Genomic DNA, 56,050 nt, shown 5'->3' with positions numbered 1-56,050 from the left:
CCGGGCTGGTTTCCCTGGCCACCGCGGGCGACGGCGGCGGTTCCACCCGCATCCCCGCCGCGCTCTGCGGAATCGTCGGGCTCAAACCGACCCGTGGCCGCATCCCGCACGGCCCGTCCTGGACCCACCACAGCTGCCTCACCCCGATGACCCGCACCGTGCGCGACGCCGCGCTGCACCTCGACCTCGCAGCAGGCTTCGACCCGACAGACCCGTATTCCCTTCCGCGGCCGGGAAAGTCCTATGTGGATGGACTCGATCAGCCGCTGTCCCCGCTGCGGATCGTCGTCCATCGGACGCTCGGCATCGCCGAGCCCGAACCGGCCGTGCTGCACGCCCTCGACCGCGCGATCGACATCCTGTGCGGGCTCGGCCACGACGTCGCCGACGACCACGTTTCCCATCCGCACGCGGACAACTTCCCAGCCACCGTTCAGTTACGGCAAAAAGTTCTTGCCTACCAACGGTTCTCCAAAGTCGCCGACGAGTTCGCCGCGCACCGCGGCCGTTTCGAACCCTGGTTCGCGGACATCCTCGACCAAGGACATTCGGTCACCACCGCCGAACTCGCGCGCTATTGGGAACACCGCGGGCAGCTCGACCGCTGGGCCGCCGGGCTCTTCGACCACTACGACCTGCTCCTCACCCCGACGACCCCGACCACCGCCTGGCCAGCGGAAGGCCCCGACCTTCGCACTGCGGTACAGCAGCGGACGATCCCGATCGCCTTCACCGCGCCGTTCAACGACACCGGCAACCCCGCGGTCAGCATCCCGATCGGTCTCAGCCCCGGCGGATTGCCGTGCGCAGTCCAGCTCGTCGCTCCGCACCACCGCGACGATCTCCTCCTTCGCATCGCGGCTGCCGTCGAAGGCGAAGTCGGGCTGCTCCGGCCGCAGAAACCGCTTCGCTAGACAGCGACCCCTCATCCGGCGCAGGACTGTTTCTACGGCGATCGACGACGCCGTACCCGCGTGATCAAGCAGACCAGACCAGCACCCGTCCCGACGGCGACCGCGCTCCAAAAACTCGCCGGGTAGGCGCTGGGAGGCCGCAGCTGCGCCCCGAAAAGCCAGTCGATCGCGCCGACCAGGTGCCCGGATTGGGAGAACACGAGCAAAAACACCAGCCAGCCGACCCAGAGCGGGTGCCGGACGCACCGGCAGACCCAGCCGCCGGGCAGCAGCGCACGTCCGAGAGGAGCCATCTCCGGCCGCCGTCCGTTCCGTCGTCGTCTGCCAACTGGGCGATTCTACCGAGGTCTCCGGCGTTTCAGCGCCAATTTCCGCAAGAAGTTCAGCCGTCGTAAGGCGACCACGACAGCACCTTCCCGAACCGGACCAGTTCGCCGTAGTGCGCCCGGTCGACCGGGCCCAGCGCCAGGTTCGTCAGCGGAATCGCCGCCTCGGCGGGAGTCTGCGCGGTGCTGACGTCCCACCACAGCGCCGAGGTCGGCGTGTTGATCATTCCCGGGCAGACCGCGGCCAGCAGGATGCCGCGCCGCTCGTCCTCGTCCCGGCGCTCCGACGCCAGTGCCCGGACCGCGGCGACCTGGGCGATCTTCGACGGGATGTTGACGAAGCCGGGCCAGGCGCCGGAGCGGGCGCTGCCGTCGCGGACCGCGTCGCGCCAGGCGGCCACTCGCTCGTCCACTTCGTCCAAAGAGGACAATTCGGCGAACTGGTCGTGCAGGACCGGGGCCAGGTGATGCAGCCGGCCGAGGCTGCTGGCGACCACGATCAGCCGGCCGTCGTCGCGCAGCAGCGGGGCGAACGCGCGCAGCACTCTAGTCGCCCCGAAATTGTTCACCTCGGTGTAGGCATCGACAATCGCACGCGGATCGTCGTCGGGACCGACTCGCATCACAGCGTTGTTGAACACGATGTCGACGCCGCCGTGTCGTTCGCGCAGCACCTCGGCGAATCGTGTTGCCGCGTCGGGCATGGAGACGTCGAAGACCTCGCCGCGCACTCGCGCGCCACCGGCGGGCAGTGCTTCGACGGCTTGCTGCACGCGGGTGGAATCGCGTCCGGTGAGGTACACGGTGTCGTCTGGGTTCATTCGCTGCGCGAGACCCTCGACCAGCGCGAGGCCGAGCCCTTGCGTCGCCCCGGTGACCACGGCGATCTTCATGCTCCCACCAGCTTCTCGGAGTAAGCCCACAGCCGTTCCGCTCCCTCGGGGTCCAGTGCGTAGCGCGCTACGCCGTGCAGCCGCGGTGCTTCGCCGCGGTGATCGATGACCGGGGTTTCGTTGCAGTCCACGAAATACCGGCCGCCGATGTCCTTGAGCAGCGGTGACGTCGCGAGCAACACCGAAGTGGCCGCGCCCTGCTGCGGAGTCTTCATCAGCTCCGGACCGACTGTCCCGCTGCCGCGTCCTCCGGTGTGGCGCTGGAGGTTCGTGAAGATCGCGCCCGGCATCAGGGCGTTGGCAGTGATGCCGTCGCGCGCCCATCGCCGCGTCGCTTCGACCGCGAACAGGACGTTGGCGGTTTTCGACTGGCCGTAGGCGAGCCACGGGTCGTAGGCGCGGAACGCGAAGTGCACGTCGTCCAGGACGACCGGAGAGAGCTGGTGGCCGCTGGAGCTGACCGCCACGACGCGAGCGCCCTCGGCTGCGAGCGCGCGGTGCAAGCCGGTGGCCAGCGCGAAATGGCCGAGGTGGTTGGTGGCGAACTGCCACTCCCAGCCCTCGGCGGTGCGCTGCTCGGGGCAGGCCATTACGCCCGCGTTCGCCACCAGGAGGTGCAGCGGTCCTTCCCAGGCAGCGACGAAGGAAGCGACCGACGCCTGGTCGGTCAAGTCCAGCGGCGCGACGCGGACCGCGCTCCGGCCGGTGGTGACGACGATGTCTTGGGCGGCTCGCTCGCCCGCCGCGGTGTCGCGGACGGCCAGCGTGACCTCCGCACCGGCCGAAACCAGCGCGCAGGCGGTCTCGACGCCGAGTCCGGACGAAGCGCCGGTGACGACCGCGCGACGACCGGAAAGGTCAATGCCGGCAACGACTTCCGCCGCGGTGCTGGCGAAGCCGAAGGGGGTTTGGATCAGGGTCATACCTCTACGTTAAGCAGGTTTCGGTCATGTAGGCAGCGAAAAATGCTCAACCATGGTATGCGTGAATATCATGACCTTCACCGACGTGTCGCTGGTCGCGCTCCGCGTGTTCCGCGAGGTCGCCGAACGCGGCACGCTCACCGCGGCGGCCACCGCGCTCGGCTATACCCAGTCCGCGGTGTCCCGGCAGATCGCGTCGCTGGAACGGGCGGCTGGCGCGCCCCTGTTCGAACGACGGCACGACGGCGTCCGGCTGACCCCGGCGGGCCGGATCGTGCTCCGCCGCGCCGCCGGCATCGTCGGCCAGATCGACGCCACCGCGCGAGAACTCGCTGGCCTGCCTGAGGAATCCGGCCACGTCCGGCTCGGCTGGTTCGCCACCGCGGGCGTGGCCATCGTCCCGCGCGCACTGACGCTGCTCCGCGAGGCGCATCCCGCGATCACCGTGACCAGCAGGGAGGGCAGCAGCCCGGCGCTGGTGCGCGCGTTGCGGGCCGGGACGATCGACCTCGCCGTGCTGGCCGCCGCTCCCCCGTACCGGCCGCTGGACACCGAAACGCCGGAACTGCAGGTGCAGGTGCTGACCGAACGCACCCTGCACGTCGCGGTGCCGGCGAACCATCCCCTCGCGCACGGCGAGTACATCGACGTCGCGGACCTGCACGGGCAGCGCTGGATCGCCGGCGCGGCGCGAGAACTGCAGATGGGCGCGTGGCCGGGCCTCGCCGAACGGCCGGCGATCGCCCACACCGCCCGCGACTGGCTGGCGAAGCTCCAGCTCGTCGCGGCCGGCTGCGGCATCACGACCGCCCCGCGGATGCTCGCCCCGGCCGCCCCGCCCGGGGTGCGGATCCTCCCGGTCCGCGGCGGTCCGTCGGAGCACCGGCGGGTCCTGCTCGCCCGGCTGCCGCAGCCGATGCCGGAACCGGTCGCGCGGGTGGCGGCGGCGGTCCGGGAGGCGGCGCTGGAGACCGACACGGCGCGGTGACCGGGACCGGCCGGGCGCGACCCGCGCAGCGACCGGGACCAGCCGGGCACCACCCGCACAACGACTAAACCAGCCGGACACGACCCGCACGGCAATCAAGACCAGCCGAGCGCGACCCGCGCCGTGACCAAGACCAGCCGAACGCAACCCGCACAGCGACCGGGACCGGCGAGACGCGACTCGCGCGGCCACCGAGACCAGCCGGGCATAGCCCGCGCGGCCACCAAAACCAGCCGAACGCGGTCGCCTCTCCCGGTCGCCGGGAAACCCTCCAGCGGCACCCAAGCCGGAAGCCTCCCGGAGGTTCAGACCAGCAGAACCCGCCTCCCGCGGGTGTGCCCGGCCTGGCTGTCCGCGTGCGCCGCCGAGGCTTCGGCCAGCGGGTAGGACTTGTCGACCGGGATGTGGAGTTTCCCGCGCGCGATGAGGTCGACCGTCTCGGCCAGGGCTTCCCGCATGTCGCCGCCCACGCCCGCGAACCGGATGCCCAGCATCGAGGCCTCCAGGTCGGCGATGGTGACCACCTTCTCCCGGTCCCCGGTCAGGTCGAGGAGGCCGCGGATCACCCCGGTGCCGTTGAGATCCAGGGCGGCGTCGACCGGTCCGAGCCGGCGCACCCGGTCGGTCCAGCCCTCGCCGTAGGTCGTCGCGACGGCGCCGAGGCTTCGCACGTAGTCCTGGTTCGCGGGGCTGGCCGTGCCGATCACCTTGATCCCCCGGTCGCGGGCGACCTGCAGGACCGCTGACCCCACCCCGCCCGCGGCACCGCTCACCAGCAACGTCTGTCCTGATTGGACACCGACCATCCGGATGACGCGAATCGCGGTCTCGACCACCGACGGATACCCGGCCGCCTCGGCGAAGGTCAATCCGGACGGCAAACGAGCCCAGGACGACAGCACGGCGAACTCGGCGTAGGTGTTCGAACCTCGGCCCAGCACCAAGTCGCCGACCTCGACGTCGGTGACGCCCTCGCCGGCTTCGTCGACCACGCCGGAAGCGTCCTGTCCGACGCCGACGGGCAGTTCGAGCGGGCGGATCCGCCGGAACTGGCCCTCGCGGGTGCGCCAATCGTGCGGGTTCACGCCCGCCGCCCGGACGGCGACGCGGATCTGGCCGGGACCGGCGTGGGGTTCGGGCACTTCTGCCAGGTGAAGGACTTCGGGACCGCCGTACTCGGCGAAGCGCACTGCTTTCATGCCGCCAACTTAACAACAACGGTTAGTGTTTTGCAACGGTTAGTGTTACGGTCGGCCGTACCGAGCCGCCTCCTCTCCGATCGGGAGCAACCGTGCACCCACCCCGCCTCGACGCCGGCGTCCAGATGACTACCCGCGACGGCGTCACCCTCGTCGGCGACCTGTACCGCCCGGCCGCGGACGGCCGCTGGCCCGTGCTGCTGCACCGGACCCCTTACGACCGCACCGGCGTCTTCCGCGTTTCGGGCCTCGTCGCCGATCCGGTGTGGCTGGCCCGGCAGGGCTTCGCGGTGCTGGTGCAGGACAGCCGCGGCCGGTTCGGGTCCGGCGGCGAATTCGACTTCGTCACGCAGGAGTACAACGACTCCTCCGACGCGATCGACTGGGCGGCGAAGCAGCCCTGGAGCGACGGCAACGTCGGGATTTACGGCTCGTCCTATCTGGGCATGACCGTGCTGCAGGCGGTAGCCGCCCGGAACCCGCATCTCAAAGCGGCGGTCGGGATGATCGGGACCGCCGACATGCGGCACACCGCGCGCCCGGGCGGACTGTTCGAGCTGAGCTTTCTGACGCTGTACGCGCTCCAGATGGCGCAGGAAGGTCTGGACCACACCTCGTTGAGCGCGGCCGAGCAGGAACGGGTGCGCGAGCTGCTGGACGACGCCTTCGCCGACCGTCGTGCCACGGTCAGCCAGTTGCCGTTGACGGAGATCGCCCCGCTCGACGACAGCCGGGTCGCGCCGTATTGGACGGATTGGCTGCGTTCGCCGCACGATCCGTTCTGGGACCGGCCCACCTTGCTCACCGAACCGGAACGGGTCGGCATTCCTTTCCTGCAGATCAGCGGATACCGGGATTTCACCAGCCCGACCCAGTTCCGGCTCGCGGCCCGGTTGGCGGGCAACGAAAAAGCCGGCCTGATCGCCGGACCGTGGACTCACGCGGGCGCCTACAGCGCGTTCGGCGACGTCGGGGCGCGGGTGTTGCCGAACGCGGCGGCCGGGGTGCCGACGTGGAGCCCGGTCCTCGCCGCGTTCTTCGACCGGCATCTGCGCGGCGGGGACGGCTCGGATTACCCTTCTGCTGCGCCGTATCTGTCCGGGCGAGTCAGCTATTTCATCGGTGGCTCTAATACGTGGGCGAGCGCACCCGCGTGGCCGCCCGCGTCCACGGTTGAAGAATGGCCGCTCTCTTCAGGCTTTCTGTCCCGCGAAGGAGGCCACGGCTCGGACACCTTTACCGCTGATCCGCACGACCCGTTTCCCACCCACGGCGGGGTAATCGCGTTCGAGGGCGAGCCTGCCGCGGCACCGGGCGGCATTCAGGATCAGCGTGCGGTCGACGGGCGCGAAGACGTGCTCCGCTACACGAGCGACCCGTTGACCGAGGAAGTGACGATCGCTGGGCAAGCCGAACTGATCGCGTACATCACCAGCACCGCGCCGGACGCCGACGTATGCGTCACGCTGGTGGATGTCGAGCCCGACGGGTTCGCGCTCAATGTCGCCGAAGGAGCGCAGCGGGCCCGGTATCGCAACGGCGGCGACACCGATTGGCTCGACGCCGAAGAACCCAGTCGCGTAACGGTTACCCTGCACGATGTCGCGCACCGATTCGGTCGTGGACACCGTATTCGGGTACAGGTCGCTGGGTTCAGTTTTCCGCGCTACAGCCGCAATTTGCACACTCGCACGGTGCCGGAGTTCGGCACTCTCGACGAGGCAGTTGTCGCGCAGCACACCTTGCACTACAACGAAAATTCACCCTCAGCGCTGCGCCTTCCGGTGCTCGGCGCGTGACTTTCCCGGAGATTCCCTTGTCTGAGATCGTTGTCCTCGCCCGCCTCCAAGCCAAACCTGGACGTGGCGCCGAATTGCTGTCGCTGTTTTCCGAACTGGTCCCGGAGGTGCTGCGCGACGAGCCTGAAACGCTGCGGTACGCCTTTTACGTCGAGTCCGATTCGGACCCGTTGCGGGTGACGGTGGTCGAGAAGTATCCCTCGCGGGACGCGCTCGCCGCGCACAACACTGGCGTGCTGACCAAGTACCTGCCCCGGCTGCTCGAATTGCTCGACGGTGCGCCGGAAACTGTCGAGCTGCGGCCGGCGGAGCTGGCGGTCTCGGTCAGCGCGGACGACGCGGTCCGGCTGAGCCTCTAGCGTCGCCGGGAACAGCCGGGAATGAGCGAACGCCCCGGACGGATCGGATCCGTCCGGGGCGCTTTCTCCGTCCTGAGCTTTACGCCGCCGCGAAAGCCTGTTCCAGCCGAGGAAGGTAATCCACCAGATCCTGTCCCCAGCATCCGGCCGTGTGCTTGCCCTGGCAGTTCGGGCCCCACGTCTTGCCGTTGCCGTAATCCACGGCGTAGTAAGGATGTCCGGCCTTGTCGAGTGCCGCCGTCATGTTCTTCTGAGCGGCCTCGGTGACCGACTCGGCGAACAGCGGTTCGTCGAGGAGGACGTTGATCAGGTTGCCGTTGCCGGCACCGGTGTAGAGCGAAACGCCGACGCCAGCGAGCTTTCCGGCGTTCACGACCGGGCCGTGGGCCAGCACCGCGGACATGTCGCCCGCCTCGTTGAGCGGCCCGAAAGCGGAGTCGGTCGGCACAGCCGGGCCGAAGCCGCTGCCGCCGGTGGACTCGCCGGAGCCGCCCGTGCCCGACATCGCGAAACCGACGTTGGACAGCGTCCCCCGGATCGCGTTGCGGACCCAATACAAATTGAAGTCGATCGCGCCGGACAGCGAAACGGTCTGCGCGAACAGATCGGGACGGTCCTCGGCGTAGTGCAGCGCGCCGAAGCCGCCCATGGACAGCCCGCCGACGGCCCGGCCCGCCTTGGCGGCGACGGTGCGGAAGTTGGCGTCGACGAACGGGATCACCTGGTTGAGATGGAAGGTTTCCCAGTTCTGTGCCCCGGCCGCGGTGTCCTGGCGGACCCAGTCGGTGTACCAGCCGCGCAGCCCGCCGTCCGGGATCACGGTGATCATCTTCTGGCTCGCCAGCAGCGCGGGGTACGCCAGATGCGGGTTGCTCGGATCGTCGCCGACGCCATGGAGGAAGTAGAACACCGGGTAGCGCGCGCTGGTGTCGGTGTAATAGCTGCTCGGGACGATGATGCGGATGTGGTGCTGCCCCGCGACCGCCGGGGTCGTCACGGTGATGACGAAGTTGGTCGCGGTGCCCTCCGCCTGCCCGACCTGGGTGAGGCCATAGCCGTCGGTCAAAGTCGGCAGGGCGGGCGGGTCGGCGTGGGCGGCGGGGCCGGTGAAGGCGACGGCCAGCACCGCCGCGGCAGCCGACACTATGGCGCGAGTACGCGTAAACGGTCTCATAGTCACTTTCCCGGTCACGGATTCTGGGTCACGTGGAAACCGGCGCCGTAGGTGCCGGGGTGCGCCGCGTCGCGGGCGCGCAGGTCGGCGAGGATGTTCGCCGAACTGGTGTAGACGTACTGCGGAACGCCCAGGATGATGGCCTTGGTGATGCCCGCCCACGGGCCGGCCGCCTGGAAATTGTTGCCCTGTCCGGGATATTCGGTGCCGGGCACGTGCCAGATCGCCGGGCCGCCGGAGTCGTTCGCCTGGTGCTTGGCCCAGGACTGGTAGATGCCGTTGGCGTTGCTGGTGACGCGGCCGTACCAGACGCCGAGCTGACCCGACACCACGAGTTCGTTGTTGTTGTTCAGCGCGGCGCCGAGGAGGCGTTCGTTGTTCAGCGACGGGTTCAGCGCGTTGGGGCTGGGCTGCCCGTCCGGGACTTCCAGCTCGCCGGTCTGCTTCAGGCGCGGCCCCTGCGAGGACAGCGTCACCGACGGCACCAGCTCGATGATCATGTAGTCCTTGGTCGGGTGCCCGGTCATCGAACCTTCGCGGTCCTTGAAGAACCGGACGTAGCCGATGGGGCCGAATCCGGTGTCGTTGCGGTCGTAGACCGGCTGGATGTTCTCCGGGATGTCCCGGTCGGAGTAGTGCTGCCCGGGAGCGTCCATCAGGCAGTGCCCGGCCGAGACGGCGATCTTCCGGTCGTACTTGTCCGTGCCGACCGCCCCGATCGTGCAGAAATGGTCGGGGGTGCTGAGATTGAACAGGATCTGCATCGAGTTGAAGACCCGTTTCGCGGGCTCGGCCGAGGCGGTGGCCGCCCCGGTGACCGTCAGGACGATCACCGCCAGCACGGCCAGGAAGACGCTGTTCCTTCGGGTGCGCACGCACGCTCCTTGTTTCGTAGGGTTCGTAGGGTTCACTGCCTGCTGCCGCAGAGAGCGGAGTCGATCACGTCGAGGGGCGAGGGCCGGATGCTCGTCTCCTCCCACGCGTTGGTCATCATGGCGGCATACCGGCCGTCGTCGGTAGCCGCGGTCCACGAGGTGTAGCCGGACGCCGCGATGCCGTTGTGGAACCACGCCTCGCCGCCGCAGGACAGGGTGATGGCCTGCAGTCCGAGGCCCACGCCGACGTAGGCGGGATCGTGGACCGGCACCTGGATCGTCCGGCGCATCTCGGCCAGCGACGCCGGGGAGACCACCTTGCCGTCGAGCAGCGCGCGGTAGAACGCCGACATGTCCGCGAGCGTCGAGACGACCGCTCCGGCCGAGCTTTCGATCGACGGTTCCGAGATGATCGGACCCGACGTCGTCTCGGTCCAGAAGAAGAGCGGGCCCGCCCGGACCCCGCGGTAGCCGGGGAGGTAGGGCGCGGGCAGGGACCGGTCGCCCGCGCGCGGGAAGCTGGTCTGGGCCAGGCCGAGCCGGTCGACGATCCGGGTGGTGATCGCGTCGCCGACGGACATCCCGGTGACCTGCTCGATCAGCAGGCCGTTGATCAGGTAGCCCAGGTTGGAGTACAGCACGGCGGCGCCGGGTTCGGACGCGGGCGGGAAGTTCCGCAGCCCGACCTGGACCAGGTCGTGCAGCGCGATGCTGCCGTCCGGTTTGACGAGCCCGGCGGCTTTCCGGGCCCAGGTCACTACGTCCGGGGAGGGGATTCCGGCGGTGTGCTGGAGAAGCTGCCGCACGCTGATCCGGTTGCCGTCGTAGCCGTTGCCGTCGACGAGGCCGGGGAGATAGCGCTCGATCGGAGCGTCGAGCACGACCTTGCCCTCGTCGACCAGTTGCATGACGACGGCGGCGGTGAAGGTCTTGGTCTGGCTGGCGACGCGGAAATGCTCGTTCGGCTGCAGGGGCCGCGCGGGGCCGGTGATCGAGGCGCTGCCGGCGGACAGATGCCACGACCCGGACGCGTTGCCCGCGTAGACGGCCGCGCCCGGTCCGGCGTGGGACTGATAGCCGTTGAGGACGGCCTGGGTGTCGGCGTGGGCGTCGGCCGCCGACGCCGGTGCGGCCAGCGCCACCGCGGCCGCCGCGGCCGCCAGCACCGCACCGGTCCGTCTCAGTCTTCTCACTGATTCTCCTCCGCTCTCAGGGTTTCCTGGCTATCTGAACTGGTACCGGCAGACGGCCACCGCCACGAGGAGCAGCAGCAGCACGCCCGCCAGCACCAGGCACCCGAACCCGCCGCTGTCCGACCGGCGGCGCTCCGCCTGCCCCCTTGGCGGAACGCCGGGATGGCACTGGGCGTAGTGCCGCGCCTGCTGCTCGGCGCCTTGGGACCGCGTGAGCCAGGGCGTCCGGTAGCCGCATTCGCCGCACCAGTACCGGAAATCGGCGGCCATGTCTCTCCGTTGACGAGGTGACCGGGCGGGAGGTCCGGTGCCGATCATGGTGGTGTTCGCGCAGGTCATCGCACCAGAGCAGAAGCCGGTCAGACGTGACCGGTCCGCGCGGTAAGCTCGTCCGGGGCAAGCGGGCGCACAGTGAGGGGTCTTCCGCGGTGACGAGCCGGGCCGGCGTTCTGCTGCGGGAGATGCGGCGTCAGGCCGGGTTGACGCAAGAGCAGCTGGCGGAACGATCCGCGGTCAGCGTCAGCACCATCCGGAGGCTGGAGAACGGCAGGCCCGTCGATCCGCGGATGGGCACCGTGCAGCTGCTGGCCGGAGTTCTCGGAACCACCGCGGCCGAACGCCGCGCGCTGCTGGCCGAGTTCGGCGCGGCGCCCGAGCCGGAGGTAACCGAGCCGCCGCGGATCCGCGGGCCGCTGGCCGAACTCGCGGACCACTTCGCGCAAGTAGTCGCTTCTCGCTGGCAACGCGAAGAAGAACAACGCCGGGTCCACGACCCGTTCCCGCTGCCGGTGCGCTGGCAGCAAGCGCCGGAGCGGCTGACCGATCGCTGGGACAACATCCGCGGCGTCCGGCCGGGCGCCGCCGCGGAACCGCTGGACCTGGACGGCGAACTGGACGACCTCGCGGAGGTCTACCGGCGGATCCCGTCCGGACGGCTGGTGGTGCTGGGCCGGGCGGGTTCCGGGAAGACGATCCTGACGCTGCGGTTCGTGCTGGGCTGCCTCCGCACGCGCGCCGCGGCCGAACCGGTGCCGACGATCTTCCACCTCGGCTCGTGGGACCCGACGGCCAGCACGCTGCGGGACTGGCTGATCGAACGGCTGCCCCAGGACTACCCCGACTGTCCCGGCCTGACCGCTCCGCTGGCCGCCGAACTGGTCGAGACCGGAAGCGTCCTGCCGGTGCTGGACGGGTTCGACGAGATCGCCGCCGGATTGCACGCCGCCGCGCTGGCCGCGCTCAGCGCCACCTCGCTGCCGTTCCTGCTGACCAGCCGTCCCGCCGAGTACGCGACCGCGGTCGCCGCGACCGACGTGCCGACGGCGGCCGCGGGCGTGGAACTGCTCGGCCTGACCCCGGACGACGTCGCCGGCTACCTGCCCCGCACGACCTCCCGCGACCGGGACCTGTGGGCTCCGGTGCTCGCCGAACTGCGCGCTTGTCCGGGCGGACGCCTGGCCACCGCGCTGAGAACGCCGTTGATGGTGGGCCTGGCCCGGACCGTCTACAGCGACGTCCCCGGCCGCGACCCGGCGGTTTTGCTGGACACCACGCGATTTCCGACCTCGGACGCGCTGGAAGACCACCTGCTCGCCAGCTTCGTCCCCACCGTGTACCAGCACCGGCCGCCGCACGTGGGCCGTCCGCTGCGCAGCTGGGATCCCGAACGCGCCCAGCGGTGGCTGGGCTATCTCGCCCAGCACGTGGGCCAGCTCGACGAGCACGATCTCGCTTGGTGGCAGCTGGGCTCGACGCTGCGCCGGTCGTCGCGGATCCTCGCGGTCGTCATGGCTTCGACGCTGGCCGTCGCCGTGCTGAACTGGCTTGTCTTCGTCCCCCTCGACCTCATCGGCCACGGCAGCGCGTTCACTTTCCGCGCGGGCCTGATGGACGGGCTCTTGATCGGGCCGATGGTCGGCCTGGCGTTCGGACTGGTCCACGGCCTGACGATCGTGTGCCGGGGAAGGACGATCGAGCCGTCGCGCGTCCAGATCCGGCTGCGGGGACGGCATCGGACCGGCAGGCAGTTCTTCCGTGCCTACGCCTCCCGGCTCGGCACCGCCCTGCTCGGCGGTTTCGTGATCGGCCTCGGCTACGGCCCGGTGAACACGGCTTTGCACGGGCTGCTCTTCGGATTTCCGCCCGGCGGGAAGTCGCTGGTCGAGAAAATGCTCGTCCCGACCCTCGTCTACGGCCTCGTCTTCGGGCTCGCGGCCGGGCTGGTGTTCGGGCTCATGGCCGCGCTGGAGATCCCGCTGGACGTCGGCTCGGCCGCCACCCCGCTCGGCCTGCTGGCCACGAACCGCACGACCTCGTTGCGCCAGTTGCTCATTCTCGTGCCGACAGTCGCGCTGGCCATCGGTTTCGGCGGGCGGCTGCTGGTCGAACTTCTCGAAGGTCCGTTGGGGCCGCTCCGGTGGCCGCTGTCCGCCGGCTTGCTGATCGGAGCCGTCGGCGGGCTCGGCGGCGGGATCTCTTACGTGCTGGCGTTCACCGCTTGGGGACAGTGGGTGCTGCTGGCGCGCATTTGGCTGCCGCTGACCGGACGTCTGCCGTGGGCGGTGACCGCGTTCCTGGACGACGCGTACCGGCGCGGGGTGTTGCGGCAGGCTGGGGCGGTTTATCAGTTTCGCCACGCGCGGCTTCAGGATCATCTCGGCCGGGCGTACCGGGCGCAGGCCTGATCCGGCACACTGCACGGCATGAGCGATGGGGGATGGACCGGCTTCGGCTGGCAAAGCTGGACGGATCTCGGCGAAGTACAGGCCCGGTTGGCAGCGGGCGCCGACCCGAACGTCAGCGACGGATGGCCCGGGCCGCCGCTGCACGCCGCGGCCGAGTACGGCTCCGCGGAGGTCGTGGCCGAACTGGCGCGGCGGGTCGACGACGTGGACGCGCTGTCGGAAGACCGGACCGCGCTGTGGCGAGCCGTGGCCGCGCACCGGCCGGACAACGCCCGCGTTCTGGTCGCCGCGGGGGCCGATCCGTTGCGGGACATGATGTCGGGCTGGCCGCCCGGACGGCTGAGCCTCACGAGCCCCGTGCCGGAGCTGCCCGGCGTCGAAGCTTCGCTGACCCCGGAGGAAACCGTGACGGTCGAGGAAAGCAGGCGGCTGATCGCCGCGCTCGGCGATCAGCACCTGGAGGGTCTGGGCCTCGCGTGCGTCGCGGGCATCGACGTCGCCGAGGCGGTGCGCAGGCTCGCCGCCGAGGTCGTCGACGGCGACTACGACGAGATGATGGACCAATGGGGAGACGATCCCTTCGATCCCGCTGTCGTCCACACCATGTGGGCCACCGACGTGCCCGGCGGCTGCGTGCTCGCGCAGCCGTGGGGGTACGCGCCGCAAATGCCCGGCGTGACCAAGCTTTTGTCCGCCGGGACGACCTGCTACGGCATGTACGCCAACCCCAAGAGCGGCAACCAGGGCAGCATCCTCCGCGACGGCGAGATCATCGGCTGGGACCTGCACCCCGGCGGCGAGCCCGATCCGGAAGGCGACGTGCTGCTGTCCTGTCTGTACGAGGGCCAGGCACTCGCCTATTGCTTCGCCTACACCGGACTGCGGGCCGTCGACAGCCGTTCGGTCACCGGGCCGCCGGACGCCTGGATCCGGCTGCCCGACCGCGGCTACTGGAGCTGACCGGTCGAGTCAGTTCACGCTCTCGACTGGTGTCTGCGCCGGAGGCCGAGCTGTCCGGACCCGCACCGCGCTTCCGGCGCAGGCCACCACTGCCAACCCGCCCAGAATGGTCTGCCAGGTCAGCTCTTCGCCCAGGAACACCGCTGCCCACAACAGATTCAGCACCGGCTGCACCAGCTGTACCTGACTGACCTGAGTCATCGGCCCCAAACCCAGCCCCCGGTACCACGCGAAAAAGGCCAGGTACATGCTCACCACCGCCAAATAAGCGAAGGCGGCCCACTCTCCCACTGTCGCGTGTGGAGGGTCGCTCGCGATCGACACGACGGTCAACCCGGCCATCAGCGGCGAGGCGATCACCAGCGCCCACGAAACGGTCTGCCAGGCGCCCAATTCCCGCGCGAGCAAACCGCCCTCCGCGTACCCGACCGCAGCGGCCAGCACCGCGGCGAAGAAAAGCGCGTCCGACCACTGCAATCCGCTCAGGCCGCCGCCTTGCAGGACAGCGAAGCCGATCGCGGCGACGGCTCCGACGACAGCCAGGACCCAGAAAGTCACGGGTGGACGTTCGCGAGTGCGGAGCACCGCTACTACCGCCGTCGCGGCGGGGAGCAGCGCGATGACCACGGCAGCGTGGCTGGCGGAGGCCGTGGTGAGGGCGTACGAGGTCAGCATCGGGAAGCCGACCACCACTCCGCCCGCGACGACAGCGAGGCGGAACCACTGGATGCCGCGCGGGAAACGCTGCTTGGTGACGATCAGCGCAACGGCCGCGAGCACCGCGGCGACCACCGCCCGCGCGGAGCCGATGAACATCGCCGAGAGGCCGCCGTTTTCCACCGCGACCCGGGTGAACGGCATCGTGAACGAGAACGCCACGACGGCGAGCAGCCCCCACCAGAGGCCGGCCCGGGGTAGCGCCGGTGCTTCCGGAAGAGTAGCGCTATCCTTCAGTTTCATGTCCAACGATAGCAGCTCCCGGATCGCTTCGACACTGCGCGAGTGGATCAGCGCCGCCCCCGCGGGGGCCAAGCTGCCGTCGTCGCGGGAACTGGTCGCGCGGCATTCGGCCAGTCCGGTGACTGTCCAGAAAGCACTGCGAAGCCTGTCTTCCCAAGGATTGGTGGAAAGCGTGCCCGGGGTCGGCACGTTCGTCCGCGCCGCGCCCGCCACCGGGTCGGGCGACTACGGCTGGCAGACCGCGGCGCTCGGCACCCCGGGGCACGGGCTGCTCAAACAGCCCGCGTCGCTGCATCCGGTATCCCCTAACTCAGTAGCGCTCCATTCCGGTTATCCCGACCCGGAGCTGCTGCCGGAGCGGCTTGTCCGGAGCGCGTTCTCCCGGGCGGCACGCACGGCCGCGCTGGTCGGACGGCCGCCGACCGCGGGCGTCCCCGAACTGCAGTCCTGGTTCGCCGCGGAACTGCGCGCGGCGACCCCGGCCGGGATCGCCCCGGCCACCCCGCGAGACGTCGTGATCACCCCCGGCAGCCAGAGCGGCCTGGTCACCGCCTTCCGCGCGCTGGTCGGGCCGGGACAGCCGCTGCTGCTGGAATCGCCGACCTACTGGGGCGCGATCCTCGCGGCGACGAAAGCGGGCGTCGCGGTCGTCCCGGTGCCGAGCGGCCCGAACGGACCGGATCCCGACGTGCTCGACCGGACATTCGAGCAAACCGGCGCGCGGGCGTTCTACGCACAGCCCAGTTTCGCCAGCCCGACCGGCGCGCTGTGGCATCCCGAACTCGCTGATCGCGTCCTCGGCGCTGTTCGCCGGCACGGCGCGTTCCTGATCGAAGACGATTCCGCGCACGATTTCGGCATCACCGCCGAACCGCAGCCGCTCGCGGGCCGCGACGACGACGGCCACGTGGTGTACCTCCGTTCCCTCACCAAAAGCGTCTCCCCCGCGATCCGCGTCGCCGCGCTGATCGCCCGAGGCCCGGCACGCGACCGGATCCTCGTCGACACGCTGGCGGAATCGATGTACGTCAGCACGGTCCTGCAGACCGTCGCGCTCGACATCGTGACCCAGCCCGCGTGGCGCACCCACCTGCGCCGGGTCCGGCACCAGCTCAAGACCCGCCGGGACCTGCTGCTGACCGGCCTCCGCGAACACGCACCCGCGGTGCACGTGGAATCCGTGCCGCAGGGCGGGCTGAACCTCTGGGCGCGGCTGCCCGGAACGGTCGATCTGCCGCGAGTGGTCCGCGATTGCGAATCCGCCGGCGTGATCATCGGGCCGGGCGACGAATGGTTCCCCGCCGAACCGACCGGACGGTTCATCCGGCTCAACTACGCCGGACCGAATCCGGGCGCGTTCGCCGACGCGGCACGGGTGATCCAGGAGGCGGTCCTGGCGAACGCCGAGGGCTGAGAGTCCATTAAGGACTAACTGCTCTCCGCGCGCAGAGCTGCCTTCTGCACCTTCCCGGACGGCGTCAGCGGCAGGCTGGACCGGAGCACGATCTGGCGCGGGACCTTGTAGTCAGCCACCTTCCCCGCGCAGAACTCCTTCAGCTCCGCTTCGGTGACCGCCGAATCCCGTGCCGGGACAACGTAATACCGGCCGATCTCCCCCAGCACCGGATCGGGAACGCCGACCCCGGCCGCCATCAGGACGCCCGGATGCGCGGCGAGGACGTTCTCCACTTCGACCGGATAGATGTTGAATCCGCCCTGGACGAACATGTCCTTGGCGCGGCCGTGCAGCGTCAAGCTGCCGTCCTCGTCCGCTCGCGCCATGTCGCCGGTGTGCAGCCAGCCGTCCGCGTCGATCGCCGCCGCGGTTTCCGCCGGCAGATTGTGGTAGCCAGCCATGATCGACGGAGTCCGGAACAGCAATTCGCCGGTTTCGCCGGGCGGCAGCGTTTCCCCGGCCGGAGCGGCGATTTTTGCTTCCACGCCGGGGAAAGGCACGCCGATCGAGTGTTCGGTCGCTTCCGTGCCGGCACCCCACGGCGTCATCACGACGGCACCGGAAACCTCGCTCAGGCCGTACAGATTCATCACTGCCGCTTTCGGGAACGCAGCCGTAAGACGTTGCAGCAAAGCCGGTTCCGCGTTCGCACCACCGGTGACTACTACGCGGATCGCAGAAGTGTCGACGCCAGCGAACCGCTCGTGATTCAGCAGCAGCGTGTGCATTGTCGGCACGCCGACCCACATCGTCAGGCCAGCCGTCCGGAACAGGTCGGCGGCGGCACCGGCGTCGAAGGACGGCAACAGCACCGACCGGCTGCCGGCGACCAATGCGGAAAGGACGCAGCAGGTGATGCCGCTGACGTGATTCAGCGGAACGGCCACCGGCAGGACGTCGGCAGCGCTGAGTCGCAAGTGTTCAGCCTCGGCGACGGCGGACGCCAACTGGCCGCGATGGGTCAGCGTCGCACCTTTGGGACGCCCGGTGGTGCCGGAGGTGTAAATGATCATCACCGGGTCGTCCGCGTCGACCGCAGCGGAGGCGGCCGTCAGCGCTTCCTGATCGGATTCCGCTGAACCCAGTTCGGCGAAGGTCGCGACGGAAACACCGGGCAGCTCAAGTTTTCCCAGCAGAGCAAGGAAATCAACCTCGCCCGCCGACTGCTCGGTCACCACGAGCCGCGCACCGGAATCGGTGAGGATGTGCGCGAATTCGGTTTCCCGGTACCGCGGGCTCAGCCCGACCACCGCGGCGCCGATCTTCGCCGCGGCGAAGTACACCGCCAGCCATTCCGGCGTCGTGCGCCCGTTGACCGCGATCCGGTCGCCGCGCCGCACGCCCCGCCGCAGGAAATCGGCGGCGATCCGGTCCGACCATTCGTCCATCTCGGAGAACCGGAGGTCTCGCGAACCCGCCGTCCAGCCGACGGCGTCCGCGGCGGCGGTGCGGAGCAGGTCGTGAATACGCGTCATCGCTCGTCCTCACTGGGCCAGGTGGGCGGTGAGGAAGTCGAGCTGATCCGCGACGACCTTTTCGACCACGGGCGGATGGTAGACCGTGAAGTGGTCCGCATCGTAGTGCTTCAGCACCGCCCGCGGCGCGTCGTCGGCCACCGCGGCGGCGATCGACGGATCGATGAGATTCTCGCGGTCGCAGGCGCAGATCAGCAGCGGGCACCGCACGCGCGAAGCCTGCGCGGCGGCGTTGTAGAACAACATGCCCAACCCGGACGCCGCGGTGATCCGGTTGTCGAACTCGCACCCCTCCGGCGTGACCGATTCCCAGCCTTCCAACGCACCCGGCTGATTGACGAAAGCCAGCTCGCCCGGGCGGCCGACCAGCGAAACGTACCGGCGAGGCAGTCGCAACGCGGACCGCAGCAGGTCCGAAACGATCGGCCCGGTGAACCGCGCAAGATGCCGCAACCCGGCCCGCGCGACGACGGCCCGGCCGCTGAGCACCGGACACTGCACGACCGCCGCGGCCAGCGCCGGATGCCGGGCCGCCGCAGCGACCACGTGGCTGGCGCCGAACGACGTGCCCCACAAGGCGATCCGGTCGGCGTCGATCTCCGGCCGGGTGCGGGCGAACTCCAGCGCGGCGTCGACGTCCTGGGCGTAACGACGCTGGCTCACCAGCTGCCGGGGTTCGCCGCCGGACTCGCCGAGATGCCGGAAGTCGAACGCCAGCACGGCGAAACCCGCTGCGGAGAACCAGGTTTCGTACTGGCCGAGCATCATCTCGTGCGTCGCGCCGCCGCCGTGCACGAGCACGACCGCCGGATGCGGGCCCGGTCCGTCCGGGAGGGTCAGCCAGGCCGCGCACTGGTCGCGGCCGGAACGGAAAGAAGTGCGCATGATCGCCCCTTCAAGTACGTTGTACGTGAACTTAGCTAAACACGTACCTTGTACTTAATCAAGGAGAGCCATGCCCGCACCGCGCAAGTTCACGCGCGAACGGCTGCAGTCCGCCGCGCTCGCGCTGGTCGACGCCGCCGGACTGGACGGACTGACGATGCGCAGCCTGGCGGCCGAACTGGGCACCGGGCCGATGACGATCTACAACTACGTCGACGGACGCGACGGGCTGGAGCAGCTCGTCACGGAAGCGGTGATGGCAGAGGCGGCCTGGCCCGATCCGTCCGGCGACTGGCGCGCCGACGTCCACGCGGTCGCCGAGGGAATGTGGCGGGCGGTGCGGGCGCATCCGCACGCCATCCCGCTGATCCTGACCCGCCGCAGCCTCGACCTGACGACACTCCGCCCGGCCGAAGCCCTGGTGCGAGCCCTGGCCCGCGGCGGACGCTCCGGGGCGGAGCTGCTGGTCGCCTTCCGCACGGTGTCCGCCTTCGTCACCGGGTTCGCCCAAGCCGAGCTGGCCGGTCCGCTGTCGCGCGATCCGGACGTCGCCGAAACCACCGGCCGGATCGCGGAACTGCCCCGAGACGAGTTCAGCGGGCTCGCCGAAATCGCCCAAGCCGCCAGCGCAAGCGACCCGGAAACCGAATTCGCCGAAGGAATGCGCACCGTCCTAACCGGACTCGCGGCAACGACCGCCTGACGAAGCCCCGACCCGCAGCGGACGACCCGACGCCCCAGGCCCGCCTTCGTCCGCGGCGAAAACGCACCTCATTCCGGCCGGACGGCAAGGAAAACCCCGGCGACCGCCCCGCCCAGCCACCGGGGTTTCCCGACCCCTCAAGCCAGGTGATGCACCTCCTGCAGCCCGTACACCGGCGTCTCAATCCCCTCGAACCGCGCCTTCAGCTGCAGCGCCAGGTACAGCGAGTAATGCCGCGACTGGTGCAGATTCCCGCCGTGGAACCACAATCCCTCCTGCTGGGTGGGCTTCCACATGTTGCGCTGCTCGCCCTCCCACGGGCCGGGGTCCTTCGTCGTTTCCGAGCCGAGTCCCCAGCATTTGCCGACCCGGTCCGCGGTTTCCTGTCCGACCAGGTCGGCGACCCAGCCGTTCATCGAGCCGTAGCCGGTCGCGTAGACGACGACGTCGGCTTCCAGTTCGGTGCCGTCCTGGAGCACCACCGAGTGCGCGGTCAGGTGGTCGACCTGGCCGTGCGCGAGTTTGATGCTGCCGTTGGCGACGAGTTCCGAAGCGCCGACGTCGATGTAGTAGCCGGAGCCGCGCCGCAGGTACTTCATGAACAAGCCCGAACCGTCGTCGCCCCAGTCGTGTTTGAAGCCCGCCGCTTCGAGCCGGGCGTAGAAGCCGGCGTCGCGTTCGCGGATCGCTTGGTACACCGGGATCTGGAACTCCGGCATGATCCGGTACGGGATCGACGCGAAGATCAGGTCGGCCTTTTCGGTGGTGACGCCCGCGGCCACGGCGCGCTCCGAGTACAGGTCGCCGAGGCCGAGGTCCATCAGCGAATCCGACTTCACGATGTGCGTGGACGAACGCTGCACCATCGTCACGTCCGCGCCGTGCTCCCACAGCGCCGCGCAGATGTCGTGCGCCGAGTTGTTCGACCCGACGACGACCGCCTTCTTGCCCGCGTACGCGTCCGGGCCGGGGTGCTGCGACGAGTGGTGCTGGTCGCCCTCGAACTCGTCCATTCCGGGGAACGACGGCACATTCGGCTTGCCGGACATCCCGGTCGCGAACACGACGTGCCGCGGGGTGAGGACCACCTGTTCGCCGTCGCGATCCACCGTGACATGCCACTGCTTCGCGTTGGCGTCCCACGCCGCGGAGGTGACCGCCGAACGGGTCCAGTACGGCACCTCCATCAGCCGCGTGTACATCTCCAGCCAGTCGGCGATCTTGTCCTTGGGCGCGAACACCGGCCAGTTCTCCGGGAACGGCAGATAGGGCAGGTGGTCGTACCAGACCGGGTCGTGCAGGCAGAGGTTCTTGTACCGCTTGCGCCACGAATCGCCGGGCCGGTCGTTGCGCTCCACCACCAGCGAGGGCACGCCGAGCTGGCGCAGCCGCGCGCCGAGCGCGATCCCGCCCTGCCCGCCGCCGATCACGACGACGTAGGGCTGCTGGTCGTAGCCGAGCGTTTCCTGCTCCTCGGCCCGCTTCTCCGCCCACGACCGGCGGCCGCGGACCACTCCGTGCTCGACGCCCTTGGGCCGCCGTTCCCGCTGCGACTCCTCGAAACCTTTCAGCTCGCGCAGGCTGGTGAGCAGCGTCCACGCGCCCTCTTCCTTCAGCCGCAGATGTCCTTTCGCGCGCCCGGCAACGGTCTCGAACTCGATCCACGCCTCGGTGACGCCGTCGGCTTCGGTCGCCGGTTCGGCGGTGCGGAATCCGCTCGGGTCAGTCGTCTCCAGACAGCCGCCGAGCAGCCCGGCGACCCCGTCGCGGCCCTCCACGGTCTTGAGGTTCCAGGTGAAGGAAACCAAGTCGCGCCAATAGGAATCGACGGCGAACAACGCCGCGGCGGCCTCGATGTCGCGGGCGGTCAGCGCGGCCTCGAACCGGGCCAGCCAGTCCTCGACCCGGGCCTGCGGCGTACTCGCCTCCGCGATCCGGTCGACTGTCTGTGTCATCGCTACTCCTCGGACGTCGCTGTCGTGGGTGTAGCGCCGATCACACTCCCCCGGCGAAGGGCGCGGCAAGGGTTGCAGCGAGTTGCACGTGCCGACGCATGACAACGTCAGCGCAGGTCACCTATGCTGGCCGCGGACGCGATGGTGCGGGAGGTGACTGTGGTGGTGCACAGTGCGGTGCCTCCGGGCCGCAACCTGCCCACCCACGCCCGCGACCTCGTCCGGATGCACGAAGCGGTCATCGGCGGCAGCCGCCCCGCCGTGCCCCCGCGGCCGCTCGTCTCCCGCTCCTGGTCCCGCGTGCTCAGCCTCGGCCTCACCGCCGACGGGATGAACGCCCGCGATTCGGTCCCCGGCGACGAGGTCGAACGCCGCCGCCACGGCTCCCCGCTGCGGCACGTCATCGAAGACCTCCGCCACGTCGTCGACGCGACCTCCGATTCGGCACACATGCTCCTGGTGGTCACCGACGCCGACGGCATCATCCTGTGGCGCGAAGGCTCGTCCGCCGTCCGGCGCAAAGCGGACACGCTGGGTTTCACCGAAGGCTCCGAGTGGACCGAATCCCGCGTCGGCACCAACGCGATCGGCACCGCGCTCGCCGAAGCCGCGCCGATCGAACTGCTCGCCGGCGAACACTTCGAGCAGGACCAGCACCCGTGGTATTGCACCGCCTCGCCCATCCACGACCCGCGCACCGGCGAACTGCTAGGCGTCATCGACATTAGCGGCCCCGCGCTGACCCTCCACCCCGCGATCGGAGCCCTCGTCGAAACCGGCAAACGGCTCGCCGAAGCGCAACTGTGGCGCACGCACCGCCAGCGCCTCGAACGACTGCGCCAAATGGCTGAACCTGTCCTGGTGTCCGGCCCCGCGCTCGTCGTGGACGAGGACGGCTGGGTCGCCCACAGCGCCGGCGTCTCCGCGGGCGAACGCATCGCCGCGCCCCAAGCCGGCCAGGTCGTCGCCGTCCCCGGACTGGGAGCCTGCCTCCCCGAACCCATCGCCGACGGCTGGCTCGTCCGCCCCGCCAGCACCGCCCGCACCGTCCGGCTCGACCTGGACCTCACGCCCGCGCCCCTGCTCAGCCTCCAAGCCGGAGACACCGGCTGGCGCCGCCCGGTCACCAAACGGCACGCCGAAATCCTGGTCCGCCTTCACAAAGCAGGCCGCGAAGGCCTGTCCGCGGTCGCGCTGAGCCACGCCCTCTACGGCGACGCCGAACACCTCGTCACCGTCCGCGCCGAAGTGTCGCGGCTGCGCCGCCTGCTCGGCGCCATCGTCGACACCCGCCCCTACCGGCTCGCCGAAGGCGTGCGCATGACTGTCCACGCAGGACAGTGACCAGCACGGACCAGCACGGTTCCGGAAACCGGGCCCCCCGTGCGACGTCGCCGAGGCGTCCGCTAATGTTTACGACACGTTGCACAGCAGCAAGCGCGATTAGCTCAGCGGGAGAGCGCTTCCCTGACACGGAAGAGGTCACTGGTTCAATCCCAGTATCGCGCACTCCAGTCCACCCCAGGCTGGTGCGTTGCACAACGGGCGATTAGCTCAGGGGGAGAGCGCTTCGTTCACACCGAAGAGGTCACTGGTTCGATCCCAGTATCGCCCACGTTCGATGCTCGAGGCGAGGTGTGCCCGCGGAACACGCGGGCCCCCTCGCCTCGAAGTGTTTTCTGGGGGTGCAACCCCCAGACCCCGCCCGGAGGGGCTTCGCCCCCCGGACCCCCCCAGGCTTGGGTTGCGTAGAGCGTGAAGGCTCCGCTTCGGGTGTTGGGGTAGCTCTTCGTTTCCGGCAGGTTGGTGTTTCGGTGGCGGAGGGCGTTTGGGGTGAAGTGGGGGCGTCTTTGCGTTGGGGTCGCTACGGTGGGTTGCCGGGCGGAGGACGGGGGGCGGCGGTGACCGCGGAGACGGACGAGGTTCAGCCGGAGATCGGCGAATTGCTGCGCGCGGTCCGGGCGGAGATCGACGCGACTCTCGGCGCTGAGACCGGGTTCGACAAGGTGCTTCTGGCCGAGGGCCGCGTGGTGGGCGGGGACGGCGAGAGATTCGAGTACGCGTTCGTCGGGCGCGGCTGGAAAGACTCGTTCGCGGACAAGCCGCTGCTGGTGCGGGGTTCGCCGCGGGCGGGCTGGGAAGCGGCGGAGCTGGTCGCGGCGGACCGCGGGCGGATCCGGCTGCGGTCGGCCGCGGTGCTGAACGCGAAGGCGGAACTCCGCGAGGACGACACTGCCGGGCTGGTCGTCCTGGCGGAACAGCTCGAACAGACAGCTGCCGGGGCCACCAGGGTGAACTTGACCGCGGCCGGATGGCTCCTCGGCCGGAACATCCCCGCCTCCGGGCAATGCCCCGACCCGGAGCGATACGTGCGCGGCTGGCGGGACCTGCAGCTGAACGAGCACCAGCGCACCGCTGTGGTCCGCGCGCTCGGAAGCGATCTCTCCTTCGTCTGGGGACCGCCCGGCACCGGCAAAACCGAGGTCGTCGGCCACATCGTGGAGGGCAGTTACCGGCAAGGCCGCCGGGTGCTGTTCCTCGCCCCGACGAAGGTAGCCGTCGATCAGGCGGTGAGCCGGCTGTGCGAGCTGCTGAACGCCGAAAACGGATTCGCCGACGGACTCGTGCAACGGCTCGGCGACATCGCGATCAGCTCCCTCAAGGAAAAGTACGGCAACCAGATCGACGCGGACGAAATCGTCGCACGGTTGAGTTCCGCGCTGGCCGCGGAGATCGAGGTGCTGAAAGACCGGCTCGAAACCGCCGACAAACAACTGGAGCTGTACCGCGAATACGAGGAACTGACGCGGGATCTGCTGCAGCTGCGGAACGCCGCGAACCAGCACGCCCAGATCGCTGCCGCGGCGGCCGCCCACATCGCGGCGATTCGTCATGAAGCGGCCGGGATGCACCAGGAGCTGACCGGAATCGGGGAGCCGTCCGGCCTGTTCGCCGCCCGGAAGGCGCGGCGGCGCGACGAACTCGTCTATCTGCTCCAGGCCGCCGCCCGGAACGAGGCCGATCACGGGGCCCGGCACCAGTTCTCCACCGCCGAACAGCAGCGCCTCGCCGCGCAGGCCGACGCCGCGGAACTCAAGCTGGGCAAGCTCCGGCCGCAGCTGGCGGGGCTCGCGCCCGCCGACCGGCTCGCCGCGCTGGCCGCGGACTGCCGGGAACGACTCGCTGCGCTGCAAGAAAAACTCCGCACCATCGAGGACGTAGTGCGCGACAACTGCCGGGTCATGGGAACGACAGTGGCCAAAGCGGTCCAGTCCCGCTTCCTGATCAACAAGTTCGACACTGTCGTCATCGACGAGGCAGGCATGGTCAACCTCCCGTCGGCGTGGTACGCCGCCGCGCTGGCCGCGAAGAGGGTGGTCGTAGCCGGGGACTTTCGCCAGCTGCCCGCCGTCACCCGGGCGTCGAGCGATCGCAAGGCCACTCCGGAAACGCGGGCGCACTCCGAGCGCTGGATGGACCGGGACGCTTTCCACGCGGCCGGCCTCGTCGACGATTTGGGGCAGGTACGGCCTCATCCCTGTCTGGTCGGGCTGAACACCCAATACCGGATGCGCCCGGCGATCTGCGCGGTCGTGAACACCGTCGCCTACCCGGACGCGCCCCTGATCACCGGACGCGGAGACAGCAGCCGGTTGCCCCAGTCGCCTCTGCTGGAGGCTCCGCTGGTGCTGATCGACACCGCGTCCCGCCGTTCGGCCGCGCGGGGCGGAGCCGGCGGGCACAAGTCCAACCCCGTGCACGAAGCCGTGATCCACGAACTTGTCCGCGGGCTCCAGTACGACGGGGTGCTGCCCGCGCGCAAGGAGGAAAACTGCCCGCCCGAGGCCCAGCCGACCGGCCGGATGGCGGTCATCGCCCCCTACCGCGATCAGGTCAGGGCGTTGCAGAACAGCCTCGCCTACCGGTTCGGCGCCGAGTACGACGGCGTCGTCGACACCGTGCACAGGTTTCAGGGGAGCCAGCGCCCCCTGGTGGTGATCGACACCGTCGCGGGCGCCGGGGACAAGGTGGGCTTCTTCTACGAGGGAACCGGGCTTTCCTCCGCGACCTGCCGGCTGCTCAACGTGGCCGTGAGCCGCGCGCAAGACCACCTCGTGGTGGTCGCCGACGTCGACTTCCTGACCCGCAATCTCAAGCCGCACGGCGAAGCCGCCCGTCTGGTGAAGTACCTGGAACGGCACGCGCACCGGCTCGACATCGGCGATCTCGTCCCGTTCCGCGCGGCCGACGAACTCGCCGGCCTCAGCCCGCACGAACTGAACCGGCCCGCCTTCTTCCCCGCCGACGAGGTGCCCCGTGCCGTCGCCTGGGACATCGACCACGCCCGGCGCAGCATCGACATCTACTGCGCGTTTCTCGACCCGGCTCCGGTCGATCGCTGGCTCTCCCGGCTGAAACCCCGCATCGACAGCGGACTGAGCGTCACCGTCCACACGCGACCCGCCCAGCGTTCCCGGTCCGGGAACCAGATCGCGGCGCTCGAGGCGGCGGGGTGCACCGTGGTCCAGCGCGAACGCATGCACGAGAAGGTCGTGATCGTCGACAACGAGGTGCTGTGGCACGGATCGCTCAACCTGCTCGCCAGCACCGGGCCCACCGATTTGATGATGCGCATCACCGATCCCGGGGCCTGCGAACGGGTGCGCCGCATCGTCGAGCGCGCCCGTCCCGACCGGCCGGCCCGAACCGAGCGGTCCCAGGGACAGCAAGCGCGTGCGCACCAGGACAACGGCTCGGACCGGTTGTACCTGAACGTGCCTTTCGCGGAGAAGGACGCGGCCAAGAAAACCGCGAAAGCGCGCTGGGACGGCAAAGCCAAGCGCTGGTATGTCACCGCGGACACTCCCCGCCATCTCATCCAGCGCTGGCTGTGACGCCGCCGGCCGGCTGACGGCCGCGCGAGCAGCTTTCCCCAGCCTTGCTTCAAGTTTGGCCCGAGTTGCCCCCGTCGGAAGTATTCACCCGGCCGCCAGATCCGGGACATCATGGTCGTTCATGCTCTCACCCGGGCGAGCGGCGGCCGGTAACTCCGGGCGACCGCTGTCTCGCCGCGAGCACACGGAGGAACGCACCATGGCGGGTACGAGTCGCCGGAATTTTCTCGGCATGGCGGGCGCTTCGCTCGCCGGGGCGGCGGCCGGAGGGCTGCTGCCGGGATCCATCGGGAAGGCTCTCGCGGTCGAACCGTCCCGCCGGTCGGGCACCATCGAGGACGTCGAGCACGTCGTCGTGCTGATGCAGGAGAACCGGTCCTTCGACCACTATTTCGGCACTATGCGCGGCGTTCGCGGCTACAGCGACCCGCGGCCGCACCTGCTGCCCAACGGGCGGCCGGTGTTCTACCAGCCGCCGGCGAAGGTGCGCACCTCCGGCTACAACGGGCGCGGGCTGCCCGACGACGCCGAGTACGTGCTGCCGTTCCCGCTCGACGCGCTGCGCACCAGCGAGCACATCGCCGGCACGCACCACGGCTGGGGCAGCGGCGAACCGCTGTGGAACGGCGGGCGCTACGACGGCTGGGTGAACGAAAAGCAGGACGTGTTCACCATGACCTACCAGCAGCGGTCCGAGCTGCCCTATCACTACGCGCTCGCTGAAGCGTTCACCATCTGCGACGCCTACCACTGCTCCGTCCCGGCGGACACCGCGCCGAACCGGATCCTGCTGTGGTCCGGCACGATCGACACGCAGAACCGCCTCGGCAGCAAGCAGAACGGGCCCGGGCTGTGGGAACGGCCGGACACCAACGGCTACAGCTGGACGACCTACCCCGAACGGCTGCAGCAGGCGGGCGTGAGCTGGAAGCTCTACCAGGGCGGCAGCGGAATCCCCGGCGAGCCCACGGACAACTACACCGACAACTCCCTGGAGTTCTTCGCGAAATACCACGCGAAGGAAGGCGCTTCCGGGCCGCTGGTCGAGCGGGGCGTTTCGACGCACACGCTCAAGGAGTTCCGCGCCGACGTCCAGGCCGGGACCTTGCCGCAGGTCACCTGGATCGTCCCGCCGTACAAGTACAGCGAGCACGCCGCCGCGTCCGCGAGCGACGGCGCGTACTACCTGAACCTCGTCCTCGACGCGCTCGTCTCGAACCCCGAGGTGTGGAGCAAAACCGTCTTCTTCATCAACTACGACGAGAACGACGGCCTGTTCGACCACGTCGTCCCGCCGATGCCGCCGCTGGTCAACCGGCCCGGCACGGACGGGCTGGTCTCACGCTCGCTCGCGGCGAGCCTGCCCGACGAGACCCTCGACTTCGACAAGCTCCCGAAGGGCACCGGCGGCGCGCCGACCGGCGTTTCGCTGACCGGCAAACACCCCGCCGGACTCGGTTCCCGGGTGCCGATGCTCGTCGTGTCGCCGTGGTCGCGCGGCGGCTGGGTGTGCTCGGAAACCTTCGACCACACCTCGGTGCTGCGCTTCCTGGAAGCCCGGTTCGGCGTGGCGGAGCCGAACATCAGCGCGTGGCGCCGTTCCGTCTGCGGCGACCTCACCTCGGCGTTCGATTTCTCCCGCCCGCAGACCAAACCGGTCGTGACGCCCACGCCCGCGCCGCTGCCGAGCAAGAACCAGCCGTTCTCGGTGAAGCTGCCGCAGACGATGCCGAAGCAGGAGCCGGGCGTCCGCCCCGCGCGGGCGCTGCCGTACCGGTTCACCACCGCGCTCGCCGGGAAGCGCGACGGCCGTTCGGTTTCGGTGCAGTTCACCAACGACGGCGCCGCGGGCGCGTACTTCTACGTCTACGCGCACGGCGATTCGCCCCGCCGCTACACCGTCGCCGCGCACGACACCATCAGCGACACCTGGGAAGGCGCGCCGGGCACCGACGAGCACGGCAACTACGACCTGCGCGTCACCGGCGCGAACGGCTACCTCGCGCAGTTCACCGGCACCACCGCGGACACCGCCGAACCCGAGGTTTCGGTGTCCACGAACAACTACGGCGCCCCGCTGCTGACGCTGACCGTCACGAACCCGGGCCGTCAGCGCCGGAAACTCAAGCTGCGCAACGACTACAGCCACGGTGCCGCCCGGACGATCGTGCTCGGCCCCGGCGAAACGCGGCGGGTGCCGTGCGAGACGGCGTCCTCGTTCGGCTGGTTCGACGTCTCGCTGACCGACCCGGCCGCGCCGGGTTACCTGCGCCGGTTCGCCGGGCACAACGAGACCGGACGGCCGAGCTTCAGCGACCCCGGCCCGCGACGGTAATCCCCGCGAACACCCCAGCCGAGCGGCTCTCCGGCGAAAGTCCGTGAGGGGAACCCTGAGGGAATCAGATTCCCTCAGGGTGGCCCTCACGGACCTCGGATATCGCCGGCCGGGCTGATCGGACGCCCTCCGGCTAAAGTCCGGCGGATGAAGCGCGCATCGGCGGCCGACGGGCTCGACCTCTACCTGCCCGTGTCCACCACCCGCCCGGCGCACGCGCTCGAAACGGCTTTGCGCGCCGCAGTCGTCGACGGCCGTCTTCCGGTAGGCACCCGGCTGCCCGCTTCGCGCGCACTCGCCACCGATCTGGGCATCGCCCGCAGCACTGTCTCCGAGGTCTACTCGCGACTCGCCGCCGAAGGCTGGCTGGAGAGCCGCGTCGGCGCCGGAACGTGGGTCACCGGATCTCCCCGGCAAGCGCAACCGGCTGCCGCACAACAACAATCGCCGCCGAAGTACGAGCTTCGCGGCGGTCTCGCCGATGCTGGCGACTTTCCGCGCAACCAATGGAGCGCGCAAACGCGGCGGGCGCTGTCGGAAATGCCGGTCTCGGCGTTCGCCTACGCGCCGCCCGAAGGGGCGATCGAACTCCGCGACACCCTCGCCGGCTACCTCGCCCGGACTCGCGGCGTCGCGGTCACCGCGGCGGAAGTCCTGATCGGCAGCGGCTTCGGCGACCTGCTTTCCTTGACCTGCCGGAGCATTCGCGCCCGCGGCGGCAAGCGGATCGCCGTCGAGGAGTTCGGGCACGAACGGCACCGGCGCATCATCGCCGAGTCCGGGCTGGAGATCGTCGCGATCCCCGTCGACTCCGATGGCGCCGACCTCGCCGGCACCAAAGCGGACGCGGTCTTTCTCACGCCAGCGCACCAATTCCCGACCGGAGTGCCGCTCTCGCCGGAGCGTCGCCGGGCCGCGGTCGAATGGGCGAACAGCCAGGACGCGCTGATCCTGGAGGACGACTACGACGGCGAGTTCCGCTACGACCGCCGCAGCATCGGTGCGCTCCAAGCTCTCGCGCCGGACCGTGTCGTATATCTGGGCACGTCGAGCAAAGCCCTAGCCCCGGCCGTCGGCGTCGCCTGGGCAGTGGCCCCGCGCCCGCTTCTCCCCGAATTGCTCCGGCAGCGGAATCTCAGCGGCGTCACGCCCAGCGGGCTGCACCAGCAGGTCCTCGCCCGTTTTCTCGACTCCCACGAGTATGACCGAGCCGTTCGGCGACGCCGCGCCACCTTCCGGACACGCCGCGAACTGTTCGCCCGACTGCTCGCCGAACGCACCCCGGAGTTGCGGCCCGCTGGCCTCGCCGCGGGTCTGCAATGCCTGGTCGAACTCCCTGACGCCGCCGCCGAAAAACGCGCACTCGCCGCCGCACGCGAGTTCGGCGTCGCTCTCGAAGGACTCGCCGACTACCGCGCCCCTGGCGGCAACCCGGACCGCGCCGGGGTCGTCATCGGCTACGGCGCGGTGTCGTCCGCCCGAGCCACGCGCGCACTCGCACTGGCCGCCGACGCGGTGGCGAATGGACTGAGTTTCTAGCGCTGGATTGGCCGGGAACTCGGTCCATTCGGGACCTAATCTAGGTCCATGACCACGACGATCCCCATCCCCCAGCGCCTCGACTTCGACGCTCTGGCCCCGATTTTCTCCCGCGCGATGAGCACTTTGGACGACGCCGCGACCCAGCAGCTCGACCACGCCGGCATCGACCCGGGCCTGCGCGAACTGGTCCGCCTCCGCGCGTCCCAGATCAACGGCTGCGCGTACTGCGTCGACATGCACTCACAGGCCGCGCGCAAGGAAGGCGTTACGGCACAGCGCGTCGACGCCCTCGCCGTCTGGCCGGAATCCGGTCTGTTCACCGCAGCCGAGCGCGCCGCGTTCGCACTCACCGAGGACGTCACGCGCCTCTCCGAAACGCACGTGCCCGAGTCGACCGTCACCGAGGCGGTCGCGGCGTTCGGCGAGGAAGGCGCGGCAGCGTTGATCGCGCTGATCACCGCCATCAACATGTGGAACACGGTCGGCGTCTCGACCCGCTGCTGGTCGGTCAGCCCGGCATGAGCACCGCGCGCACGGCGATCCGGCGGCTCGCCACCGCCCAAGCACTGACCTCGGCAGGCGACGGCGCGGTCCTGGCCGTGTCCGCCGTCCACTTCACCACCCGGGTCGGCTTGCCGGCGGGAATCGTGGCACTCGGGCTGTCGCTCGGCGCCGCGACGAGCCTGACCACCACCGTTCCGTTCGGGACGCTGCTGGACCGGATCGGCGCCCGCCGCGCACTCGCCGCGGCGACCGTCGCCGCGGTCGCGGGTTTGCTGCTGTTCGCCGTCGCGCACACTGTTCCGCTGTACATCGCCGCGTGCGCGCTCTTCGCCTGCGGGCAGAGCGCGCTCGCGGCGGGCCGCCAAGCTGTCGTCGCGACCGTCGTCGCTCCCGAAGGCCGCGTCCGAGCCCGCGCACTGCTGCACACCGCCGTCAACATCGGCATCGGCGCGGGCTCGGGCCTGGGTGCGCTCGTCTTGGCCGCAGGAACCAACGCGGTCACCGTTTTCCTCGCTGACGCCGGATTGTTCGTCTTCGCCACCGCGCTGTACCTGCACGCCGGACCGGACGCGCCCACCGAACGCCAGACCGGCTGGCCAGCCTTGCGCGACCGCCGCTACGTCACCCTGACGGCGCTGGCCGCGGTCACGCAGCTGACCATGCCGGTCCTCAGCGTCACCCTTCCACTGTGGATAGTCATGCGCAGCACAGCTCCACAATGGACTTCCGCGGTGGTGCTGCTGACCAACACCATTCTGGTCGTGCTCCTCCAGCTGCCGATCAGCCGGCACGTCCGCGATGCCCGCACCGCACGCAGATCCCTTGCCGTAGGCGGAATCTTCCTGATCGCCGCCTGCACCGCCTTCGGCTCGCTCGGCTCGACCTCCCAGCCGGTAGTCGTGGCCCTGCTCGGCGCGCTCCTGCTCACCATCGCCGAAACGACCGCCTCCGCCGGAGCCTGGCACCTCGCGTTCAGCCTTGCCCCCGAAGGACATCAGGGCCAGTACCAAGCGCTGTTCGCCACCAGCACCGCGCTCGCGCGCATCACCGGACCGATCGTGCTGGTCCCGCTCGTGCTGACGTTCGGCTTCCTCGGCTGGACGCTCGCCGGGCTCGGGATGCTGGCCGCGGCCGTCGCGCTCGCGGCCATGGCCGTCCCTCAGCGGAAAGCGGACTGCCCGGTGATCGCTTGACCGACCACCAGCGTGTGCATCTCGACGGTGCCCTCGTAGGTGAGCACCGATTCGAGGTTGTTCATGTGCCGGATCACCGGGTACTCCAGCGAAATCCCGTTCGCGCCGAGGATCGTGCGCGCGGTGCGGCAGATCTCGATCGCCTCGCGGACGTTGTTCAGCTTGCCGAGGCTGACCTGTTCCGGCCGCAGCACCCCGGCGTCCTTGCGCCGTCCCAAGTGGATCGCGAGCAGCAGCGCCTTCGTGTACTCCAGCGTCATGTCGACAAGTTTCTGCTGCGTCAGCTGGAACGCGGAGATCGGTTTCCCGAACTGGACGCGGTCCTCGGCGTACGACATCGCCGCCTGCAAGCAGGAACGAGCCGCGCCGACCGAACCCCACACGATGCCGAAGCGGGCCTCGTTGAGGCAGCTCAACGGTCCCTTCAACCCGGTGACCTCCGGCAGCACCGCGTCCGCGGGCAGCCGCACGCCGTCGAGAACGAGTTCGCTCGTGATCGAAGCGCGCAACGACAGCTTGTGCTTGATCTCCGGAGCCGAGAAGCCCGGGGTGTCGGTGGGCACGACGAAGCCGCGCACGCCCTTGTCAGTCTGCGCCCACACTACGGCGACGTCGGCGACGCTTCCGTTGGTAATCCACATCTTCCGGCCGTCGAGGACCCAGTCGTCGCCGTCGCGCCGCGCGCGGGTGCGCATGCTGGCCGGGTCCGACCCTGCGTCCGGTTCGGTCAGCCCGAAGCAGCCGATCGCCTCGCCCGCCGCCATCGACGGCAGCCACTGCTGCTTCTGCTCCTCCGAACCCCACTTCCAGATCGCGAACATCGCCAGCGAACCCTGCACCGACACCAGCGAGCGGATGCCCGAGTCGGTCGCCTCCAGTTCCAGACAGGCGAGCCCGTACTCGGTCGCCGACATCCCGGCGCAGCCGTAGCCCTCCAGATGCATCCCGAGCACCCCGAGCGCCCCCAGATCCTTGGCGAGGCCGCGGACATCGGGCAGTTCGCCGCGCTCGAACCAGTCGCCGACGTACGGGTCGATCCGCTCGGAGCAGACCCGGCGGACCGCGGCCGCGATCGCCTTCTCGTCGTCGGTGAACAGGTCGTTGAGCCCGGCGGGGTCGCGCGGGTCCAGCGGCGGCAGGGACTTCGTGGCGCTCATTTCTTCTCCTCTGCGAGCCAGCGGCGAATCTCGTCGCTGTGCTGCCCCAGCCGGGGCGGGGCGGTGTAGCGGGCGACCGGCGTGTCCGAGTAGCCGATCGGATGGCGGACCTGGGGCGGCGAGTCGCCGACCGGAACGGTGGGGGCGAGACCGAGCGATTCCGCGAGTTTGAAGCCGTCCGCGAGATCGCCGACCGGTCCGGCGGGCACGCCCGCCTCGGTCAGCCGCGCGGCCCACGCGACCACAGTGTCGGCGCCGAGCTGCTGTTCGAGCGCAGCCCGCAGCTCCGGACGATTGCGCACGCGTTCGGCGTTCGTCGCGAACCTCTCGTCGTCGGCCAGTTCCGGAACGCCCAGCACCTCGGCAAGCCGACGGAACTGCCCGTCGTTGCCGCAAGCCAGCGCGAGCACGTCGTCCTTGCAGCGCAACGTTTCGTACGGCGCAATCGACGGATGCGCGTTGCCCATCCGGCGGGGCGCGCGTCCGGTCGTGAGATACGAGGAAGCCTGGTTGGCCATCGAACCGAGCAAACTGGACAGCAGGTTCACCTCGACGCGCTGCCCGCGCCCAGTCTTCTCGCGGGCCCGCAACGCGGCGAGAATGCCGATGGTGGCGTCCTTCGCCGCGAGCACGTCGACCAGCGCGACGCCGACCTTCGCCGGTTCGCCGTCCGCCGCGCCGGTGACGCTCATCAAGCCGCCCATCGCCTGCACGAGGAAGTCGTAGCCGGGCAGGTCCGCGTCGCCGCCGAAGCCGGAAACCGAGCAGTACACAATGCCGGGATTACCCACGCGGACGGATTCGTAGTCGAGCCCGCGCCGCTGCAGTGCGCCGGAGCGGAAGTTCTCGACGAGCACGTCCGCGCGCCCGGCGAGTTCGCGCGCCAGCACCAGGTCGTCCGGGTCGCCGAGATCGAGGACCACGGACTTCTTCGAGCGGTTGGCGCATTCGAAGTACGAGCTGGAATGCGCCGTCCACGGCGGTCCCCAGCCGCGGGTGTCGTCCCCGGAGCCGGGCCGTTCGACCTTGATCACCGTCGCCCCGAGGTCGGCCAGGTTCACGCAGGCCAGCGGACCGGCCAGCACCCGGCTGAAATCCGCGACGACGACACCGTCCAGCGGCATGCTCACGAGCGCACCTCCTCGCTACGCATACTGGCATCAGAATACGTATTTACGCAACCTGCTGGTCCGGGTAGAGTTCCCGATCACCCGAGGAGAGAAAGCACCGATGCCGACGCACCCCACGCCGGACGGCCGCCCGAGGCCGCACCACCGGATGATCGACCGGGTGTCGACCATCCTGGAGCGGGCCGCACGCTCCCGGAACGGGGTCACGCTCACCGAGTTCGCCCGCGAGCTCGACGCGCCGATGAGTTCGATCCAGGGCCTGGTCAACGGCCTCGTCGCGACCGGCTACCTCGACGAACACGACCGCCGCTACTCCCTCGGCCCGGCTCCTTTCCTGCTCGTCCGGCTCGTCGGCCGCCCCGCCGTCACGACGGTCTCGCACGAGGACCTCGAAGCGCTGCACGAGGAAACCGGGATGACCGCGGTGCTGGCGATCATGGTGGGCAGCGACCTCTATTACGTCGACTACGCCTCGCACGACCCGCGCTACGCCTATCTCGCCGAGGGTTTCGTGCGCCGTTCGCCGATCCGCACGTCGACCGGCTGGATCCTGTTGTCCGCCATGGAAAAGCGCGATCTGTGGCCGCAGATCGGCGCGCTGCCGCCCGAGGACGCCGAACTGGCCGAGCGGTTTCTCCGGGACCTGACCCGGATCCAGGCCGAGGGCCTGGTCGCCGCGCCGAGTGCTTCGACCGAGGCGGACGGCGTGTCGGTCGCTGTCGTGGAGGACGGCCGAACTGTCGCCGCGGTCGGGATCATGGGCAGCCACACCGAAGTGGCCGAGCGCAAAGCCGAGCTGATCGACGTCCTGACCCGGCACCGGCGCGAATGGCGGAAGCAGCCCTAGGGAATTCCCCCGAGCGCGATTCCGGGCTGGCACCGGATGTCCGCAGGCACGAACCGGACGACGCTGGACCCATGTCGCACACCCTTGTCCGGAAGTTCCAGCCCACCGCGTGGACTCGCCCGCTGCAGATCGCCACCGTCGTCTGCTCGCTGGCCTTCACCCTCGGCACGATCCTGCAGAACTTCGTGATCATCGACCTGGACATGCTCCGCCTCGCGCTGCGATCGGCCGGCGCCAGCACGTCCGACGCGCAGGGATTCCTGATCGGGCTTCGCACGGTCGGCTGTCTCTACATCGTCGGCAACGCGGTCGGGCTGCTGGCGCTGACCGGCCGGACGTGGCCGTTCTGGGTCGCCGTGGCCGTCAACGTCACGCAGGCCGCCGGTGTCGTAGCAATCCCGCCCGCGGTCTTCGACGCGTCCGTCGCCCTCGACGGACCGGCCGGAATTCTCCCGTCCGTCATCACCGACGGCGGCGCGGCGCTGCTCTCCCTGGCCCTGCTCGGCAGCTTGGTCGTCTTCCGAACGCCTTGGGCACAACGCCGGCAAAGCTGAACGCCTTACTCGACCTCGACGTCCGAGAGCTTCGCCAGCACCTCGCCGTCCGGATCCAGTTCGCGTTCGACCTCGGCCAGCCGCGCTGTCGCCCGCTGATGCGCACTGCGCCCGCGCGGCGCGAGGTACACCCTGACCCGCCGCCGGTCCTCCGCGTCGACCTCGCGATACGCCGCCGCGGTGGTGACCAGCCGGTCGACCACCCTGGTCAGCGTCGGCCCGGTGACCAGCGTGCGCCCGGCCAGTTCGGTCATCGTGAGCCCGTCGCCCGCGGCGAGCGCGTCCAGCACCAGCCAGCCGTCGAGGCTCAGCCCCTCGCGTTTGAGCAGCGGCTCGATCCGCAGCGTGACCGCGCGGGCGGTGCGGGTGAGCTCGCGGATCAGCGACGCCCCGGCCGCCTGTGCCTGCCTCATCCGCCCGCCCTCGTTCCCCGCCCTTGCGCAAATGCCTCTGCATTGTAAGACTTCCAGATGAAAGCAAGTCAACCGGCAAAGAAGCCCGGAGCCGGCATGGGACTCGGAGTCGCCAGCCGCGCGAGCGCGTTGCGCGTCGCGCTGGTCGTCCCGCTGCAGGGACCGGCGGGCCTTTTCGGGCCCTCGTGCGAGGCGATCAGCGAACTCGCGGTCCGGGAACTCAACGACGCGGGCGGGATCCTCGGCCGCGAAGTGACGCTGGAAGTCGTCGACGGCGGCGCTCCGCCCGCCCAGGTCGCGTCGGCGGTACGCCGCCTGGTCGACGCGGGCGAAATCGACGCGGTCACCGGTTGGCATATTTCCTCAGTCCGCAACGCACTCGCGCCGGTTCTCGCCGACCGGGTGCCGTACGTGTACACGTCGCTCTACGAAGGCGGCGAAAACCGTTCTGGCATCTACTGTTCCGGCGAAATCCCGCGCGTGCAGATCCAGCCCGCGCTGCGGTGGTTGCGCGACAATTGCGGCGCGCGAACCTGGTTCGTGGCGGGCGACGACTACGTGTGGCCGCGCGGTTCCGCGGACGCGATCCGGCGCTACGCAAGGGAACTCGATCTCCAGATCGCCGGGGAAGCCTTCGTCGGGCTGGGTTCCGGCGACATGGCGCGGCTCGTCCGCCGCGTCGAAACGTCGGCGTGCGACGGCGTTCTCATGCTCTTCGTCGGACAGGACGCGGTGCGGTTCAACCGCCGGTTCGCCGCGCGCGGCCTCCACGAGCAGATGCTGCGGTTCAGCCCGCTGATGGAAGAAAACATGCTGCTCGCCAGCGGAGCCGAGGCGACCCGCAACCTCTTCGCGTCCGCCGCGTACTTCCGTTCCCTGGTCACCGCGGACGCGATGGACCTGCTCGGCCGCTACGTCCATCTGCACGGCCCGGCCGCTCCCCCGCTCAACAACGCGGCCGAATCCTGTTACGAGGGCCTGCACACGCTCGCCGAACTAGCGCGCCGCGCAGGCACTCCGGACCTGCGCGCGCTGAACGCGGCTATCGACGGCGTCGCCTACGACGGCCCGCGCGGCACCGTCGAATTCCACGGCCAGCAAGCCGCTCAGCACGTGCACCTCGCCGCCGCCCGCGGCTGCGACTTCGATCCGATCACCCGGCTCTGACCCGGCCCGTTCCGGGCTTGACGGCCGCCGTCCGCCCATTTATTTTCACCTGACAGTATTTCATCTGGTACCAACTGAGGAGCGTGCGATGAACAACGTCGGCCTGCTCTACGTCGGGGCGGTACTGCTGGTCAACGGGCTGATGCTGCTCGGGCGCGTGCCCGCGCGGTCGGCCGCCGCGCTGAATCTGTTCGTGGGCGGGCTGCAATGCGTGACGCCGACGGTGCTGATCATCCAGGCGCACGGGGATTCCGAAGCGATCCTCGGCGCCTCCGGGCTGTTCCTGTTCGGCTTCACCTATCTGTACGTCGGGATCGCGAACCTCGCCGGGCTCGAACCCGAGGGCATCGGCTGGTTTTCGCTGTTCGTCGCGGGCGCCGCGCTGGTGTACGCCGGCTTGGCGTTCTGGCGGCAGCACGATCCCGTGTTCGGCGTCATATGGCTCGCCTGGGCTCTGCTGTGGGGCCTGTTCTTCCTCGTGCTCGGGCTCGGCCGCGAGGAGCTGACCCGATTCACCGGCTGGGCGACTGTCCTGTTGAGCCAGCCGACCTGCACGCTGCCCGCGTTCCTCGCGCTCACCGGCGGCTACCGCTCCACCGCGACCACCGCGCTCATCGCCGCGGCCGCCGCTGTCCTGCTCGTCCTCCTCGCCGCGGTGCTCGGGTTCCGCGGCCAGCCCCGTCCCGCCCACGACCGCGCCGCGGCCGCGGCCTGACCACTCACCGAAGGAGAACTCCCATGCGACACGGCGACATTTCCTCGAGCCCGGACACGGTCGGCATCGCGGTCGTGAACTACAAGATGCCGCGGCTGCATTCGAAGGCCGAGGTGCTGGACAACGCGCGCAAGATCGCCGACATGGTCGTCGGCATGAAGAGCGGCCTGCCCGGAATGGACCTCGTCGTGTTCCCCGAATACTCGACGCAGGGGATCATGTACGACGAGCAGGAAATGTACGAAACCGCGGCGACCGTCCCCGGCGAGGAGACTGCGATCTTCTCCGCCGCCTGCCGCGAAGCCGACACCTGGGGCGTCTTCTCGATCACCGGCGAACAGCACGAGGACCACCCGGACAAACCGCCGTACAACACTCTGGTGCTGATCGACAACCACGGCGAGATCGTGCAGAAGTACCGGAAAATCCTGCCGTGGTGCCCGATCGAGGGCTGGTACCCGGGCGACACGACCTACGTCACGGACGGCCCGAAGGGCATGAAGATCTCGCTGATCATCTGCGACGACGGCAATTACCCGGAAATCTGGCGCGACTGCGCGATGAAGGGCGCCGAGCTGATCGTCCGCTGTCAGGGCTACATGTATCCGGCGAAGGACCAGCAGGTGCTGATGGCGAAAGCCATGGCGTGGGCCAACAATTGCTACGTCGCGGTCGCCAACGCGGCCGGATTCGACGGCGTGTACTCGTATTTCGGCCACTCCTCGATCATCGGCTTCGACGGCCGGACGCTCGGCGAAACCGGCGAGGAGGAATACGGCATCCAGTTCGCCCAACTGTCGCTCTCGGCGATCCGGGACGCACGAGAGTACGACCAGTCGCAGAACCACCTGTTCAAGCTGCTGCACCGGGGTTACTCGGGCGTGCACGCGGCCGGTGACGGCGACAAGGGCGTCGCGGACTGCCCGTTCGAGTTCTACCGCACGTGGGTCACCGACGCGCAGAAGGCGCAGGAGAACGTCGAGGCCATCACGCGCAGCACGATCGGCGTCGCCGAATGCCCCGTAGGCCAGCTGCCCGCGGAAAAGACCAAACAGGCCTGATTCTGCTGGCTGCCGGTTCCGGTTTTCGGTTCAGGGAAAGGACACCATGCCGTTCATCACCGACAGGTACCACGACCAGAACCGGAACCGGCAGCCAGCCGCTCCGCCCGCCCCCGCGGTCACAGTGTCCACACCGGACACCCCGGACGGTTTGGCCGAACGCCTCCGCAGCCGCGTCCTCGGCCAAGACGCAGCCGTCGAGGCCGTCGTCCGCGCCATCATCCTGGCCCGCGCGGGCGCGACCGAACCCGACCGTCCACCCGCGACGGTCCTGCTGCTCGGCCCGACCGGCGTCGGCAAAACCGAACTGGTCCGCCAGGTCGCCGCCGCCCTGCGCTCCGGCCCGGACGATCTGTGCCGGGTAGACATGAACTCCCTCGCACAAGAGCACTACGCAGCCTCCTTCAACGGCGCCCCTCCCGGCTACGCTGGCAGCAAGGAAGCCTTCACCGTCTTCGACCGATCCACTGTGGAGGGTGACCCGTACACCCCAGGAATCGTCCTCTTCGACGAGGTCGAGAAGGCGCACCCCACCGTCCTTCGCGCACTCCTCGGCGTCCTGGACAACGGAATGCTGCGCTTGGCGAACGGGCAGGAAAAGATCTCCTTCCGCAACAGCTTCGTCTTCCTCACCTCGAACCTGGGCTCGAAGGAACTGGCCCGCCGCCGCGGTTCCCGCTGGCGCTCGCTCCTGGACCGCAGCCACACCCGCCGAGCCGTCGTCGACAAAGCCCTGCAGTCGTTCTTCGACCCGGAATTCCTGAACCGCATCGACGAGACAGTGATCTTCGACGAACTGGACCGCACCACCGTCGAACAAGTCGCCCGCCTGGAAACCGATCTGCTGCGCTCCAGGCTCCGCCGCCGCGGCGTCGACCTCCAGGTAGCCGAATCCGCCATCCGCCTGCTAGCCGACGAGGGCTTCGACCCGGTCTACGGCGCCCGCGGCCTGCGCCGGACCCTGCGCACGCACCTGGCCGCCCCGGTAGCCGCGGAAATCATGCGGGTGCGCCCGACCGGCACCGCCCCGCTGCGGATCACCGCGACCGCCGAGACCGGAACGATCCGCGCGACCGCCACCGATCCGGAGGCTTGACGCCGCGCGACCGCCTCTCTAAGTTCTCCGGACATAGGACGTCGGACATCCCATGTCCGGAGCGAGAGGCGGTCCCCCGGTGCTCCCGAAAACAGTCACGCTCGCTTTCGCCGCAACGATCTTGGCCTTCCTCCCGGCCCCACCTGCGAACGCGGCACACAGCTGTACGTCGTCGACCCCGTTCACCTCGGGCACCGAGGGTTACCACACCTTCCGCATCCCCGCCGCGGTCCGCACCAAGAACGGCTCGCTGATCGCCTTCGCCGAAGGCCGCCGCGACTCCCCCGGCGACTCCGGCGCGATCCACACCGTCGCCAAAACCTCCCGCGACGGCGGCTGCACCTGGGGCACCCTGCGCGTAGTCGACAGCAACGGCGAAGCCACCGCCGGAAACCCGACCCCGGTGACAGCCCGCAACGGCGACCTGGTCCTACTGACTGTCCACAACGGACCCGTCAGCGAGAAGGCCATCATGTCCGGCACCGTCTCCGCGCAAGACACCCGCCGGGTTTTCGTCCAGCGCAGCCCCGACAACGGCCGCACCTGGACCCCCGCCCGCGACATCACCGCCACGACGAAACTGCCGTCCTGGCGCTGGTACGCCACCGCCCCCGGCCACGCGACCCTGCTCCAGCACGGCCGCCACGCCGGACGAATCATCGTGCCCGCCAACCACTCCAGCGCCCCTGCCGCGGGTTCCGCGGATGTCGGAACCGAAGCCAAGTACTACGGCGGCCACGACCTCTACAGCGACGACAACGGCCGCACCTGGCACATCGGCTTCACCGACGACCCGACCGACGGCGTCCTCGCCCCGAACGAAACCACCGCCACGGAGTTGCCGGACGGCACCGTCTATTTCTCCAGCCGCAACCAGGGCTCGGCCCCCGAGCATCGGCTGGACGCCTACAGCACCGACGGCGGCCGCACCCTGACCCGCCCGTACCGAGTGCAGCCGACCCTGTCCGGCCCGAAGGTCGAAGGCAGCGTCCTGCAAACGGCCGACCGCCGCGTGCTTCTCTATTCGGGCCCCTCCGACCCCGCCGTCCGCCGCACGATGCAACTCAGGACCAGCTCCGACCGAGGCGAAACCTGGCAGCCGTCCACCGTTCTCGCCGACGCCCCCGCCGGCTACTCCGACCTGGTCCAACCAGACCGTTCCACGGTGGGAGTCCTGTTCGAAACCGGCGGCACCAGCGCGTACGAGAAGATCGAGTTCCGCAGAATGGCTCTTTGACCGCGGCCGTCCCCGGTAAAATCGCCCGCATGACGGACCTGTGGCTACGCCGCTTCCATCCCGCCGACGACGCCCCCGCCCGGGTGGTGTGCCTGCCGCACGCAGGCGGCGCAGCCCCGTTCTTCCACCCGCTGTCGAAGGCGCTGGCCCCGGCCGTCGATGTCCTCGCGGTGCAGTATCCCGGCAGGCAGGACCGGATGGCCGAACCAGCCCTGCGCACCATCGAAGAACTGGCCGACGGCGTCACCCAAGCCCTGCTGGCGTGGCTGGACCTCCCGGTAGTGCTGTTCGGCCACAGCATGGGCGCGACGCTCGCATACGAGGTCGGCCTGCGGCTGGAGGCGAGGGGCACGCCGCCGGAAGCAGTAGTGATCTCCGGCCGCCGAGCCCCGTCCCGCCTGGTGAACGAACAAGTTCACCTCCAGGACGACGACGGTTTGCTGTCCGAGATCGAAGGCCTGGCCGGCACCGACCCGAAGGTGCTGCAAGACCCGGAACTGCGAGAACTGTTCCTGCCAGCCCTGCGCGCGGACTACACGGCCATCGAGACGTACCGCCCGAGCGCGGGCCCGCTCGCCGCCCCCATCCACGCCCACACCGGAGACGCCGACCCGCACGCCCCGGTGGACGACGTGCAAGCCTGGTCGTCCCACACCCGAGGCGACTTCACCCTGACCACTTATCCCGGCGGCCATTTCTATCTGGTGGACCACGCCCCCGCGATCACCGACGCCCTCCTGAAACTGACCACAAGCGGCTTCTGACTCCCTTTTCCGGACACGGCCGCGCCTGTCCTCCTGCACCGCCCGTAGGCTGCCGCCCATGGAACTGCGCAGGATGTTCGCCGGTTTGGGCCGCAGCAAAGCATTCGCCAAGTTCGGCCAAGCGATGATGCCCGCCGACCGCCTGCTCCTCCGCATCAGCGGCGGCCGCCTGGGCGTAGGCGCGGCAGTCGGTCTGCGCACCCTCCTGCTCACCACCATCGGCCGGACGACCGGCGAACCACGCCAGGTCCCGCTGCTGTACGTCGAACGCTCCGGCGGCTACGTGGTGATCGGCTCCAACTGGGGCGGCGAACACCACCCCGCCTGGACAGCGAACTTGCTGGCCAACCCCGACGCGACAGTCTCCGTCCACGGCTGCACGCTGCCGGTTCGAGGCCGCCTCCTGGAAGGTGCCGAACGACAGGAAATGTGGGACGCCGTCGCCTCCTACTGGCCGGCCTACAACCGCTACGCCGAGCGGGCCGCCCACCGCGAGATTCGGGTTTTCCTCCTGGAACGCACAAACCCAGCCGCCTGATTGGTCCCTGCTTCGCACTGGATGTTCCCCGGATCTGCCCGGCTCGCTTCCCCTGGAGCCTGTGTCCCGCCAGGCATGCTCCGCCCCGCTCGGGGACTCCCGACTTGGGCGCTCCCCCGACTTGGGCGACCGCCGACCCGCTGCGCCCAGCGGCCTGCCCGCGCCCTGGCTACCGTGCTTGGGCAGGCACCCGATAGCCGCTCGGTTTCGCTCCTTGGCTGATCCGCTTGCTGGCTCGATCGGCCGGTGGGAGGGCCCAGCCTGACTCATCCCGCTGGCTGCCGAACCCGACCCACTGCATGCCTGGTCTCTCACTCGCTCCGCCCGATCCGCCGCTGCATGATCCGGTCCTGCGGCCTCCTCACTCCAGCCGTCACTTGCCTAATCCGGTCCGCGCCCGGCCTCACCCGATCACCGCCTGCCTAATCCGGTCGCTCGCCGCCTCGCCAGATCCGCCACCCGCCTGACCAGGACCGCCTGCCTCACCCGATCCCACGCCCACCTCACCCGGCACCCGCCTCCCGCGAGCGAGCCAAGCAGCGCACCCGACCGGGCAGCTCGCCTACTCTCCCCGCGGCAGGTACTCCGCCGCCTTCGCCTGGAGATACCGGCGTTCCGGCATGCTGCTCGTCCGCTTCGCCGCGCGCAGGTAATGCGCATGCGCACCCGCCGTGTCGCCAGCGAGTTCGAGCAGATGCGCACGGACCGCGTCGAGCCGGTGGCCCTGTTTCAGCCGCGCGTCGTCCTCGAGAGTGGCCAGCAGCGCCAGCGCTTTCTCCGGACCGTGCACCATCGCGACCGCGATCGCCCGGTTGAGCGTCGTCACCGGGCCGGGCGCCAGCTGTTCGAGCAGGCCGTACAGCTCGAGAATCTGCGCCCAGTCAGTGGAATCGGTGCCCGCCGCCTGGTCGTGCAGCGCCGCGATCGCAGCTTGCACCTGGTACGGCCCGACCGGACCTCGCCCCAGTACCCGGTTCACCAATTCCAGGCCCTCGACGATCAATGGCACTGTCCACTGTCGACGGTCCTGTTCGGCGAGCGGCGTCAACGCTCCGTCGGGCCCGGTGCGCGCCGGCCGTCGCGCGTCGGTGAGCAGCATCAGCGCCAGCAGCCCGGCGACCTCGCCATCGTCCGGAAGCAGCGCGTGGACGGCGCGGGTCAGCCGGATCGCCTCCTCGGACAGTTCGGCCCGATGCAAGTCCTCGCCCGACGTCGCCGTGTATCCCTCGTTGAAAATCAGGTACAGCACCTGCAAGACGACCTGCAGCCGAGCCGGCCAGTCCTCGGCGGACGGCGGCGCGAAGGTCGACCCGGGCGCCGCCACGCTTTCCTTGGCCCGCGTGATCCGGCGCGCCATAGTGCCTTCCGGCACGAGAAACGCACGCGCGATCTCAGCCGTCGTCAGCCCGCCGACCGCGCGCAGCGTCAGCGCGACCTGCGAGCTGGGCGTGACCGCCGGATGGCAGCACAGGAACAGCAACGTCAACGTGTCGTCCTGCTCCGGCGGTTGCTCATCCTCCGGCCCGGGCACGACCGCGGTCAGCGCGACGTCCTGCACCGCGACGGTTTCTTCGCGTCGCCGCCGAGCGCTCTCGCTGCGCCAAAGGTCAGTGAGCCGTCGCGTGGCGACCGTGAGCAGCCACGCGCGCGGGTTGTCCGGCACCTCGCCGGCCGACCATTGCTCGACCGCCGCGACCAGCGCCTCCTGCACCGCGTCCTCGCACGCCTCGAACTGCCCGTACCGCCGCACGAGCGTCCCGAGCGCCTGCGGCACGAGCGGCCGGAGCAGCTCGCCGACGTCCGCCATCAGCCGAGGTCGGGCTGCGTTTCCGCGTCAGCGAAGAACACCACCGGCCGGACCTCGATGCCGAGCCCGTCGATCCCCGCGTCGGGAATCATCGCGGCGACCTCCAGCGCCCGCTCGCGGTTCTCGCATTCGACGAGATAGAACCCGGCGAGGAATTCCTTGGACTCCGCGAACGGACCGTCGGTGACCGCGGGCACCCCGCCGCGCACCCGCACGACAGCGCTGTCCTCCGGCCCGCCGAGCGCCTGCGTGTTGATCATCTCGCCGGACGCGCGGATCTTGGCGATGAAGTCCGCGTGCCCGTCCATCACCTCCTGGCGGGTCTCCTCGCTCAGCCCTTCCCATACGTCGGGGTTCATGTGCATCGTCAGCAGGAACTTCACGTCGTTCTCCCCAGCAGCCGGTCCAGGCGACCAACCTAGCGGAGCCGCGCGGCGATGCCGTCCAGCAGACATTCGAGGCCCAGCTCGAACTGCGCGTCCTCGGCTGCCGCCTCGGCCACCTTTCGCGTGTCCGCCGCAGCTTCCGCGTCCGCCGCCCGGTCCGAGACCGTCTGGCCTGCCCCATTCGCCCGGCCTGACTCGGCCACACGATCAGACCCAGCCGCCCGGTCAGACCTGGCCGATCCAGCCCGACTCCCGCCGCCTCGACCAGCCTCAGCCTCGCCCTGGCGAGCCCCAGCCGCACGATCAGAGCCAGCCACCTCGCGGCCCGCCTCGCCCGCCAGTTCAGCCCCGGCCGTCTCCGCACCCGGCCTACCGGCACCAGCAACCCGGCCAGCTACGTCCGTCCCCAGCCCAGCGTCCGTCCCACCGGCCCCAGCCGCCCGGCCAGCTACGTCCGTCCCCAGCCCAGCGTCCGGCTCACCGGCCCCAGCCGTCCGGCCAGGTCCGACCGCTTCCGCGCCCGGCTCAGCACCGTCCGCGCCGACCTCGGCCGCCTCGCCAGCCGCGTCGTGCGGCTCGGCCAGGAAGCCCTCCAGCACCCGCATGAGCAGCGGATACGGCCCATCCTCCGATACGACGTCGCCGAACCAAGCTCGCGCCTGCCGCTGCACGTCCACCACGTCGACGAACGCGTTGCGCTGCCGCATCGCCCGCTCTTCCGCCCATTGCAGCGCCTGCCCGATGACGTACCCGTCGAGCAGGCGGGCGTACCCGAGCGCCGACGAGAGGTCCTGACCCAGCCGGTCGAACGTCGCCAGCACGAACTCGGTCCGCCGGCTCGCGTTCGGCCCCGCGGGAGGCCGCTGGTGCACCAGCCGCGCGTACCACGGATGCCGCTTCGTCATCGCCCACGTGTCGCCCGCGACGGCCGTCAGCTCGCCCCGCCAGTCCTCGCCCGGGACCTCCGGGGTGCGCACCTCGCTGTTCGCCAGGTCCAGCATCAGGTCCACCAGACCGTCTTTGCTGTGCACGTAGCGGTACAGCGACATCGGAGTGGACGCGCCCAGCTCCTTTGCGACTGCCCGCATCGTGAGCGCCTCCGCGCCGCCGTGATCAGCAAGGCGCACGGCCGCGTTGACGATGTCGACCCGTCCGAGGCCCCATCCGCGCTCCGGCGGCTCGGGCAACAGCCAAATCGGCGGTGTCGGCCCTTGATCTCCCATTCATCTCCCTGTCTCCAGCCCGCTTGCGTACACAGTACATCGTCATGTACAACGTACACAAGATGTACAACGTACACGACCCTGGGGGTTGCGAAATGACTGCACGAATTCCTGTTCTGATCTGCGGCGGAGGGATCGCCGGGCTCACCGCGGCACTGCTGCTGCACCGCGAGGGAACAGCCCCGGTGCTGGTGGAAAAGCACGCCGGCACGTCCCCGCAGCCGAAGGCGCGCCGGTTCAACCCGCGCAGCACCGAGGTGTTCCGATGGCTCGGCCTCATGGACGAGGTCGAGCGGGCCAGCGCACCACTCGCGTCGTTCACCGGAATGCTCTCCGGCACGACACTGGCCGACGCGACCTGGCCGGAAGTCACCGACACCGTGCGCGAGCGGCTCGGCCAGCACGCCAAAATGCCCGACCTCAGCCCGGGGCCAAGCGTGCTGTGCCCGCAGGACGTGCTGGAGCCGGTGCTGCGGCAGGCCGCTGTCGAGCGCGGCGTGGCGGTCCGGTTCGGCACCGAACTGGTGTCGTTCGAGCAGGACGACGCCGGGATCACCGCCGAACTGCGGCCGGCCGGCGGGGACCCGTACCAGGTCAGCGCCGAATATCTGATCGCGGCGGACGGCGCGCGCAGCCCGGTCCGCACCGCGCTCGGCATTCCGCGCAGCGGGCACGGGCATCTGGCCGACAACCTCGACGTCTGTTTCCGCGCGGACCTCGCCGGGCTGATCCGGGACAAACCGTTCAACCTGTGCCGGATCGAAAACCCGGCCGCTTCGGGCGCTTTCGTGTCGGTCAACGGCACCGACCGGTGGCTCTTCTCCACTTCCGACTTCCCCGGCTCGGATTCCCTGGGCGACGACGGCTGGCGAGAGCTGCTGCGCACCGTTGTCGGCGTGCCGGACCTCGAAGTCGAAGTGCTGAGCCGGATGCACTGGGAGTCAGGGATGTACGTAGCCGACCGGTTCTCCTCCGGCCGGGTCTTCCTGGCCGGCGACGCCGCGCACGCGATGCCGCCGATGGCCGCCGCAGGTGCGAACACCGCGATCGCGGACGTAGCCAACCTCGCCTGGAAGCTCGCCGCAGTTCTGGCGGGAACGGCGACGCCCGCCCTGCTCGACACCTACCACGCCGAGCGGTACCCGATCGGGTACGCGACGGCGGAATTCTCCAGCATGGCAAGCGGCCATCTCGGCACCATGCTCGCCACGATCACCAGCGACGACGCGCCCCGCATCGACCCGCTCGCCGCGCTGTTCGGCGTGCACTACGAACACGGTGCCTTCATCCCGGACGGACGCGGCCCCGCTCCGGAGGACCGGTACGGCCCGGCCGGTCGCCCAGGCACTCGAGTGCCGCACGCCTGGCTCGACGCCACCACGTCCACAGTGGACTTGGCCGGGCCTGGTCTCGCCTTGCTCTGCGGGCCGGACAACGCCCGGTGGACCGCCGAAGCCGAGCGGCTGGGCCTCCGCCTCGTTTCGATCTCGGACGAGGGATGGCTGGCCGAGACGGAACTGCCTGCCGACGGTGCGCTGCTGCTCCGGCCGGATGCCGTCGTCGGCTGGCATTCCACGTCGGAGATCCCGCTTGCCGATGCCCTGTCCCGCCTGCTCAACGCGCCTATGGAGGCAACCGTGTGATCTCTTCGACGGCGCACGGGTTCGCCCGCCCCGCGCGCTGAATCTGCCACCCATTCGACGAAAGAAAGGAGCTTTGATCGAACGCACCTGAAAGCGCGGACCGCTGGTGCCGGTATCTGCCAGCCCGCTTCGGCACCCGCCGGTCGTGATCCGCTGCTGTCTCCCCACGCTCAGGTTGAGCTGCACCACTGTGCCAGCCCGCACCCTGCGGCCCTGCCTGAAGGAGACTGCATCGGCTGACACCGACGACAGCGAGGATTGCTGCTGCCCGCGCCAACGGGAATCCAGAGGGCTACGGCCGACGCCGAGGAAGGCGCTGGAGCGGCGACCGGCTGCAGTTCACGCCGGAGGAGCCCTGGATTGTGCTGCTCGATGACGAGGTGCTCGCCGGGCCGCAAGAACCATCCGCAGCCTGCGCCTGGAGGTGGCTCGCGAGAGAGACCTGCGCAATCGTGCACGCTCCGTGCGCAAGACCGCCGACGCTGAGCGGTTGTCGCACCGAGCAGTTGTCGCTTCGAGTGGCCTGCACCAGCATGCACTGGCGTCCGGAGGGGCTCGTGGCGACCACCCGCCCGCAGTTGCGGTCGTCGCGTTAAGCGGCTTGCGCTTGCAGCCCCGCCGCGCGCGTTTCGCGCTGCCAACAGCCGCTTCAAGCTGCGGCCAGCAGGCATGCCTGCCCGCTGACGTTGACAGCGGCCGTCACGTCACTCAGCCCCAGGTCGGCGGCTGTCGCGTCAAGAACTGTCGCGTCAAGAAGCTGTTATGGGCAGCCGTCGAGACAAGCAATCCGCGTCAACAGCCGTCGCGCCGAGCGGCCCGGAACACACCGTCCGCCAACACTCGAATCACAACACCAACAGGAGGCTAGAAACCGATGATGACCCTGCTCACTCGAAGCGGGACGGGTCTCCCGCCCCGTGGCGCACGACCTCCGCCTCTCCGGAAGAGAAGTCGATCACCGTGGTGGGTTCCACGCCGCAGTCGCCGGAGTCGATGACGGCGTCCAGGACGTGGTCGAGTTCTTCCTTGATCTCCCAGCCCTGGGTGAGGGGCTCGCCGGAATCGGGCAGCAGCAGCGTGCTCGACAGGATCGGCTCGCCCAGTTCGCCGAGCAGTTCCTGGGTCACCACGTGGTCGGGGATCCGCACGCCGACGGTCTTCTTCTTGGCGTGCAGCAGCCGGCGCGGGACTTCCTTCGTCGCCGGGAGGATGAACGTGTACGCGCCGGGGGTGCTCGCCTTGATGGCCCGGAACACCGCGTTGTCGATGTGCACGAACTGGCCGAGCTGAGCGAAGTCCTGGCAGACGAGCGTGAAATGGTGCCGGTGGTCGAGCTTGCGGATGGTGCGGATCCGTTCCATCCCCTGCTGGTTGCCGATGCGGCAGCCGAGCGCGAAGCACGAGTCGGTCGGGTAGGCGATGAGCCCGTCGTCGCGCAGCAGGTCGACCACCTGGGCTAGCGCGCGGCGCTGCGGGTTCTGCGGGTGCACGTCGAAGTAGCGGGCCATTGCCCGAGCTTAGGCGTGCGTCCCGGGCCGGGCGCGCGGGCTCTCCGCGGGGCAGGCACAGTGACGGGCGAGGAGGTACGTCTGTGCATGCTCTCTGGTCCACCGGTGAACAGTGGGAATTGCTGCCGCCGGTGTTGCTCGCCCTGCTGCTGAGCACGGTGATCGGCATCGAGCGCGAGGTCGGCAACAAACAGGCCGGCCTGCGCACGCACACGCTGGTCGGCGTCGGATCGGCAGTCTTCATGCTGGTGTCGAAATACGGTTTCGCCGATTTGCTCGGCATCGAGCACGTCGCGCTCGACCCGTCGCGGATCGCCGCGCAGATCGTGTCCGGCATCGGGTTCGTCGGCGGCGGGCTGATCTTCGTGCGCCGCGACGCGGTGCGCGGCCTCACAACCGCGGCGACCGTCTGGCTCGCCGCGGCCGTCGGAGTCGCGTGCGGCGCGGGGTTGCCGGTGCTGGCCGTCGCGACCACTGCCGGTCTCGTCGTGATCACTCGCGGATTCCCGCCGCTTTCCCGGTTCGTCGCGCGGCATCGGCGGCAGCCGCCGATCCTCCGCTTGAGTTATGCCGACGGGCACGGCGTACTGCGCGCCGTGCTCGCCACTTGCACCGATCGGGGCTGGGCCGTCCACCGGGTGGCGGTCGACCGCGAAACAGTTTCCGAAGAGGGACAACGGATCGCGGTCGTCACGTTGCTGTTGCAGGGCCGCGGCGATCTTCCCGAACTCACCGCGGAACTGGCCGAATTGCCCGGCGTGCGAAGCACCGCGACGGGCACCGAAGACCCGCTCGAAGATTGACCCGCCCCAGGTTCCCACGGATCGCCGGACTTCAGGCACACTGGAGGCAGTGCGGAAACCCCGGCGCGGCAAGAAAAACGAGCGCCGAGGAGAAACCATCCAAATGGGAGGTGAGAGCATGGCCCCCGGCGGTGGCGAAGTCCTGATGTCCGTCCGGCCGTCCTTCGACTCGGCTTGGCGCGGCTATCAGCGCGGCCAGGTCGACGAATTCGTCACGTGGGTCGAGGCGGAATTCCAGCGCCTCGCCGCGGAACGCGACGCCGCGGCACAGCAGGCGGCCGAACTCGCCGAGCGCAATCGCGAACTGCGCGCGACGGTCGACCGGATCAGCCGCACCCCCATCGAACCGGACGCGTTGCAGGAACGTTCCCGCCGGATGGTCGAGCTGACGCGCGAAGAAGCCGCGGAGATCACCGCCCGCGCCGAGGACACCGCCGCGCGGATCATCGCCGACGCCAAGGCAGAAGCCGTCCGCCTCACCGAAAAAGAACGCGCGCTCGTCGAAGCGGTTTCCGCCGACCGCGAGCAGCAACGGCGAGAACACGAGGATCTGCTGCGCCGCGCAGTCGAAGAACGCAAGGCCGCGGACGAAGCGGCGGCGAAGGAACGCCGCCGGCTCGAGGAACATCTCACGCGCACGTTGGCCGACCGCCGCACCGACGCACTCCGCGAAATCGCGGACCGCACCGCTGCCGCCCGCGCCGAAGCCGACGCGCACGTACGCCAAGCCACCGACCACGCCACCCGGATCGTCGCCGACGCCGAAAAACGAGTCGCCGAACTCGCCGCCGTCCAGCAACGGGTGAAGGCCGCGCTGCGCGGTGCCCGCGAACTGCTGGCCACCGCGAACGCCGACCTCGCGCCGGACGGCACGCCGGTGCCGAACCAGCGCCGCACGTCCGCGCTCACCGAAGTCGCCGAGGCCGCCCCCACTGGGTGAAGACCGGCCTCGGATACGCCGAGCGGGCGCGCTCGAGGGCTTCCGCCATGAACGCCAACCTCGCACGCGGACGGCAGACGCCCGTGTCTGGTCAGCACCGCACGTTCGCGCTCACCGAAACCGCCGAGGCAACCCGGCGACTGCACCTCGATACGCAAAGCAGGCATACTCGGCGGCTGGCCACCGGCGAACGCCGACTTCGCACCGAACGACACGCCGCGGCCGGACCATGCCGGAAGAACGCATACCGGACGGCACGCGAGCGCCAAACCGCGCCGGAACAACGCGCGCCGGGCGGCACACCAGTGGCGAACGACGCCGCAGCAACCTGCGGCGGTCCGGGAGCTGGCGCAGCGTCGCCCTCTCGAACGTCCGCCAGATCGGTAGCCGGGACGGTCGCGACCCGACTTACACGCGGGCGAAACCACCCCGCCCGGCTGAGCGACAACCCTGGATACGCCGGGTGGGTATACTTGACAGTGAACCACCGGGGATGCCGAGAATAAGGGACGATGTGCGATGACCGGCTACGGCAGTGAACGAGAGGCCTACCTCAAGCGCCTTCGCCGGATCGAAGGCCAGATCCGCGGCCTGCAGCGCATGGTCGAGGAGGACAAGTACTGCATCGACATCCTGACCCAGGTGTCCGCGGCGACGAAGGCGTTGCAGTCCTTCTCGCTGGAACTGCTCGACGAGCACCTGGCGACCTGCGTCGTCCAGGCCGCGGCCGCGGGCGGGGAGGAAGCGGACCTCAAGGTGCGCGAAGCCTCTGACGCGATCGCGCGGCTGGTGCGCTCCTGAGACAGCTCCTGGGCTGGTTCCCAGTGCGAAGCACCCGTCTCTTCTTGCCGGACGACCGCTGACGTCGATCAGCACCGACGGCGCTCGCCCGCTGCTGCGAGCTGAGAAGAAGCAGATCCGTCAGTGCGCGAGGACTCCCAGCGATACCCCGCTGGCAGGTAACGGACGCAACTCCCAGCTAGCCCGGTGTTCTCAGCGCACTAGCCCGAAAGCAAGACCAAGGCCGCCCCAGACAGATCAGCGCGCGACAACCCGAAGCCGTCCAGATCATCGCCAAGAGCACAAGAAAACGGGCCAGCAGCGGAAGTCCCGCTACTGGCCCGTCCCCGCTGGATCACGCTGCCCGGAACCGCCGCAATCGCAGGCTGTTCGACACCACGAACACCGACGAGAACGCCATCGCGGCACCCGCGATCATCGGGTTGAGCAGGCCGAACGCCGCCAGCGGCAGCGCCGCGACGTTGTAGGCGAACGCCCAGAACAGATTCCCCTTGATCGTGCCGAGCGTGCGCCGGGCCAGCCGGATCGCGTCGACGGCCGCGCGCAGGTCGCCTCGGACCAGGGTCAGGTCGCCGGCTTCGATCGCCGCGTCCGTTCCCGTGCCCATGGCCAGCCCGAGGTCGGCTTGGGCGAGCGCGGCCGCGTCGTTGACGCCGTCGCCGACCATCGCGACCACTCGGCCCTCGCTCTGCAGCCGCTTCACCACGGCCACCTTTTCCTCCGGCAGCACCTCGGCCACCACCTCGGTGATACCCGCGGCATCCGCGATGGCGCGCGCCGCGCCGGCGTTGTCGCCGGTCAGCAGCACCGGCCGCAGCCCCAGTGCTCGGAGTTCGGCGACGGCCTGCGCCGATGTCGGCTTGATCGTGTCCGCAACCACCAGCACGCCTCGCGCCACGCCGTCCCACGCGACGAACACCGCGGTCGCGCCCCGCTCTTCCGCTGCCGCCTTGGCCTCGGAGAGCCGGTCGTCGATCTTGACGCTCCAGTCGGCCAGGAAAGCGGCACGGCCCGCGAGCACAGCTGCGCCCTCCACGAGGCCGGAGACGCCGAGTCCCTCGGTGTTCCGGAACTCTGTCGCCGACGGGAGATCGCCGACTCGCTCGCGCGCACCGTCCGCGATCGCTTTCGCGATCGGGTGCTCCGAGGCGTGCTCGACCGCCCCCGCGTAGCGCAAGAGTTCGCGCTCCGTGACGCCTTCCCCGGCGTGGACGTCCACCAGGCTCATTCGCCCAGTCGTGACAGTGCCGGTCTTGTCGAGCACCACGGTGTCGACCCGGCGAGTGGACTCGAGCACCTCCGGTCCCTTGATCAGGATCCCGAGCTGCGCGCCGCGACCGGTGCCGACCAGCAGCGCGGTCGGAGTCGCGAGCCCCAGCGCGCACGGGCAGGCGATGATCAGCACCGCGACTGCCGCGGTGAACGCCTCCGTGACGTTTCCGCTGGTCAGCAGCCAGGTGATCAGCGTGCCCAGAGCCAGCACCAGCACGATCGGCACGAACACCGCCGACACCCGGTCGGCCAGGCGCTGCACCGCGGCCTTGCCGTTCTGCGCTTCCTCGACGAGCCGGGCCATCTGCGCGAGCTGCGTGTCCGCGCCGACCCGCGTCGCGCGCACCGTGACGCGGCCGCCGACGTTCACCGTCGCTCCGGTGACGCCGTCACCCACCGCGACCTCGACCGGCACGGATTCCCCGGTAATCATGCTGACGTCGACTGCCGAGCTACCGTCGGTCACCACGCCGTCGGTGGCGATCTTCTCGCCGGGCCGCACCACGAACGTGTCCCCGACCCGCAACTGGTCGACCGGGATCCGCTGCTCGCGATCATCACGGAGGACTGTCACGTCCTTCGCGCCGAGTTCGAGCAAGGCCCGAAGGGCAGCGCCGGAGCGACGCTTGGACCTCGCCTCGAAATAGCGGCCAGCGAGGATGAACGTGGTGACGCCCGCCGCGACCTCGAGGTAGATGTTGTCGGTCCCCGATCCTCCGGAGACGCTGAACTCGAAGCCGTGCCGCAACCCCGGCATACCCGCCATGCCGAAGAACAGCGCGTACAGCGACCACAGCGTGGCGGCCGAGACGCCCAGCGAGATCAGCGTGTCCATCGTCGCCGCGCCGTGCCGGAGGTTGGTCCACGCGGCGCGGTGGAACGGCCACGCTCCCCAGACCACGACCGGCGCGGCGAGCGTGAGCGAGAGCCACTGCCAGTTCGTGAACTGCAGCGCGGGGACCATCGCCAGCACGATCACCGGCACCGTGAGGATCGCCGAGTACAGGAGCCGGTCGCGCAGCGGCCGCGTCTCGTCCTGCTCGGGTTCTTCCGGCTTCTCCGGTTGCGGCGCCTGCGCGGTGTAACCGGTCGCTTCGACGACGCCCACCAGGTCGTCGACCGAAACGGTGGAGGGGTATTCGACGTGCGCCTTCTCAGTCGCGTAGTTGACGCTCGCGGTGACGCCCTCGACTTTGTTGAGCTTCCGCTCGACCCGAGCAGCGCACGACGCGCAGGTCATCCCGCCGATGGCGAGTTCGACTGACTGCACGGGGGCTGGTGTCGTGGTGCTCATGTCACTCCTTTTTACGCGACGACCTGGTAGCCGGCCTCGGCGACGGCAGCCTCGACAGCTTCGCGCGAGATCGGCTCTGCACTGGTGACCTTCACCGCGCCGGTGGCGAGGTCGACGTCGACCGCCTGGACGCCGGTCAGGCCGCCTACCTCCTCTTTCACCGATCCGACGCAGTGCCCGCAGGTCATGCCCTCGACGGTGTAAGTCGCTTCGGTCATCGCCACACTCCCTATCGTGCTCTTCGCTGACACCTCCTTTATACCCCTAGGGGGTAGCGGCATGCCAGGGGACCCTGTCGTGAACCCGGTTACCCGCCGGGAGAGACTGCAAGGATGCGGAAGATCTACGCGATCGGGATCGGCGCCGGCGACCCGGAACACCTCACGGTGCAGGCAGTCGACCGGCTCAATCGCGTCGACGTGTTCTTCGTGCTCGACAAGGGCAGCGCGAAAGCCGACCTGGTGCAGCTGCGCCAGGAGATACTGGAGCGGTTCGTGAGCCAGCCGGGGTATCGCGTGGTGAGCGCGAAGGACCCGGACCGCGACCGGACGCCGTCGGACTACCGCACCGCGGTCGCCGACTGGCACCAGCTCCGCACCGACGTCTACGAGCGTCTGATCCGCGACGAGCTGGCAGACGGCGAAACCGGCGCGTTTCTCGTCTGGGGCGATCCGGCGCTGTACGACAGCACCATCGCGTTGATCGAGGCCGTGCTGGCGCGCGGGAATGTGGCGTTCGACTACGAGGTCGTGCCGGGGATCAGCAGCATCTCCGCGTTGGTCGCGCGGCATCGGACGACGATGAACCAGATCGGCCGTGCCGTGCAGCTCACGACGGGCCGCAGGCTGGCTGAGGGTTGGCCGAGTGACGCTGATGACGTCTTCGTACTGCTCGACGCGCACACCGCGTTCGGCCAGTACGCGGACCGGGGGCTGTGGATCTATTGGGGCGCGTACGTCGGAACGCCGGACGAGATTTTGCTGTCCGGGCCGCTGGATGACGCGCTGGCGGAGAAGATCCGGGAGACGCGGGCCGCGGCTCGGGAGCGGCACGGGTGGATCATGGACACGTATTTGCTGCGCCGGCCGGAGTGAGATCGGCGGGCCGTTTTTCCGGCCTGCCGTTTTTTGGGCATGAAAAAAGGAGCGAGGCTCCGGGAAAACCATTTTCTGGTTCTCGACCGGAGCCTCGCTCCCTATCAAAGTAAGTTCGGCGGTGTCCTACTCTCCCACAACCCTTCGGTTGCAGTACCATCGGCGCAGTCAGGCTTAGCTTCCGGGTTCGGAATGGGACCGGGCGTTTCCCTGACGCTAAAACCACCGAAACACTCCGAAACAACACACACCCCCCACCATCAGGTGGGGCCGGTGTGGTGTTTCAGAACCGTAGAGTGGATGCGTAACATCTTTGTGGGCAAGTCCTCGGCCTATTAGTACCAGTCAACTCGACAACACATTACTGTGCTTCCATTTCTGGCCTATCAACCCAATCGTCTCTTGGGGGC

At 69.5% G+C, this 56,050-nt stretch carries 48 protein-coding genes, 2 tRNA genes, 2 rRNA genes and 1 pseudogene (1 of these 53 cut by a window edge); 30 read left to right on the top strand and 23 right to left on the bottom strand.

The window, feature by feature from the left end; all coding sequences use genetic code 11:
* Positions 1 to 914, top strand: partial view of an amidase gene (locus ACWGIC_RS22745; RefSeq protein ID WP_452077953.1) — the 3' portion only. 496 nt of this gene lie to the left of the window's left edge; only the last 914 of its 1,410 coding nucleotides appear in the window; the start codon falls outside the window, past its left edge; its stop codon occupies positions 912 to 914.
* Positions 915 to 946: 32 nt separating this feature from the next.
* On the opposite strand, the gene ACWGIC_RS22740 is transcribed toward ACWGIC_RS22745, so the two are convergent.
* The 3 genes from ACWGIC_RS22740 to ACWGIC_RS22730 form a co-directional block, all read right to left on the bottom strand.
* Positions 947 to 1,207 (bottom strand): hypothetical protein, encoded by a 261-nt coding sequence (locus tag ACWGIC_RS22740; protein ID WP_452077952.1) that lies wholly within the window; start codon positions 1,205 to 1,207, stop codon positions 947 to 949.
* Positions 1,208 to 1,296: 89 nt separating this feature from the next.
* The gene (locus ACWGIC_RS22735; protein WP_452077951.1) at positions 1,297 to 2,133 is read right to left on the bottom strand and encodes an SDR family NAD(P)-dependent oxidoreductase; all 837 of its coding nucleotides are present in this window, start codon (positions 2,131 to 2,133) and stop codon (positions 1,297 to 1,299) included.
* Positions 2,130 to 3,056, bottom strand: coding sequence for an SDR family NAD(P)-dependent oxidoreductase (locus ACWGIC_RS22730; RefSeq protein ID WP_452077950.1), 927 nt, complete (start codon positions 3,054 to 3,056; stop codon positions 2,130 to 2,132). The genes ACWGIC_RS22735 and ACWGIC_RS22730 overlap by 4 nt, the downstream gene beginning before the upstream one ends.
* Before the next feature lie 70 nt (positions 3,057 to 3,126).
* Here ACWGIC_RS22730 and ACWGIC_RS22725 point away from each other — a divergent pair, with 70 nt between their 5' ends.
* The gene (locus ACWGIC_RS22725) at positions 3,127 to 4,044 is read left to right on the top strand and encodes a LysR family transcriptional regulator (RefSeq protein WP_452077949.1); all 918 of its coding nucleotides are present in this window, start codon (positions 3,127 to 3,129) and stop codon (positions 4,042 to 4,044) included.
* A 305-nt stretch (positions 4,045 to 4,349) separates the two neighbouring features.
* Here ACWGIC_RS22725 and ACWGIC_RS22720 read toward each other — a convergent pair whose 3' ends face one another.
* Positions 4,350 to 5,243, bottom strand: a complete 894-nt coding sequence (locus ACWGIC_RS22720; RefSeq protein WP_452077948.1) for an NADP-dependent oxidoreductase — start codon at positions 5,241 to 5,243, stop codon at positions 4,350 to 4,352.
* A gap of 92 nt (positions 5,244 to 5,335) precedes the next feature.
* On the opposite strand from ACWGIC_RS22720, the gene ACWGIC_RS22715 reads away from it, so the two are divergent.
* Both ACWGIC_RS22715 and ACWGIC_RS22710 read left to right on the top strand, forming a co-directional pair.
* Positions 5,336 to 7,042: a CocE/NonD family hydrolase gene (locus ACWGIC_RS22715; protein ID WP_452077947.1), complete on the top strand. Its 1,707-nt coding sequence runs from the start codon at positions 5,336 to 5,338 to the stop codon at positions 7,040 to 7,042.
* A gap of 17 nt (positions 7,043 to 7,059) precedes the next feature.
* A complete protein-coding gene (locus ACWGIC_RS22710) occupies positions 7,060 to 7,401 on the top strand; it encodes a putative quinol monooxygenase (RefSeq protein WP_452077946.1) in 342 nt (113 codons plus the stop codon).
* A gap of 79 nt (positions 7,402 to 7,480) precedes the next feature.
* Here ACWGIC_RS22710 and ACWGIC_RS22705 read toward each other — a convergent pair whose 3' ends face one another.
* Genes ACWGIC_RS22705 through ACWGIC_RS22690 form a run of 4 tightly spaced genes read right to left on the bottom strand, consistent with a single transcriptional unit; the run spans position 7,481 to position 10,913 of the window.
* The gene (locus ACWGIC_RS22705) at positions 7,481 to 8,545 is read right to left on the bottom strand and encodes an alpha/beta hydrolase (RefSeq protein ID WP_452077945.1); all 1,065 of its coding nucleotides are present in this window, start codon (positions 8,543 to 8,545) and stop codon (positions 7,481 to 7,483) included.
* Between the two features lie 44 nt (positions 8,546 to 8,589).
* The gene (locus ACWGIC_RS22700) at positions 8,590 to 9,450 is read right to left on the bottom strand and encodes a hypothetical protein (RefSeq protein ID WP_452077944.1); all 861 of its coding nucleotides are present in this window, start codon (positions 9,448 to 9,450) and stop codon (positions 8,590 to 8,592) included.
* A gap of 32 nt (positions 9,451 to 9,482) precedes the next feature.
* The gene (locus ACWGIC_RS22695) at positions 9,483 to 10,643 is read right to left on the bottom strand and encodes a serine hydrolase domain-containing protein (RefSeq protein ID WP_452077943.1); all 1,161 of its coding nucleotides are present in this window, start codon (positions 10,641 to 10,643) and stop codon (positions 9,483 to 9,485) included.
* 30 nt (positions 10,644 to 10,673) lie between these two features.
* Positions 10,674 to 10,913 carry a hypothetical protein gene (locus ACWGIC_RS22690; RefSeq protein WP_452077942.1) on the bottom strand — a complete coding sequence of 80 codons (240 nt, stop codon included), beginning with the start codon at positions 10,911 to 10,913 and terminating at the stop codon, positions 10,674 to 10,676.
* 17 nt (positions 10,914 to 10,930) lie between these two features.
* Here ACWGIC_RS22690 and ACWGIC_RS22685 point away from each other — a divergent pair.
* Positions 10,931 to 12,022: pseudogene (locus ACWGIC_RS22685) on the top strand (helix-turn-helix domain-containing protein); the annotation flags it as partial.
* 1,323 nt (positions 12,023 to 13,345) lie between these two features.
* The gene (locus ACWGIC_RS22680) at positions 13,346 to 14,287 is read left to right on the top strand and encodes an ankyrin repeat domain-containing protein (protein ID WP_452077941.1); all 942 of its coding nucleotides are present in this window, start codon (positions 13,346 to 13,348) and stop codon (positions 14,285 to 14,287) included.
* A gap of 9 nt (positions 14,288 to 14,296) precedes the next feature.
* Here ACWGIC_RS22680 and ACWGIC_RS22675 read toward each other — a convergent pair whose 3' ends face one another.
* Positions 14,297 to 15,247, bottom strand: a complete 951-nt coding sequence (locus ACWGIC_RS22675) for a DMT family transporter (RefSeq protein WP_452077940.1) — start codon at positions 15,245 to 15,247, stop codon at positions 14,297 to 14,299.
* On the opposite strand from ACWGIC_RS22675, the gene ACWGIC_RS22670 reads away from it, so the two are divergent.
* A complete protein-coding gene (locus ACWGIC_RS22670) occupies positions 15,246 to 16,661 on the top strand; it encodes an aminotransferase-like domain-containing protein (protein WP_452077939.1) in 1,416 nt (471 codons plus the stop codon). The two genes, ACWGIC_RS22675 and ACWGIC_RS22670, sit on opposite strands and share 2 nt — an antisense overlap.
* A 14-nt stretch (positions 16,662 to 16,675) precedes the next feature.
* On the opposite strand, the gene ACWGIC_RS22665 is transcribed toward ACWGIC_RS22670, so the two are convergent.
* Together ACWGIC_RS22665 and ACWGIC_RS22660 are read right to left on the bottom strand one after the other, a co-directional pair.
* Positions 16,676 to 18,178, bottom strand: a complete 1,503-nt coding sequence (locus ACWGIC_RS22665; RefSeq protein ID WP_452077938.1) for a class I adenylate-forming enzyme family protein — start codon at positions 18,176 to 18,178, stop codon at positions 16,676 to 16,678.
* A gap of 9 nt (positions 18,179 to 18,187) precedes the next feature.
* On the bottom strand, positions 18,188 to 19,063 hold the full coding sequence (locus ACWGIC_RS22660; protein ID WP_452077937.1) for an alpha/beta hydrolase: 876 nt from the start codon (positions 19,061 to 19,063) through the stop codon (positions 18,188 to 18,190).
* A 70-nt stretch (positions 19,064 to 19,133) separates the two neighbouring features.
* On the opposite strand from ACWGIC_RS22660, the gene ACWGIC_RS22655 reads away from it, so the two are divergent.
* Positions 19,134 to 19,766, top strand: coding sequence for a TetR/AcrR family transcriptional regulator (locus tag ACWGIC_RS22655; protein ID WP_452077936.1), 633 nt, complete (start codon positions 19,134 to 19,136; stop codon positions 19,764 to 19,766).
* Between the two features lie 137 nt (positions 19,767 to 19,903).
* Here ACWGIC_RS22655 and ACWGIC_RS22650 read toward each other — a convergent pair whose 3' ends face one another.
* Positions 19,904 to 21,721 carry an NAD(P)-binding domain-containing protein gene (locus ACWGIC_RS22650; protein ID WP_452077935.1) on the bottom strand — a complete coding sequence of 606 codons (1,818 nt, stop codon included), beginning with the start codon at positions 21,719 to 21,721 and terminating at the stop codon, positions 19,904 to 19,906.
* A 123-nt stretch (positions 21,722 to 21,844) separates the two neighbouring features.
* Here ACWGIC_RS22650 and ACWGIC_RS22645 point away from each other — a divergent pair, with 123 nt between their 5' ends.
* The 8 genes from ACWGIC_RS22645 (at position 21,845) to ACWGIC_RS22610 (ending at position 32,190) form a co-directional block, all read left to right on the top strand.
* Positions 21,845 to 23,065, top strand: coding sequence for a transcriptional regulator (locus ACWGIC_RS22645; protein ID WP_452077934.1), 1,221 nt, complete (start codon positions 21,845 to 21,847; stop codon positions 23,063 to 23,065).
* 93 nt (positions 23,066 to 23,158) lie between these two features.
* Positions 23,159 to 23,230 (top strand) — tRNA-Val (locus ACWGIC_RS22640).
* Between the two features lie 34 nt (positions 23,231 to 23,264).
* Positions 23,265 to 23,336: transfer RNA gene (locus ACWGIC_RS22635), tRNA-Val, on the top strand.
* Positions 23,337 to 23,622: 286 nt separating this feature from the next.
* Positions 23,623 to 26,616 (top strand): AAA domain-containing protein, encoded by a 2,994-nt coding sequence (locus tag ACWGIC_RS22630; RefSeq protein ID WP_452077933.1) that lies wholly within the window; start codon positions 23,623 to 23,625, stop codon positions 26,614 to 26,616.
* Between the two features lie 199 nt (positions 26,617 to 26,815).
* A complete protein-coding gene (locus ACWGIC_RS22625; RefSeq protein WP_452077932.1) occupies positions 26,816 to 28,951 on the top strand; it encodes a phosphocholine-specific phospholipase C in 2,136 nt (711 codons plus the stop codon).
* 147 nt (positions 28,952 to 29,098) lie between these two features.
* Positions 29,099 to 30,490, top strand: a complete 1,392-nt coding sequence (gene pdxR / locus ACWGIC_RS22620; protein WP_452077931.1) for a MocR-like pyridoxine biosynthesis transcription factor PdxR — start codon at positions 29,099 to 29,101, stop codon at positions 30,488 to 30,490.
* A gap of 48 nt (positions 30,491 to 30,538) precedes the next feature.
* Positions 30,539 to 31,015, top strand: a complete 477-nt coding sequence (locus tag ACWGIC_RS22615) for a carboxymuconolactone decarboxylase family protein (RefSeq protein ID WP_452077930.1) — start codon at positions 30,539 to 30,541, stop codon at positions 31,013 to 31,015.
* The gene (locus tag ACWGIC_RS22610; protein WP_452077929.1) at positions 31,012 to 32,190 is read left to right on the top strand and encodes an MFS transporter; all 1,179 of its coding nucleotides are present in this window, start codon (positions 31,012 to 31,014) and stop codon (positions 32,188 to 32,190) included. The genes ACWGIC_RS22615 and ACWGIC_RS22610 overlap by 4 nt, the downstream gene beginning before the upstream one ends.
* Here ACWGIC_RS22610 and ACWGIC_RS22605 read toward each other — a convergent pair.
* Positions 32,157 to 33,347 carry an acyl-CoA dehydrogenase family protein gene (locus ACWGIC_RS22605; protein ID WP_452077928.1) on the bottom strand — a complete coding sequence of 397 codons (1,191 nt, stop codon included), beginning with the start codon at positions 33,345 to 33,347 and terminating at the stop codon, positions 32,157 to 32,159. The genes ACWGIC_RS22610 and ACWGIC_RS22605 overlap by 34 nt on opposite strands.
* Positions 33,344 to 34,471, bottom strand: a complete 1,128-nt coding sequence (locus ACWGIC_RS22600; RefSeq protein ID WP_452077976.1) for a CaiB/BaiF CoA transferase family protein — start codon at positions 34,469 to 34,471, stop codon at positions 33,344 to 33,346. Before ACWGIC_RS22600 ends, ACWGIC_RS22605 begins: the two co-directional genes overlap by 4 nt.
* Positions 34,472 to 34,577: 106 nt before the next feature.
* Between ACWGIC_RS22600 and ACWGIC_RS22595 the strand changes: the two genes are divergently transcribed.
* Both ACWGIC_RS22595 and ACWGIC_RS22590 read left to right on the top strand, forming a co-directional pair.
* Complete coding sequence (locus tag ACWGIC_RS22595; protein WP_452077927.1) at positions 34,578 to 35,324, top strand: IclR family transcriptional regulator; 747 nt, start codon at positions 34,578 to 34,580, stop codon at positions 35,322 to 35,324.
* A 71-nt stretch (positions 35,325 to 35,395) separates the two neighbouring features.
* Complete coding sequence (locus ACWGIC_RS22590) at positions 35,396 to 35,878, top strand: hypothetical protein (protein WP_452077926.1); 483 nt, start codon at positions 35,396 to 35,398, stop codon at positions 35,876 to 35,878.
* A gap of 5 nt (positions 35,879 to 35,883) precedes the next feature.
* On the opposite strand, the gene ACWGIC_RS22585 is transcribed toward ACWGIC_RS22590, so the two are convergent.
* The gene (locus tag ACWGIC_RS22585; RefSeq protein WP_452077925.1) at positions 35,884 to 36,291 is read right to left on the bottom strand and encodes a MarR family winged helix-turn-helix transcriptional regulator; all 408 of its coding nucleotides are present in this window, start codon (positions 36,289 to 36,291) and stop codon (positions 35,884 to 35,886) included.
* Between the two features lie 96 nt (positions 36,292 to 36,387).
* On the opposite strand from ACWGIC_RS22585, the gene ACWGIC_RS22580 reads away from it, so the two are divergent.
* The 7 genes from ACWGIC_RS22580 to ACWGIC_RS22550 all read left to right on the top strand — a co-directional run bounded on the left by ACWGIC_RS22580 (position 36,388) and on the right by ACWGIC_RS22550 (position 42,869).
* A complete protein-coding gene (locus ACWGIC_RS22580; protein WP_452077924.1) occupies positions 36,388 to 37,458 on the top strand; it encodes a substrate-binding domain-containing protein in 1,071 nt (356 codons plus the stop codon).
* A gap of 88 nt (positions 37,459 to 37,546) precedes the next feature.
* Positions 37,547 to 38,173: an AmiS/UreI family transporter gene (locus ACWGIC_RS22575; RefSeq protein WP_452077923.1), complete on the top strand. Its 627-nt coding sequence runs from the start codon at positions 37,547 to 37,549 to the stop codon at positions 38,171 to 38,173.
* Positions 38,174 to 38,196: 23 nt separating this feature from the next.
* Positions 38,197 to 39,234, top strand: coding sequence for an aliphatic amidase (locus ACWGIC_RS22570; protein WP_452077922.1), 1,038 nt, complete (start codon positions 38,197 to 38,199; stop codon positions 39,232 to 39,234).
* A gap of 46 nt (positions 39,235 to 39,280) precedes the next feature.
* Positions 39,281 to 40,330 (top strand): AAA family ATPase, encoded by a 1,050-nt coding sequence (locus ACWGIC_RS22565; RefSeq protein ID WP_452077921.1) that lies wholly within the window; start codon positions 39,281 to 39,283, stop codon positions 40,328 to 40,330.
* 79 nt (positions 40,331 to 40,409) lie between these two features.
* On the top strand, positions 40,410 to 41,567 hold the full coding sequence (locus tag ACWGIC_RS22560; RefSeq protein WP_452077920.1) for a sialidase family protein: 1,158 nt from the start codon (positions 40,410 to 40,412) through the stop codon (positions 41,565 to 41,567).
* A 29-nt stretch (positions 41,568 to 41,596) separates the two neighbouring features.
* Entirely contained in the window at positions 41,597 to 42,331 is a 735-nt protein-coding gene (locus ACWGIC_RS22555; protein WP_452077919.1) for a thioesterase II family protein, read from the top strand.
* A 58-nt stretch (positions 42,332 to 42,389) separates the two neighbouring features.
* The gene (locus tag ACWGIC_RS22550) at positions 42,390 to 42,869 is read left to right on the top strand and encodes a nitroreductase family deazaflavin-dependent oxidoreductase (protein WP_452077918.1); all 480 of its coding nucleotides are present in this window, start codon (positions 42,390 to 42,392) and stop codon (positions 42,867 to 42,869) included.
* Positions 42,870 to 43,431: 562 nt separating this feature from the next.
* On the opposite strand, the gene ACWGIC_RS22545 is transcribed toward ACWGIC_RS22550, so the two are convergent.
* Genes ACWGIC_RS22545 through ACWGIC_RS22535 form a run of 3 tightly spaced genes read right to left on the bottom strand, consistent with a single transcriptional unit; the run spans position 43,432 to position 46,285 of the window.
* The gene (locus ACWGIC_RS22545; protein ID WP_452077917.1) at positions 43,432 to 44,676 is read right to left on the bottom strand and encodes an RNA polymerase sigma factor; all 1,245 of its coding nucleotides are present in this window, start codon (positions 44,674 to 44,676) and stop codon (positions 43,432 to 43,434) included.
* Positions 44,676 to 45,059 carry a YciI family protein gene (locus tag ACWGIC_RS22540; protein ID WP_452077916.1) on the bottom strand — a complete coding sequence of 128 codons (384 nt, stop codon included), beginning with the start codon at positions 45,057 to 45,059 and terminating at the stop codon, positions 44,676 to 44,678. Before ACWGIC_RS22540 ends, ACWGIC_RS22545 begins: the two co-directional genes overlap by 1 nt.
* 35 nt (positions 45,060 to 45,094) lie before the next feature.
* A complete protein-coding gene (locus tag ACWGIC_RS22535; protein WP_452077915.1) occupies positions 45,095 to 46,285 on the bottom strand; it encodes a TetR/AcrR family transcriptional regulator in 1,191 nt (396 codons plus the stop codon).
* 95 nt (positions 46,286 to 46,380) lie between these two features.
* On the opposite strand from ACWGIC_RS22535, the gene ACWGIC_RS22530 reads away from it, so the two are divergent.
* Positions 46,381 to 47,928, top strand: coding sequence for an FAD-dependent monooxygenase (locus ACWGIC_RS22530; protein ID WP_452077914.1), 1,548 nt, complete (start codon positions 46,381 to 46,383; stop codon positions 47,926 to 47,928).
* 887 nt (positions 47,929 to 48,815) lie between these two features.
* On the opposite strand, the gene ACWGIC_RS22525 is transcribed toward ACWGIC_RS22530, so the two are convergent.
* Positions 48,816 to 49,436, bottom strand: coding sequence for an L-threonylcarbamoyladenylate synthase (locus ACWGIC_RS22525; protein ID WP_116206505.1), 621 nt, complete (start codon positions 49,434 to 49,436; stop codon positions 48,816 to 48,818).
* Positions 49,437 to 49,519: 83 nt separating this feature from the next.
* Here ACWGIC_RS22525 and ACWGIC_RS22520 point away from each other — a divergent pair, with 83 nt between their 5' ends.
* The 3 genes from ACWGIC_RS22520 to ACWGIC_RS22510 all read left to right on the top strand — a co-directional run bounded on the left by ACWGIC_RS22520 (position 49,520) and on the right by ACWGIC_RS22510 (position 51,980).
* Positions 49,520 to 50,239 carry an MgtC/SapB family protein gene (locus tag ACWGIC_RS22520; protein WP_344282958.1) on the top strand — a complete coding sequence of 240 codons (720 nt, stop codon included), beginning with the start codon at positions 49,520 to 49,522 and terminating at the stop codon, positions 50,237 to 50,239.
* A gap of 118 nt (positions 50,240 to 50,357) precedes the next feature.
* The gene (locus tag ACWGIC_RS22515; protein WP_452077913.1) at positions 50,358 to 51,179 is read left to right on the top strand and encodes a DivIVA domain-containing protein; all 822 of its coding nucleotides are present in this window, start codon (positions 50,358 to 50,360) and stop codon (positions 51,177 to 51,179) included.
* 519 nt (positions 51,180 to 51,698) lie between these two features.
* Positions 51,699 to 51,980, top strand: coding sequence for a metal-sensitive transcriptional regulator (locus ACWGIC_RS22510; protein ID WP_009081418.1), 282 nt, complete (start codon positions 51,699 to 51,701; stop codon positions 51,978 to 51,980).
* Between the two features lie 334 nt (positions 51,981 to 52,314).
* On the opposite strand, the gene ACWGIC_RS22505 is transcribed toward ACWGIC_RS22510, so the two are convergent.
* A complete protein-coding gene (locus ACWGIC_RS22505) occupies positions 52,315 to 54,546 on the bottom strand; it encodes a heavy metal translocating P-type ATPase (protein WP_452077912.1) in 2,232 nt (743 codons plus the stop codon).
* An 11-nt stretch (positions 54,547 to 54,557) separates the two neighbouring features.
* On the bottom strand, positions 54,558 to 54,764 hold the full coding sequence (locus ACWGIC_RS22500; protein WP_452077911.1) for a heavy-metal-associated domain-containing protein: 207 nt from the start codon (positions 54,762 to 54,764) through the stop codon (positions 54,558 to 54,560).
* A 114-nt stretch (positions 54,765 to 54,878) separates the two neighbouring features.
* Here ACWGIC_RS22500 and cobF point away from each other — a divergent pair, with 114 nt between their 5' ends.
* Positions 54,879 to 55,640, top strand: coding sequence for a precorrin-6A synthase (deacetylating) (gene cobF, locus ACWGIC_RS22495; RefSeq protein ID WP_452077910.1), 762 nt, complete (start codon positions 54,879 to 54,881; stop codon positions 55,638 to 55,640).
* Positions 55,641 to 55,753: 113 nt separating this feature from the next.
* On the opposite strand, the gene rrf is transcribed toward cobF, so the two are convergent.
* Positions 55,754 to 55,870: ribosomal RNA gene (gene rrf / locus ACWGIC_RS22490) — 5S ribosomal RNA — on the bottom strand.
* Positions 55,871 to 55,955: 85 nt separating this feature from the next.
* Positions 55,956 to 56,050, bottom strand: a 23S ribosomal RNA gene (locus ACWGIC_RS22485); the annotation flags it as partial.

This window comes from Amycolatopsis sp. NPDC054798 (genome assembly GCF_053611505.1).
The sequence above is the reverse complement of the archived record's forward strand: the minus strand, read 5'-3'. Positions and strand labels throughout refer to the sequence as shown.

Excerpts from the sequence above, each read along its gene's own strand:
- ACWGIC_RS22610 (WP_452077929.1), top strand. The coding sequence starts at position 31,012 with ATGAGCACCGCGCGCACGGCGATCCGGCGGCTCGCCACCGCCCAAGCA.
- ACWGIC_RS22735 (WP_452077951.1), bottom strand. The coding sequence starts at position 2,133 with ATGAAGATCGCCGTGGTCACCGGGGCGACGCAAGGGCTCGGCCTCGCG.
- ACWGIC_RS22555 (WP_452077919.1), top strand. The coding sequence starts at position 41,597 with ATGACGGACCTGTGGCTACGCCGCTTCCATCCCGCCGACGACGCCCCC.
- pdxR (WP_452077931.1), top strand. The coding sequence starts at position 29,099 with ATGAAGCGCGCATCGGCGGCCGACGGGCTCGACCTCTACCTGCCCGTG.
- ACWGIC_RS22515 (WP_452077913.1), top strand. The coding sequence starts at position 50,358 with ATGGCCCCCGGCGGTGGCGAAGTCCTGATGTCCGTCCGGCCGTCCTTC.
- ACWGIC_RS22690 (WP_452077942.1), bottom strand. The coding sequence starts at position 10,913 with ATGGCCGCCGATTTCCGGTACTGGTGCGGCGAATGCGGCTACCGGACG.
- ACWGIC_RS22525 (WP_116206505.1), bottom strand. The coding sequence starts at position 49,436 with ATGGCCCGCTACTTCGACGTGCACCCGCAGAACCCGCAGCGCCGCGCG.
- ACWGIC_RS22725 (WP_452077949.1), top strand. The coding sequence starts at position 3,127 with ATGACCTTCACCGACGTGTCGCTGGTCGCGCTCCGCGTGTTCCGCGAG.
- ACWGIC_RS22575 (WP_452077923.1), top strand. The coding sequence starts at position 37,547 with ATGAACAACGTCGGCCTGCTCTACGTCGGGGCGGTACTGCTGGTCAAC.
- ACWGIC_RS22510 (WP_009081418.1), top strand. The coding sequence starts at position 51,699 with ATGACCGGCTACGGCAGTGAACGAGAGGCCTACCTCAAGCGCCTTCGC.
- ACWGIC_RS22625 (WP_452077932.1), top strand. The coding sequence starts at position 26,816 with ATGGCGGGTACGAGTCGCCGGAATTTTCTCGGCATGGCGGGCGCTTCG.
- ACWGIC_RS22565 (WP_452077921.1), top strand. The coding sequence starts at position 39,281 with ATGCCGTTCATCACCGACAGGTACCACGACCAGAACCGGAACCGGCAG.
- ACWGIC_RS22720 (WP_452077948.1), bottom strand. The coding sequence starts at position 5,243 with ATGAAAGCAGTGCGCTTCGCCGAGTACGGCGGTCCCGAAGTCCTTCAC.
- ACWGIC_RS22680 (WP_452077941.1), top strand. The coding sequence starts at position 13,346 with ATGAGCGATGGGGGATGGACCGGCTTCGGCTGGCAAAGCTGGACGGAT.
- ACWGIC_RS22500 (WP_452077911.1), bottom strand. The coding sequence starts at position 54,764 with ATGACCGAAGCGACTTACACCGTCGAGGGCATGACCTGCGGGCACTGC.
- ACWGIC_RS22595 (WP_452077927.1), top strand. The coding sequence starts at position 34,578 with ATGCCGACGCACCCCACGCCGGACGGCCGCCCGAGGCCGCACCACCGG.
- ACWGIC_RS22570 (WP_452077922.1), top strand. The coding sequence starts at position 38,197 with ATGCGACACGGCGACATTTCCTCGAGCCCGGACACGGTCGGCATCGCG.
- ACWGIC_RS22670 (WP_452077939.1), top strand. The coding sequence starts at position 15,246 with ATGTCCAACGATAGCAGCTCCCGGATCGCTTCGACACTGCGCGAGTGG.
- ACWGIC_RS22645 (WP_452077934.1), top strand. The coding sequence starts at position 21,845 with ATGCTGGCCGCGGACGCGATGGTGCGGGAGGTGACTGTGGTGGTGCAC.
- ACWGIC_RS22650 (WP_452077935.1), bottom strand. The coding sequence starts at position 21,721 with ATGACACAGACAGTCGACCGGATCGCGGAGGCGAGTACGCCGCAGGCC.
- ACWGIC_RS22655 (WP_452077936.1), top strand. The coding sequence starts at position 19,134 with ATGCCCGCACCGCGCAAGTTCACGCGCGAACGGCTGCAGTCCGCCGCG.
- ACWGIC_RS22615 (WP_452077930.1), top strand. The coding sequence starts at position 30,539 with ATGACCACGACGATCCCCATCCCCCAGCGCCTCGACTTCGACGCTCTG.
- ACWGIC_RS22730 (WP_452077950.1), bottom strand. The coding sequence starts at position 3,056 with ATGACCCTGATCCAAACCCCCTTCGGCTTCGCCAGCACCGCGGCGGAA.
- ACWGIC_RS22590 (WP_452077926.1), top strand. The coding sequence starts at position 35,396 with ATGTCGCACACCCTTGTCCGGAAGTTCCAGCCCACCGCGTGGACTCGC.
- ACWGIC_RS22550 (WP_452077918.1), top strand. The coding sequence starts at position 42,390 with ATGGAACTGCGCAGGATGTTCGCCGGTTTGGGCCGCAGCAAAGCATTC.
- ACWGIC_RS22600 (WP_452077976.1), bottom strand. The coding sequence starts at position 34,471 with ATGCCGCTGGACGGTGTCGTCGTCGCGGATTTCAGCCGGGTGCTGGCC.
- cobF (WP_452077910.1), top strand. The coding sequence starts at position 54,879 with ATGCGGAAGATCTACGCGATCGGGATCGGCGCCGGCGACCCGGAACAC.
- ACWGIC_RS22530 (WP_452077914.1), top strand. The coding sequence starts at position 46,381 with ATGACTGCACGAATTCCTGTTCTGATCTGCGGCGGAGGGATCGCCGGG.
- ACWGIC_RS22665 (WP_452077938.1), bottom strand. The coding sequence starts at position 18,178 with ATGACGCGTATTCACGACCTGCTCCGCACCGCCGCCGCGGACGCCGTC.
- ACWGIC_RS22505 (WP_452077912.1), bottom strand. The coding sequence starts at position 54,546 with ATGAGCACCACGACACCAGCCCCCGTGCAGTCAGTCGAACTCGCCATC.
- ACWGIC_RS22675 (WP_452077940.1), bottom strand. The coding sequence starts at position 15,247 with ATGAAACTGAAGGATAGCGCTACTCTTCCGGAAGCACCGGCGCTACCC.
- ACWGIC_RS22740 (WP_452077952.1), bottom strand. The coding sequence starts at position 1,207 with ATGGCTCCTCTCGGACGTGCGCTGCTGCCCGGCGGCTGGGTCTGCCGG.
- ACWGIC_RS22535 (WP_452077915.1), bottom strand. The coding sequence starts at position 46,285 with ATGGGAGATCAAGGGCCGACACCGCCGATTTGGCTGTTGCCCGAGCCG.
- ACWGIC_RS22580 (WP_452077924.1), top strand. The coding sequence starts at position 36,388 with ATGGGACTCGGAGTCGCCAGCCGCGCGAGCGCGTTGCGCGTCGCGCTG.
- ACWGIC_RS22605 (WP_452077928.1), bottom strand. The coding sequence starts at position 33,347 with ATGAGCGCCACGAAGTCCCTGCCGCCGCTGGACCCGCGCGACCCCGCC.
- ACWGIC_RS22660 (WP_452077937.1), bottom strand. The coding sequence starts at position 19,063 with ATGCGCACTTCTTTCCGTTCCGGCCGCGACCAGTGCGCGGCCTGGCTG.
- ACWGIC_RS22545 (WP_452077917.1), bottom strand. The coding sequence starts at position 44,676 with ATGGCGGACGTCGGCGAGCTGCTCCGGCCGCTCGTGCCGCAGGCGCTC.
- ACWGIC_RS22585 (WP_452077925.1), bottom strand. The coding sequence starts at position 36,291 with ATGAGGCAGGCACAGGCGGCCGGGGCGTCGCTGATCCGCGAGCTCACC.